The following is a 55,075-nucleotide window of genomic DNA, read 5'->3' on the forward strand; positions in this document are numbered from 1 at the left end:
GGTTTGTTTTTTTTTAAACTATATTTGTTTATTCACGCCCGGGGGTGACCCCCTGTTCGGCTGGGTGTGCCGTCCCCCCCCAGGGCTGGGGGTGTTGGGGCCGCTCCGCCGCCTAGCTCACCTCCGAAGTCCGCCTGCGCACAACCACACCCAGCTCATCGCTCTCGCGTGCAACTCGAAGCCTCTCTTCGGCTTCCGTCGCCTCGCGCTGGCGATCCCACATCGAGGCGTAGAGGCCATGTTGGCGCATCAGCTCGGCATGGGTGCCGCGTTCGGCGATCTCGCCGTCCTTGAGTACGATGATCTCGTCGGCGGTGATCACCGTCGACAGGCGGTGGGCAATGACGATGGTGGTGCGGCCCTTGCTGACCAGGTCGAGGGCGGCTTGGATCTCCTGTTCGGTGTGGCTGTCCAGCGCCGAGGTCGCCTCGTCGAGCATCAGGATCGGCGGCGCCTTCAAAATCGTGCGGGCAATCGCCACGCGCTGCTTTTCGCCGCCCGATAGCTTTAGCCCGCGCTCACCGACCATCGAGCGATAACCTTCCGGCAGCCGTTCGATAAACGGGCCGATCTGGGCAAGCTCGGCGGCTTTCTGCATATCCTCTTCGCTGGCACCGATGCGACCGTAACGGATGTTGTAGGCGATGGTGTCGTTGAACAGCACGGTGTCCTGCGGCACCATGCCGATCGCGCCGCGCAGGCTCGCCTGCGTCACATCACGGACATCTTGGCCGTCGATCAGCACCTGACCACCCTGGACGTCGTAGAAGCGGAATAGCAGCCGCGAAATCGTCGACTTGCCGGCGCCGGACGGTCCGACAATGGCCACCGTCTTGCCGGCCGGTACCTCGAAGGAGACACCTTTCAGGATCTTGCGGTTGGGATCGTAGGCAAAATGCACGTCGCGGAACTCGACCTTGCCGGCTGTAACGGCGAGTGGCTTGGCATCGGGCTTGTCGGTGATCTCCTGCGGCACATCGAGCAGGTCGAACATTTGCTCGATGTCGGTCAGCCCCTGGCGGATTTCGCGGTAGATGAAGCCGATGAAATTGAGCGGCACCGAAAGCTGCATCAGCATGGCGTTGATGAAGACGAAGTCGCCGACCGTCTGCGTGCCGGCCTGCACCTCCAGCGCCGACATGCACATGACGATGACGGTGCCGAGACCGAAGATGATGCCCTGGCCGAAATTCAGCCAACCGAGCGAGGTCCATATCCTGGTCGCCGCCATTTCATAGCGCGCCATCGAACGGTCGAAGCGCTCGGCCTCCATACCCTCGTTGTTGAAGTATTTGACGGTCTCGTAGTTGAGCAGGGAGTCGATCGCCTTGGTATTGGCGTCGGTGTCGCTGTCGTTCATGTCGCGGCGGATCGAGATGCGCCAGTCGCTGGCGCGCACCGTGAACCAGACGTAGAGCCACACCGTGGCCGCCACCACGACCACATATTTCCAGCCATAGGTGTAGGCGAAGATGCCGGTGGTCAGCGCGAATTCGAGGATGGTCGGCGCCGTGTTCAGCATGATGAAGCGCACGATCGTCTCGATGCCCTTGGTGCCGCGCTCTATGATGCGCGACAGGCCGCCGGTGCGGCGCTCGAGGTGAAAGCGCAGCGACAGCTGGTGCATGTGAACGAAGGTGCGGAACGCAAGCTGACGCACCGCATACTGGCCGACGCGGGCAAACAGCGCGTCGCGCAGCTGGTTGAAGCCGAGTTGCACCAGCCGCACGACATTGTAGGCGACGACCAGCATCACCGGCGCCAGCAGGAAGGATGGCAGCGGCGGCGGCGATTTGGCGTCACCGGCCAGAGAATCGGTCGCCCATTTGAAGAAGTACGGCCCGGCAACCAGTGTCAGCTTGGCAACGACTAGAAGCAGCGTCGCCCAGGTGACGCGTGCCCTGAGATCGGCGCGGTCGGCCGGCCACATATAGGGCCACAGATTGCGCAAGGTGCTGAAGGTCGAGCTATCGGAAACGGTTTTTTCTGCCACTTGTCTTGCCTTTTGGGTGAGAAATCAGCGGCCGGAGCAGCAGGAATTGACGAGTGCGGTCAGCGATGCGGAAACGTCGGCGAGCGCGGCGCGGTCGAGTTGATAGCGCGAGCGCTGGCGGTCGGGCTCGAAGCGGACCAAGCCTGCTTCGACCAGGATTTTCAGATGCTGGGAGACCGTCGACTGCGCGAGGTCGAGATGGTCGACAACCTCACGGCAGCAGCAGGAGCGGCTGGCCGACAGATGTCTAAGGATCTCAATGCGCGCCGGGTGTGAGAGGGCTGCGAAGCGAGCGGCAACGGCGCGGCTTTGGGGCGGTGCGCAGTTTGCGTGGTCTGGTTCAGCGAGCGAGTCTGCCATCGTTCATCGGCGATAGACGATGAACGGGTGCGTGGCAAGCTAACCCGATGGGTAGAGCGACCTAATCTCCCCACTCGAGGGGGAGATGTCGCCGAAGGCGACAGAGGGGGTCGGTACGTCCTGACGCAACGTCGTTTGCAGCAAAGAGAAGGTCGGCGTTCCATGCGCGGCGACCCCCTCTGGCCTGCCGGCCATCTCCCCTCAAGGGGGGAGATCAAGCGCTCGGCCGCTACTGCGTCTTCACCGGCGCCGTTGTCACCTGCTCGCCCATCGCCTTGAGGTCGGCGGCTTCGCCTTCCTTGGACTTTTCCGGAACCTTGAACACCTGCCCGGGCCAGATGCGGTCGGGATCGCTGATCTGGTCCTGGTTGGCGAGATAGATGGTCGAGAAGCGCACGCCGTGACCGTAGACGCGCCGCGAGATCCGCCACAGGGTGTCGTGTCGGCGGATGATGACCGCGCCGTCTGCATGTTCGAGCTTTGGCGCCACCGTCTCGGGCACGTCGGGCGTTGCCGCCGCGACGACGGCTGGAGCCTCAGCGGCGGGCGCTGCCGGTGCCGCAGGTGCCCCGGCAACCGCCGGGGCAGCCGGAGCCGGCGCTTCAGCCGCCGGTGCGGCTGGTGCGGGCTTCGCAGGGGCAGCCGCGACAGTGGCTGGCGCCGCAGGCTCCGGAGCGGCCGGTGCTTCGGCAGCAGCCGGTACGGCCGGCTCAGCAGGCTTTGCTTCGGCGGGCTTGGTCTCGGCGGGCTTGGCCTCCGCGGGCGCTACAGCGGCGATCGCCTCGCCGGGTTCGCGCTCGAACGGCACGGCGGCACGCGCTACCACCTTCACGCCGTCGGCATCGAGACCGTCGACATGGATGCTGTAGTTGCCGACCGGGATATCGCGCGTTGCCTCGACCAGGAAATGACCGTCGGGCGAGGTCACCGCATCGCCAAGCAGGATATCGTTGGCATAGGCGCGCACCTTGCGGCCGGCGTCAGCCAGACCGGCAACGAAGATCTTGTTGCCGTCGATCTCGACCGCTTCGACGACGATCTTGGGTTCAGCCACGGCGGCAGCCCGCGGCGTTGCAGGTACTGCTGGCGCTGCCGGGGCAGTTGCGGCTTCCACAGCCGGAGCAGCAGGTGCTGTTTCAGCGGGAGCGGCAGGCGCCGCCGCGGCCACGGCAGGCGCTGCCGTAGCAGGCGCCTCAGCGGCTGGGGCAGCAGCCTGATCGCCGGCGGCCGGTGCCGCGGGCTTGGTCTCAGGCGCCGGGACGCTAAGCAGCTCGGCCGGCTTGCCGGGTTCCTCGACCATCGCCAGCACCTGGCCGGCGGCGTCCTTGGGAACCGAAACGACGGCGGTCTGCACCGAAGGCGTAACCACTTCGCCGGTCGTCGAGCGCAGCGCAATCGTATAGTCGCCGGGCTTCAGTGGATCGTCGAGGACGATGACGAAGGCGCCGTCCGGACCGGCGACCGTCGAGCCGAGCACCGTCGAGCCGTTGAGAATCTCCACCTTCGCATTCGGGGCCGCATTGCCGGCAATGACGATCGAGCCATTGCCTTCGACGCGCACGACGTCGAAGCTCGGCGCAACCGGGCCGGCCGTGGCCGGCGCGGGAGTTGCTGGGGCTGCAGCCGGCGCGGCAGGTGCCGCCGGAGCCGCAGCTTCGGTCGCGGGAGCGGTTGCGTCCGCAGGTGCAGCCGGAGCCTTGACATCGGCGGGCGCGGCAGGCGCCGGCGGCAGCCTTCCGTCGGTCCCGGAATCGGCCGGCTTCTCAGCCGGCGGCGTCAGCGCTGCAATCTCCGCTGGCGGCTTGGGGTTGAGATACGGGTCGAGTGCGCCCGATACATAGGCGGTTCCGACGATCGCGACGGTCCCACCCGCCGCGAACAGAAACGCCTTCAAAGGATTAATTGCCATATTTCCCTGCCCCTTAGCCACCTAAAGCCGGTCTAGCGTGTTTTATCTGGACCGACAAGAAAAAGCCCGGGCTTGTCAGCCTCAGGGGCTTGACCCCGCATTCAGACCCAATCACCAATCACGCATGAACACGATTCGATCCGTCTGCGTCTACTGCGGCTCGTCGCCGGGCCGCGATGAAATCTATGCCAAGGCCGGGCACCTGCTTGGCCGCTCGCTCGCCAAAGCCGGCCTGCGGCTGGTCTATGGCGGCGGCACCAAAGGCATTATGGGCGCAGTCGCCGAAGGCGCGCTCAAGGCCGGCGGCAAGGTAACGGGCATCATTCCGCGCTTCCTCATCAACAAGGAGGCGACCGAAACCGCGCTTGACCGGCTCGACGAGTTGCTGATCACCGACAACATGCACGAGCGCAAGCACAAGATGTTCGAGAAATCCGACGCCTTTGTGGCGCTGCCCGGCGGCATCGGCACGGTCGAGGAAATCGTCGAGATCATGACCTGGGGCCAGCTCGGCCATCACCGCAAGCCGATCGTCTTCGCCAACGTTCAAGGGTTCTGGGATCCGATGCTGGCGCTGCTCGACCATATGGCCAGCGAAGGCTTCATCCACACCGCACAGCGGGTCAGGCCGCTGGTGGTCGAAGACCCCGAGGCAATCGTCGCCGCCATCATGGTGGCGGGGTCGTCGGTCGATGCCCCGACGGAAGGCGTGCAGTCGGTGATTGATAAGATGTGATAGTGAATAGTGAGAGAGGCCCCGCTGCCCATCACGTCGTAGCGCGAAGATCCTCGACGATGGTGCCGGCGGCAGCGACCTCCGCCTCATGGTCCGGCTCCCGCCAGGTTTCGGCGAGACCCGCCGCATACCATTCCTGCATGGCCGGCAGGCCAAGCAATTGCGGGGGATAGGCTGCAGCTGCCCCTTCGAAAGACAGCCCATAGGATAGCACACGGAACGCCACCGGAGCAAAGAAGGCGTCGACGGCGGTAAAATGGCCGCCGGCAAGGAACGGCCCGCCGAACAGGGCAAGGCCATCGTTCCAGAGATCGCCCAAACGGAACAGATCCTGCTTCAGCGCGTCCGACATCGGCAACGGTTTCACCCGCAAGCCGCAATTCATCGGGCATGCGCCGCGCAAGGCCGTGAAACCAGAATGCATTTCGGCGGCGGCCGAGCGCGCCCAGGCTCGCGCCTTGGCCTCGGCAGGCCACACACCATGGTGGCGCTCGGCGAGATACTCGGCAATAGCCAGCGAATCCCAGACAGCCCAGCCGTCATCCACCAGGCAAGGCACGCGCCCGCTGGGCGAGAACGCCCGGTAGAGATCGAAACTGGGCCCGGTCGGAAACGGCGTCAATTGCTCCTCGAACGGAATGTCGAGGGTGCGCATCAGCACCCATGGCCGCAGCGACCATGACGAATAGTTCTTGTTGGCGATATGCAGCACGTACATCGAAAGGCTCCCTACTTCGGGGCCAACGCCACCGGGCGGATTTCACGGCCACGAAACATCGACCAGGAATACATCGCCAATGCCGCCCAGATCAGCGCGAAGGCAATTGCTTGCGTGGTGCCGAACGGCTCGTCGAAAATCAGCACGGCGATCAGGAACACCATGGTCGGTGCGATGTACTGCATGATGCCGATGGTGGAGAGGCGCAGAAGCTTGGCGCCGAAGGCGAACAGAAGCAGCGGCACCGAGGTGACTGGGCCGCAGCCGATGAGCAAAGCCATATCGGTGCCGTTGCTGGAGATGAAATGGTCCTGGCCGTTGACGACCAGGAAGACGATGTAGGCAAGCGCCGGCACCGACAGCAAAAGCACTTCGAGCAGAAAGCCCTGGCTCGGGCCGATCGGCAGCGTCTTGCGGAAGAACCCATAGGCAGCGAAGGAAAACGCCAGCGCCAACGACACCCAAGGCAATTTGCCGGCATCGACGGTCAGAACGGCAACTGCGACCGCCGCCAGCAACACGGCCACGATCTGCAGCCGGTCGAGCTTCTCGCCGAGCAACAACGCGCCGACGACGATGCTAACTAATGGGTTGATGTAGTATCCGAGCGCGGTCTCGACGGTGCGGTCGACCGAGATCGCCCAGACATAGATGGCCCAGTTGACGGAGATCAGGGTCGCCGTCAGCGCCGCCATGGCGATGCTGCGCGGCGAGCGGATCGCCGCCTTGAAATCGGCTGTGCGGCCGGCCCAGACCAGCACTGCAGCAGCAATCGGCACCGACCAGACGATGCGGTGGGCGATCACCTCGATCAGCGGCAGATGCGCAACCGCCTTCATGTAGAAGGGCAACAGGCCCCATAGCAGATAAGCGCCGAGCGCGAGGAGAAAGCCGCTGCGGGCTTTGGAGTCGGCGTCGGGCTGGATCGTGTCGCTGGCCATGGCAAACGCTATGGCCCAGTGGGCCATCCAAAACCATCGCAAAATTATGATGGATCAATGGACTTCCGCTGATGGTTCAAGGGGCGCCGCCAGTTCCTCGCCCCACTTCGAGGGGCGAGGAACCCAAGTCCTGCAAGCTTACTCCGCCGCCACCAATCCCGCCATGTCGCGGTTCTTCATCAGCTTGTAGACGATCGAATCCATCAGCGCCTGGAAGGACGCATCGATGATGTTTTCCGAGACGCCGACCGTCCACCAGCGTGCGCCGGTGCCGTCATGCGATTCGATCAGGACGCGGGTGATCGCCTCGGTGCCGCCATTGAGGATACGCACCTTGAAATCGGCGAGCTCCATGTCGGCGATCTCGCTCTGGAATTTGCCGAGGTCCTTGCGCAACGCGATGTCGAGCGCGTTGACCGGGCCGTGGCCTTCGGCCACCGACATCTTCTCCTCGCCCTCGACCATCACCTTGACGATGGCTTCGGAGACCGTCTTCAACTGGCCGTTGGCATCGAAGCGGCGCTCGACCATGCAGCGGAACGAAGTGACGTTGAAGAACTCCGGCAGGCCGTGCAGCATTTTGCGCGCCAACAGCTCGAAGGAGGCATCGGCGCCCTCATAGGCGTAGCCCTCGGCCTCGCGCTCCTTGACCACCGAGATCAGCGCATCGAGACGATGGTCGTCTCTGGGCACATCGATGCCGCGCCGCTTCAGCTCGGCGAGGAAATTGGCCTTGCCGCCCTGGTCCGAAACCATAACGCGGCGGCGGTTGCCTACTGCCTCGGGCGGCACATGTTCATAGGTCGCCGGCTCCTTGGCCAGTGCGGAGGCATGGATGCCGGCCTTGGTGGCGAAGGCTGAGGCGCCGACATAGGGCGCCTGCGCTTCCGGAGCGCGGTTCAGCAATTCGTCAAAGGCGCGGGAAAGCCGTGAAATACCGGTCAACGCTTCAACCGAGATGCCAGTTTCGAAGCGATCGGCGAAAGCCGGCTTCAGCGCCAGCGTCGGCACAATCGAGACCAGATTGGCGTTGCCGCAGCGCTCGCCGATACCGTTCAGCGTGCCTTGGATCTGGCGCACGCCGGCCTCGACGGCGGCGAGCGAATTGGCCACCGCCTGGCCGGTGTCGTCATGGGCATGGATGCCGAGATGGCCGCCCGGAATGCCTGAAACAATGACCTTGTCGACGATGGCGCGCACTTCCGAGGGCTGCGTGCCACCATTGGTGTCGCACAACACCACCCAGCGCGCGCCGGCATCATAGGCGGTCCTGGCGCAGGCCAGTGCGTAGTCCGGATTGGCCTTGAAGCCGTCGAAGAAATGCTCGCAATCGACCATCGCTTCCTTGCCGGCGGCAACAGCTGCTTCGACCGACGCGTTGATCGAGTCGAGGTTTTCCTCATTGGTGCAGCCGAGCGCGACGCGGACATGATAGTCCCAGCTCTTGGCGACGAAGCAGATGGCGTCGGACTTGGACTGCACGAGCGCTGCCAGGCCCGGGTCGTTGGATGCCGACACGCCTGCCCGCTTGGTCATGCCGAAGGCGACGAACTTTGCCTTCGCCGTGCGCTTCTGCTGGAAGAAGGCGGTGTCGGTCGGATTGGCGCCGGGATAGCCGCCTTCGACATAGTCCATGCCGAACTCATCGAGCAGCTTGGCAATCGCGATCTTGTCCTCGACGGAAAAGTCGATGCCCGGCGTCTGCTGGCCATCGCGGAGGGTTGTGTCGAAGAGATAGAGGCGTTGTTTGGTCATTGTTCTGTTGGCGCGCGAGCACCCCCCTCTGGCCTGCCGGCCATCTCCCCCTCAAGGGGGAAGATCGGCAGCTTTAGCGTCGGATCGTTTCCTGCAGCGACGGAGATTTGCGAAAGCGCCGATGACAGCCAATCTCCCCCCTTGAGGGGGAGATGTCCGGCAGGACAGAGGGGGGTGCCACGCGCTGTCATTTCCCCGCAAACCCATCCGTCGCGCGTATCAGCCGATCCAGAATCCCCGGCTCCGAATAGGAATGGCCGGCGCCTTCGATGAGGTGGAAATCCGCCTTCGGCCAGGCCTTATGCAGGGCCCAGGCATAGCGCGCCGGGCACGGCATGTCGTAGCGGCCGTGGACGATTGTGCCGGGAATATCCGCGAGCTTATGGGCATCGCGCAGAAGCTGCCCCTCCTCCAGCCAGCCGGCGTGGACGAAATAGTGGTTCTCGATGCGGGCAAAGGCGATGGCGAAGTGGTCCTCGCCGAACTTGTCGCTGGTCTCCGGCTCCGGTAGCAGCGTGATCGTCTCACCTTCCCACAGGCTCCAGGCAAGGGCGGCTTCCAGCTGCGCCTTGCCATCGGCGCCGACCAACCGCCTGCGGTAAGCGGCCATCATGTCGCCGCGCTCGGCTTCAGGAATTGGCGCCAGGAAACGCTCCCATTTGTCGGGGAACATCTCGGAGACGCCGAACTGATAGTACCATTCGAGTTCGGCGCGGGTCAGCGTGTAGATGCCGCGCACGACAAGCTCGCTGACGCGATTAGGATGCGTCTCGGCATAGGCCAGCGCCAGCGTCGAGCCCCACGAGCCGCCGAACACCAGCCATTTTTCGAAGCCGCACATCTCACGCAGCCGCTCGATGTCGGCAACCAGGTGCCAGGTGGTGTTGGCCTCGAGCGAGGCGTTGGGTGTCGATTTCCCGCAGCCGCGCTGGTCGAACAGGATGACGTCGTAAAGCTTCGGGTCGAACAATTGCCGATGTTTTGGCGAGAAGCCGCCGCCGGGACCGCCATGCAGGAAAACGGCCGGCTTGGCGCCCCTGGTTCCGGAGCGCTCCCAGTAGATATGATGGCCGTCGCCGACATCGAGCATGCCGGACTCGAACGCCTCGATCTCTGGATAAAGAGTACGAAGTTCACTGTTCATTTCATTGCTCATATCTTCAGGCCGTGCGCGGGCCAGTCCGTGGTTTCGTGGTCGGGATGCTGGAAGGAGATGATCTGCTCCTGGCGGGAGTAGAAATCCGGATCCTGATGCACGGGCTGGTCAAAGATCGTTTCCACCCAAGGCAATCGGACCGCGTAGTTGACCTGGATCTGCGGCGCCAGATCGGAGCGGTCGTCGAAGGCGCCGATGGCGATCTCCAGTGCGCCAGGTTGGCGATAGGTCAGCGGTGTACCGCAGCGGGAACAGAAGCCGCGATCGATGTTGACCGACGACTGGAAATAGGTGGGCTCTTCGCGCATCCATTCGACGCCATCCTTGGGCACTGTCACCAGCGCGCCGAAAAACGAACCGAACTGTTTCTGGCACATGCGGCAATGGCAGATGGACGCCCGGCCGAGCTTGCCCTTGATGCGGAAACGCACGGCACCGCACTGGCAGCCGCCGGTTCGAACTTCATCGGTCATAACTTTTCCTCTGGCGGCCATTGTTCGGTGTCATGGTCGGGATGCTGGTAGGAGACGAGCTCGGCGAGATAAGGCGCCGACGACATGTCGGCCATAGTGTCCTCGCCCGGCAATTGCGGGATGGTATCGACATAGGGAAGTTTTGCCTCCGTGCCCCACTGGATCAGCGGCACGATATCAGCCGGATTGTCGAAGGCGCCGATGGCGAGGCCGATGCCGTCGGGCGCGGTAAAGGTCAGCGGCGTGCCGCAATTGGCGCAAAAGCCACGATCGACATGGCTGGACGAGGCGAAATATTTCGGTTCGCCGCGCGTCCAGTCGAGTTTGGCGCCACGCACCGAGACCAGGGGCGCGTAAAATGAGCCGAACGCCTTCTGGCACATGCGGCAATGGCAGACCGAGGCGTCACCCAGCGCACCCTCGACGCGAAAGCGCACCGCGCCGCACTGGCAGCCACCGGTGTAGATCGGCCGGTTGTCGAGGCTCATGGCGTCTCACTCCGTTTCATAGTCATTCGGGCGCATGGCAGACGGCCTCGACATTGTTGCCGTCGGGATCCAAGACGAAGGCGCCGTAGTAGTCCGGGTGATAATGCGGGCGCAGCCCCGGCCCGCCATTGTCCTTGCCGCCGGCGGCGAGCGCCGCGGCATGGAAGGCGTCGACCTCGGTGCGGCTGCGCGCGGTGAAGGCGACGTGCTGATGGGTCCTCGGCTTGTCATCGCTGGCGTGCAGCCAGAACACCGGCCGGTCGCGGCCATAGCCACCGACCTTGGCGCCGCCGGTATATTCCAGTGGCACCATGTAGATCAGCGAGGCGCCAAGCGGCGCTATCGCCTGGTCATAAAAGGCTTTCGACGCGTCGAAGTCGGCGACATTGATGCCGAGATGGTCGATCATGAAACAAGCTCCTCCCTTGCTGGCGCCGGCACGTCGGCGCCGGCCAAGCCGGCCCCGATGACGATGTGCTGGCAGGCATTGTCGATATCGCGGATGACGTCGTCGTTCCAGAAGCGCAGGATGGTCCAGCCACTGGCACTCAATTGAGCGCTGCGTGCCTTGTCGCGTTCTGCATCTTCTACGTCGGCATGCTGACTGCCATCAACCTCGACTACGAGGTGGTGGGCCGAACAGGCGAAGTCGACAATGTAGGGTCCAATCGGTACCTGTCGGCGAAAGCTCATCCCCATCAGCCGGTGAGCCCGCAACTCATTCCACAGTTTCAGCTCGGCATCGGTCATGACGCGACGCATGGACTTTGCATTCTTGCGCTGACGCGATGGAACGAGGTCGTGACCCATGCTCAGGCCACTCCGCGCTGGCGATTAGCGAAAACCAAGGCGAGGGCTGATCTCCCCCCTTGCGGGGGAGATGTCCGGCAGGACAGAGGGGGGTGCTGTCCCGCCAGCGTCTCAACCGGCAGCCATTGCGTTCTCAGAAAGTGGCCGAAATGAAAGTGGGCAAGAAGGAACGCTGGCGTTCCTTCGAACCCCCCTCTGTCCTGCCGGACATCTCCCCCGCAAGGGGGGAGATTGGCTGTCGCTCCGGCCTTCGCCAATCTTACAACGGTGTCTCGCGCCACCCTCACCGCTTCACCTCCCACGTCGTCACGCGTTCGTTGGTGACAGGATCCTTGCCGTCCTTCAGCTGCACGCCTTGCTCCAGAAGCTCGTCGCGGATGCGGTCGGCCTCGGCCCAGTTTTTCGCTGCAATCAGTTCCAAGCGCTTGGCGATCGCCTTGGCGATCGCTGCCTCGTCGACCTTGGCCGCGCCGATATCGAAGCCGAGGAACAACAGCGATGCCTTCAGCGATGCGGCCGCTTCGTTGCCCTCCGCGGCCTCACCGGCAAGCTGCGTGAGCTGCTGGAAGGCGGCATAGGTGGCGAGGTCGTCAGACAGCGCCGCCACAACCTCCGCCGGAACTTGCCCTGCCGACGGGGAGAGATCGGCGGCGCGCTTCCATTTGCGCAGCGTATTCTCGGCCTCTTCCAGCTTGCGTACGGAAAAATCGATCGGCTCGCGGTAATGCGTCATCAGCATCGCCAGCCGCAGCACCTCGCCCGGCCATTTGCGGCCGCCGAAAGTGTCGGTTTCCAGCAGTTCGGCGATGGCGTAGAAATTGCCGACGCTCTTCGACATTTTCTGGCCCTCGACCTGCAGGAAGCCGTTGTGCATCCAGACATTGGCCATGACGTCGGTGCCGTGGGCGCAACGCGACTGGGCGATCTCGTTCTCATGGTGCGGGAAGATCAGGTCGAGGCCGCCGCCATGGATGTCGAAGACGTCGCCGAGATAGGCGGCCGACATGGCCGAGCACTCGATATGCCAACCGGGCCGGCCCCTGCCCCATGGGCTGTCCCAGCCGGGCTCCTCCGGTGACGACAATTTCCACAGCACGAAATTCCCCGGGCTCCTCTTGTGAGCGTCGACGGCAATTCGCGCACCGGCCTGCTGTTCGTCGAGATTGCGCTTCGACAGCTCGCCATAATCCGGCATCGAGGCGGTGTCGAACAGCACTTCGCCGGCGGCGACATAGGCGTGGCCGCGTTCGATCAAACGTTCGATAAGGGTGATCATGTCAACCTTGCCGTCGGCGCGGCGCGCGACGAACTCGGTGGCGCGTGGCTCGACCGTCGGCGGCAAGCAGCCGAGTGCGGCGACATCCTTGTGGTACTGATCGGCGGTTTTTTCGGTGACGCGGCGGATCGCCTCGTTGAGCGTCAGGCTTCCCGACGCGATCTCGGCGCCGAAATCGCGCAGCGCGCGGGCGTTTATCTTGTCGTCGACATCCGTGATGTTGCGCACATACGTGACACCAGCCTCGCCATAGAGGTGACGCAGCAAACGGAACAGCACGTCGAAGACGATCGCCGGACGCGCATTGCCGATGTGGGCAAAGTCGTAGACGGTCGGGCCGCAGACATACATGCGCACATTCGACGGGTCGATCGGGAGGAACACGTCCTTCGTCCGCGTTAGCGTGTTGTAGAGGCTGAGACCCTTCGATGCGTCAGACATGCGTGCCCTTCCGGCCCGTTAAGTTCTGGATGGAGTCTAACCTGTGCCAAGGCACAAATCGGCTCCAGCCTGCTGGCCGGGGCGTTTGTCCACTCTGGGGAAAGATGAGGCGAAAACGTCCGGACCAGCGCGAAGCTAGCCAATAATGCAAATGCCACAAATGGCGGAAAACGTTTTCATCGGCGGCTTTATCGCCTTGGCCGGTGTTGCCGTCAAGTCGCAACTTCCGGCAAAAGCGTCGCTGGATCATAGGTCAGGAGCCGCTGAAACATTTTATTAAACATGTCGGCACAGTCATGAAACATTCGCCGGCTAGTCCACCATAGGTCACGATTCGGTCAGATTCGGCCGGCAAACGCAGACACGGAAATGTTACCAGGGAAGAGATCGATGTCACGAACCAAGCAGGAATCGAGCCGCGCCAAGCAACCGGCGCTCGCCAACCACTACCGTGCGATCGGCCCGGCCGCGATCGTCGCCGCCCTTCTCCATACCGCGAAGAATAAAAAGCCGGCGCCGAAAATCACTTCGCCCCGCGCTGCCTGAACAGGCATCGTGCCGCCGCCGACAAGGCGTGCGCCGGAACGGAAGGCTGAGGCCCCATAGCGCGCCTGAAACAACAGCTCTTCCTATTGAGCAGGTTCTTCCCGAAGGCCGGACTGGCTTCTTGGGAACGCGCTCTAAAACAGCGTCATCTGACTGCCGTCCGCGCCGGGCTTCTGGCGCCTGACCTTGCCGGGCTCGACGATGCCCATGTCCTGTATCTCCGGCCCGGTGTTGGCGACCTTGTTGACGAGGTCGGAGACCGGAATTGCCTCGAAGAAATCGGGCAGCGCGGGTTTGAGCAGGTCGGCCACATCGCGCGGTTCGAGCGTGCGGCAGTCCAGCCAGCGGTCAAAATCTTCAGGCGCGATCACCACCGGCATCCGGTCATGGATATGGGCGATGCTGGCATTGGCGTTGACGGTAAGAATGGCGCCGGTGTCCATTTCCGAACCGCCCGGCTCGGAATAGGTTTCAATCAGCCCGGCAAAGGCGATCAACCCGCCACGCCTCGGCCGTATCCAGTAGGGCTGGCCCTTCTTGCCGCTGCCGGATTGCTGCCACTCATAGAAGCCGGAGGCCGGCACCAAGGCACGGCGATGGCGCATGGCGGCTTTGAACGAGGCTTTTTCAATAGCGCCTTCCGAACGCGCGTTGATGAGCAGCGGAAATTCCCTGGTGTCCTTGACCCAGGTGGGGATCAGCCCCCAGCGCACCAGCATCGCCTGGCGATCCGGGAAATTCGAGCCCGGCATGCGCGGCGGTCCCGACAGCGCCATTAGCACCGGCTGCGTCGGCGCGATGTTGTAGCGGGCCGGAAAATCCTCCAGCTCCGCCAGGCCGAGCAAGGCGGCGGTCTGGTCCGGCTTGGCCGTCAGGGCAAAGCGTCCGCACATTGGCAAGCTCGATGAAATGATCCGATCGCGAAAGTGGCGATGGAACCGGCGTTGCGCAACCGCTAAAGCTCAATGCCGCCGGCCGGTCCACAAGGGTCTGGCCTCAAATAGGCGAAAACGAGATCGATGAACGAGCAGCGCAAGACACTTCCCGCAGTCTCGGTCGCCGTCGTGCGCGGCAGGACGGTGCTGCTGGTCAAACGGGCGCGGCCGCCGTCGCAGGGGCTTTATGCCTTTCCCGGCGGCAAGGTCGAGCCCGGCGAGACGCTGCAAGAAGCAGCGTCGCGCGAATTGCTGGAGGAAACCGGGCTGCGGGCGCAGGACTATCGTCCGCTTCGCGACATCCACATCGACGGCAGCGGCGAGAACCACCCGGTCGACTATCTGCTGACCGTGTTCGGCGCCGTTTATGCCGGCGGCGAAGCGACGGCCAGCGACGATGCCGAGACCGCCGCCTTCTATAGTCTTGATGAAATGGCGACGCTGCCGCTCGCGGGTGACGTCATGGAGGTGGCTGAAGAGCTTTTGGCCTGAAGCAGGCCGATATCTGCCGCTCCGAGAATCGCCTTGCAAGCGACAAAATGTTTCGTCAGATAGACTTATGACCCGCACCTCGCTGTTCCTTGCCGCATGCATCGCCGCCGCCACGGCTTTTGCCGTGCAGCCGGCGCTGGCCGCCGAGTCGCCGTTCGAGCCCGGGCTGATGCGACTGGCCGAGGTGCTGGGGTCGCTGCATTTCCTGCGCAATCTGTGCGGCGAAAAGGGCGACCAGTGGCGCACCGAGATGGAAAAGCTGATCGATTCGGAAAATCCCGATCCGGAGCGGCGTGCCCGCTTCATCGCCAGCTTCAACCGCGGTTACCGTTCCTTCGGCGGCACCTATACCCAATGCACGCCGTCAGCGACCGAAGCCATCAGCCGCTACATGAAGGAAGGCGAGACGCTGTCGCGCGACATCGCCTCGCGTTACGGCAACTGACGAGCGCCAGACGGCGTTTAGCCAACGCCTTTTCGAGCACCCGCCTTGTATCCACGGCACGTTGATGCAATCTTGGTGTTGCACTTGCGCAACAGTATTAACGAAACGTTAGCGCGCGAATGCGGAATTAACTCAAACTGAAGGTTTTCATCCCGCTCACCGGTCTAATCGGCTAAGTTTGAATCGGACCGAACGCAGGCGACGAAGTTTGTAAAGACGATCAAAAAAATGTCGTATTTACAGATACTTACTTAGCCCGCGTGAGATAGGGGCAGCCCAAGCCGGATCCGACCCGTCGGACCGCCGCTTGAAAAGGTGGACATCGCAAATGGAACATGGCGTCAACGACATCGACGCGCTTGTCAGGGAAGAAAAGCGCCTGACCGCGGTGGAAAGCCATAGCGAGGCCTGGGCGGAAGGTCTGTCGGCCGGCATAGAACCTGAAATCATCGCCGAGGCAGCGCTTGAAACCGCGTTCGGCGAGATGCTGCGAGCCAATGGCGAGACCTCGGCCCTTGCCCTGCTCGACCGCATGCGTGAAAAGGTGATCGCCGGCGCCTTCGAGCCGGAGCGGTTTCGGCACTAGGCGTCGCGCGTCTCAGAGGGTGCATCGCCAGCTTACCGGTTCTTTGACGACGGCGCGCCGTTTGGGCATCATGCCTGAACAGCCTAGGCCCAAGGAGAGGCAAGCGGTGAATTTTTCGATGTCAGGCCGGCCTCGCGGCGTGGTCCTCAGCATCTGGCTTGCCGCCTCTTGCGCCGCGGTTCCGCTGGCGCTTGTCCTGACCAGCAACCCTGCCTGCGCGCTGGGCGAGATCAAGCGCGAGGAGCTTCCAGCTCCTGCCGGGCCACCAGCCAATGGTGAGACGGCGCCGTCTGAAAATTCAGTGCCAATGCCCGATCTGCCCGGCACGACGCCGCCGGCGGCCAGCCAGCCGAAATCGCCGTCAGAGCCCGGACAAAGCCAGCCGGAAGCCCCCGCCAACGATGGCGGCGTGGCCAACCCGCGTGCCGATCCCGAAGGGCCGGTGCCTGAAGTCGTCTACGACCTTTCCAAATTGCCGGAGCCCGTCAGGCGCATGCGCGATTTGATGGTCGAGGCCTGCGTCAGCGGCGACATCGAGAAGCTGCGGTCGCTGATCGGCAAGGGCGACACCATGACCCAATTGTCGCTGGGCGAAATCGAGGGCGACCCGATCGCGTTCCTGAAAGGGCTATCGGGCGACAAGGAAGGTCAGGAAATCCTCGCTATCCTGGAAGAGGTGCTCAATGCCGGCTATGTCCATGTAGACGTCGGCACACCGCAGGAACTCTATGTCTGGCCGTATTTCTTCGCCCTGCCGCTGGACAAGCTCAACGCCAGGCAGCGGGTCGAACTGTTCAAGATCGTCACCGCCGGCGACTATGACGACATGAAGCAGTTCGGAGCCTACATCTTCTACCGCGTCGGCATTACGCCCACCGGGCAGTGGACGTTTTTCGTCGCCGGGGATTGAACGGCCGGCGAATAGCTGTCTCTCTCTGCGCGGTTGAGGCGCTTATTTACAACTGTATTCCCAAGTGAAAATTTGAGGATGCTCAGCGTCGGGATCCTCGTCTTGTTCAGGATCCCTGCTTACGGCTATACTCCCCAGGGCGCTGACGCCATTTTGGCAACTACCCTTGATCAATCTCGCCACCATTCCAAAAACTTGCAGATGCCGATCTCGGAACGACATCTCCGCCAGCGGCCCATCATACTTTTCTCTGTTATGAATGACCTCTATGCGTCTCTTGTTCGAACCCAGGTCGATTATAGAGTAGTTGAATTCCGATCCGCTCAATTCAGACACACCCTGCTTCGGGGTATCCAGGGCATTTGCCGAAACTTCAGTCATACCCAGAATGATCAAGATAGCGGACATATATTTGAGCATAATTCCCCCCCAATAAACGAGAATTAGAGTCTGTCTTGCCGGATGCTTTCCAGAGTAATTCCAGGAAAAGTGTGAAACGGCTTTCCGTCCGAATTGCATCCAAACAAAGAGAGTGACGGATTCGGCAGATCAATGCACCGCTTTGGTTAGTAAATACGCCGCGGTATTGGCCTGTCCCGCCTGGCGGTCGAACGGGGATCCGTAGCCGAGGACACGTATGGTGGTTCGTTATCCGGCCGCCTAAGCCGGCAGCGCCTCGGAAAACTCCACCGGCCTGCCCTGTCCTGGCGTGACGATCTCGCCGTCCCACATCACGCGACGACCGCGCACGATCGTGCCGACCGGCCAGCCGGTGACTTCCCTGCCGTCATAGGGCGTCCAGCCGGCCCTGGAGCCGGCCTGCGCATTGGTGATGGTTTCGCGGCGCTTCATATCGACAATTGTGAAGTCGGCGTCGTAGCCGGCGGCGATGCGGCCTTTCCTGGCCATGCCGAAGATGCGCTGCGGGCCGTGGCTGGAGAGGTCGACGAAGCGCTGCAGGGTCAGCCGGCCTGAATTGACGTGGTCGAGCATGATCGGCACCAGCGTCTGCACCCCGGTCATGCCAGACGGCGAGGCCGGATAGGGCTTTGCCTTCTCGGCCAGCGTGTGCGGGGCGTGGTCGGAGCCCAGCACGTCAACGATGCCTTGCGCAATGCCGTGCCAGACGCCGTCGCGATGGCGTGCCGCCCGCACCGGCGGGTTCATCTGGATCAGCGTGCTCAGCCGCGCATAGTCGTCGGCGGCGAGCGTCAAATGGTGCGGCGTCGCCTCGCAGGTGGCGACATCCTTGTGCTGTTGGAGGAAGATGATTTCCTCGGCGGTGGAGATGTGCAGCACATGGATGCGGGCGCGGGTGTTTCGCGCGATGCGCACCAGCCGCTCGGTACAGCGAAGCGCCGCGATCTCATCGCGCCAGACGGGATGCGATGACGGGTCGCCCTCGACGCGCAGGCCAAGGCGCTCGCGCAGCCGGAACTCGTCCTCCGAGTGAAAGGCGGCACGGCGGCGGGTGTTGCGCAGGATCGATGCGACACCCTCGTCGTCCGCGACCAGCAGGTCGCCGGTGGACGAGCCCATGAACACCTTTATCCCGGCAGCACCCGGCAGCCGCTCGAGCTCACCGACATCATTGGCATTCTCGCGCGTGCCGCCAACCCAGAAGGCGAAGTCGCAATGCATCCGGCTGGTGGCGCGGCGCACCTTGTCGGCAAGCGCCGCCTCGCTGGTGGTCAGCGGATTGGTGTTGGGCATTTCGAAGACGGCGGTGACCCCGCCCAGAACAGCGGCGCGAGATCCACTCTCGAGATCTTCCTTGTGCTCCAGCCCCGGCTCGCGAAAATGCACCTGGCTGTCAACGACGCCGGGCAGGACGTGCAGCCCGCGACAGTCGATCGCTTCGCCGGCCGAAGCTTGGCGAAGATCGCCCATTGCGACGATGCGACCACCCTTGACGCCGACATCGCGCGCGCCCTCGCCAGCATGGTTGACCACAGTGCCGCCTGTCAGGATGAGGTCGTAGGTGGTGGCCATGGGCGTTCGGTCTCTTGCGGGGGGAGTATCGTCGGCTTACGTAAAGGCCGACTGTTTTGCAAGATCAGGTTCTTTGCCGCCCATGCCTTTTGCCCTGTTCAAAGACCGCGCCCTCATTTCCGTGTCAGGCCCGGATGCCGAGCATTTTTTGCAGAATATCCTCACCACCGACCTCGACACGCTGGCCGTCGACGCGGCAAAGCCAGGTGCGCTGCTTTCGCCGCAAGGCAAGATCCTGTTCGATTTCCTGATCTCGCATAGCGGCGAGAACGCATTCCGGCTGGATTGCCGTGCCGACATCGCAGACGATTTCCTGCGCCGGCTGATGCTTTACAAGCTGCGCGCCAAGGCCGAGATTGCCAGGCAGGATCAAGTGCTTGTGACGGCTGCGTGGGGCGATGATTCAAGCGCTTCACAGTCTAATTCAACGGTACTTGCCGATGCCCGCTTCCGCGAGGTGGCTGTGAGCCGCTCCTATGGTGGTGCGCCCGAAGGCGGCGACCTCGCCGCGTGGCAGGCGCTCCGCATCGCCAACGGCATTGCCGAAAGCGGTCCCGATTATCAGCTCGGCGATGCCTTCCCTCACGACGTGCTGCTCGACGAGACCGGCGGCGTCGGCTTCAAGAAAGGCTGCTATGTCGGCCAGGAAGTGGTCTCGCGCATGCAGCATCGCGGCACCGCCAGGCGGCGCGTGCTGATCGTTTCGGCCGACCATGCCTTGCCCGCGCCGGGCTCGGAGCTGACGGTTGCGGGGCGGCCGGTCGGCACGCTCGGCTCGACCGCGGGCACGGCCGGCCTCACCATTGCCCGCATCGACCGGGTCAAGGCGGCGCTCGACGCTGGCCAGCCGGTACTGGCCGGTGATGTCACCGTCTCGCTCGCCATCCCGGCCTGGGCGCAGTTCAGCTTTCCCAGGGAAGCCATCGGCGCGGAGGATGCCTGATGGCTGCCGATCGCGTCGGAGCGCCACCGCGCGCGTGGCAGCGCATGCTGTCGGGACGGCGGCTCGACCTGCTCGACCCCTCGCCGCTCGACATCGAAATCTCCGACATCGCCCACGGGCTTGCCCGCGTCGCCCGCTGGAACGGCCAGACCCGCGGCGATCACGCCTTTTCGGTTGCCCAGCATTCGCTGCTGGTCGAGGCTCTGTTCAGCGAGTTGCAGCCGGACGCCTCGGCCAACGCTCAGTTGGCAGCACTGCTGCATGACGCGCCGGAATATGTCATCGGCGACATGATCTCGCCGTTCAAATCGGTAATGGGCGGCTCCTACAAGGAGTGTGAGCTGCGTCTCCAGCGCGCCATCCATCAGCGCTTTTCGCTGCCGCCCGAACTCGGCGTCGGCTTGCGCAAGGAGATCAAGCGCGCCGACCAGATCGCCGCCTATTACGAGGCGACGCTGCTTGCCGGTTTCTCGACCGCGGAAGCAACCGAGTTCTTCGGCCGGCCGCGCGGGTTCAATGCCGACCGCTTCGACTTTAAGCCGCACTCGGTGACCTCGGCGCAAGCTGCCTTCCTCAAACGCTACGCAACGCTTGAAAAGCAACGCCAGGCAACGGTTGCCGTGCATTCGGCGCAGTGAACATACGCTAAATTAACCAGCGGTAACCACAGTACCGGGTTTCGATCACGGTCAGCAGGCACGCCTCATGTCCGTTGCGCACGTCAAGGGTGGTTCGCCCGTCCGCAGACGGGGAGCCGGAGGCGTCGCCGCGCCACGGCAGATCGCCGACGAACTGCGCCACCAGAACGAGCGCTTTTCCGCGGCCGTCGAGAATATGTCGCATGGGCTGTGCATGTTCGACGCCGACGAGCGGATGATCATCTGCAACGGCAACTATATCAGCATCTTCTCCCTCGACGCGAAGATCGTGCGGCCCGGCATCGCGTTCCTGGACATTCTAAAGCACAGCGTCGACATCGGTGTCGCCTCACAGAGCGCCGAAGACCTGTATGCCATCCGCAAGCCCTATATCGAGCGCGCGCAAGCCTCGACCTACGAGGAAATACTGTCGGACGGACGTATCGTTTCCATCACGCACCGGCCGCTGGCCTCAGGCGGCTGGGTGTCGATCTATGAGGACATTACGGAGCAAAGGCGGGCCGAGCAGGAACTGAAGGAGCAGCACCGCCGCTTCGATGCGGCGCTCGCCAACATGTCGCAAGGCCTGTTGATGTACGACGCCGAAGGCACGCTGATCGTGCGCAACCAGCGCTTCCTCGACCTCTACAAGGTCACGCCTGACGACTTCCCGCTCGGCATGAGCCAGCGCGCCCTGCTCGAACAGATGGTGCGACTGCGCATTTATCCGTCGATGGACATCGACGGCGAGATCGCCAACACCAGAGCCAGCCTACAGGCCGGTGAGGAGCGTTCGACAGACCGCAGCCTTGCCGATGGCCGAACGCTGCTGGTTGCGCGCCGGCCGCTTACCGGTGGCGGCTGGGTGGCGACCTTCGAAGACATCACCGAGCGCCGGCGCGCCGAAGAGCGCATGAGCCACCTTGCCCATTACGACACGCTGACCGACCTGCCCAACCGCTCGATGTTTCGCGAACGGCTCGACCAGGCGATGGCCGGCGATACACCGTTGGCGATCTTCTCGCTCGACCTCGATCGCTTCAAGGCCGTTAACGACACCTGGGGACACCCGGCCGGTGACTGGCTGCTGAAATGCGTGGCGGAGCGGTTGCGGCACAGCCTGCGCAGCGACACCGATGTGGTCGCCCGCCTCGGTGGCGACGAGTTCGCCATCCTGCAGTTTAATCCCAAAGGCGCCACCGATGCGGAACAACTGGCAAAACGCATCGTCGCTGTCGTCAGCCAGCCGTTTCGCGACAAGGGCCGCGACATGCATGTCGGCATCAGCCTTGGCATCGCGCTGTATCCCGGTGACGGCAAGGACGCCGACACGCTTTTGAAGAACGCCGACATGGCGCTTTACAGCGGCAAGAGCGAAGGCCGCAACGTTTACCGCTTTTTCGAGCCCGGCATGGATGCCTTGGTGCGGGCGCGCCTGGCGCTCGAAACCGATCTCGAGACGGCACTGAAACGGCGGGAGTTCGTGCTGGAGTTCCAGCCGATCACCAACATCGCGTCGGGCAAGATCGTCGGCGCCGAAGCGTTGATGCGGTGGAATTCACCGACGCGCGGCCTGGTGGCGCCCGACGATTTCATCGCGGCCGCCGAAGACAGCGGGCTGATCGTTCCGCTGGGCGAATGGGCGCTGAAACAGGCCTGCAGCGTGGCCGCCGGCTGGCCGCCTGGAATGCGCATCGCCGTCAATGTCTCGGCAGTGCAGATCAGAAGCGCCGACTTTGCCCGCAGCGTGATTTCGGCGCTGGCCGTTTCCGGTGTGCCGGCCAGCCGGCTCGAACTGGAAATCACCGAGACCGTGCTGATGGATGAGAGCGAGACGGTGCTGAAGACGCTGAGGCAGCTGCGCGAACTCGGTATCCGCATCGCGCTCGACGATTTCGGCACCGGCTATTCGTCGCTCGGCTATCTCAGGCGTTTTCCCGTCGACAAGATCAAGATCGACCGCTCCTTCATCCACGATATCGACAGCAAGGACACGGCGGCGATCGTGCGCACGATCATCGGGCTTGGTGCCGAACTTGGCATCACCGTCACCGCCGAAGGCGTCGAGACCGAAACGCAGCTCGACATATTGCGCAAGGCTGGCTGCGCCGAGGCGCAGGGCTTTCTGACCGGCATGCCGTCAAAGGCCGCCGACATGGCTCGACTTCTCAAGACGAGGGCAGCGTCCCGGCGCGCCTGAACATCCCCGGCGTCATTCCATGCGCGGCGCGGAAGGTGCGCGAGAGATGGCTTTGGTCGGAGAAGCCGGCCGCAAAGGCGGCACCGGCGAGATCTGAACCTTGCCGGATCAGCAGATCGGCACGGCGCAGCCTGCGGTCACGGATGAAGGCAGCAGGGGTGAGACCCAGCACTTTCCTGAAATCGCGGATAACTTGAAAGCGCGTCACGCCTGCGGCTTCAGCGAGCCGCTGCAAATCGAGGTCCGAGTTCAGATGGTCTTCGATGACCTGTTCATAGACCTGGAGCCGGCTTTTCGATCCGAAGCTTTCGACCGCCTCGCGCCGCCGGCCGCCCCAATCGCCGTGGCGCAGGATGAGCTTGCGCAAGGCGATCAGCATGGATGTTTCGGCGCTCGTGGCATCACCCGATGTCGAAGCCAAGTGCGCGACGCCTACTGCCTGGACGAGATCGGCATCATCGACGATCGCTTGCGAAAACAACGGCGGGCGATCCTGCCCGAGTTCGTCCGCGATCGCACCCATGAGCGAGGCCGACGGATAGAAGGTGCGGTAAGCCCAACCCTGGTCGGCACCCGCCTCGCCGTCATGCCATATCTCCGGATCGACGAGCAGAACCGTGCCCGACGGCGCGAGGACAGTCTCGTTGCCGATGCGGACCCGCTCGCACCCTTGCGTGATCAGGGCGACGACATAGGTCGGGTGCGTGTGCAGCTGGTAGCGATGCCGCGTGAAGCGCGCCTTGAGCATGCCAAGATCGCGAAAGCGCGGATGACGCCAGAACTGCGTCGTCTCCTGAGGCTGTTGAATTCCAGACACGGTCAATCCTGTTCAAGACGCTGCCGGCGCAAATCCTTTACGTGCTGGCATCGACAAGGCCGAATTTACGATAGCCGGCAAGGAGAGCGCAATGCTGCACAACGACCCCATCGCCGCCCTCACCCCGCAGGTGGTGGAATGGCGGCATCACATCCACGCCAACCCCGAACTCGGTTTCCAAGAGTATGAGACCGCGCGCTTCGTCGCCGACAAGCTGCGCACCTTCGGGCTCGACGAGGTTCATGAAGGCAAAGGCGGCACCGGCGTGGTTGGCGTCCTCAGAGGACGACCAGGCGTGCGCGCCATCGGGCTTCGGGCCGAACTCGATGCCTTGCCCGTGCTGGAGAAGACAGGATTGCCATATGCGTCGAAGAAAGACGGCGTGATGCATGCCTGCGGCCACGACGGGCACATCGCGATGCTGCTCGGCGCCGCCAAGCTGCTCGCCGACAACAGAGCCTTCGACGGCACCGTCTGTTTCATCTTCCAGCCGGCGGAAGAAAATGAAGGCGGCGCCATGCGGATGATCGAGGACGGACTGTTCGAGCGCTTCCCCGTGGAAGCCGTCTACGCCGTCCACAGCTGGCCGGGGCTGCCGCTCGGAAAGATCGCGGCCCGTGCCGGGGCGATGATGGCTGCCGTCGACACTTTCGAACTGACCTTCGAAGGGACCGGCGCACATGCCGCCATGCCGCAGCTAGGCGACGATCCCGTGCTCGCGGCCGGCGCCTTCGTTCAAGCCGTGCAGCGCATCGTCAGCCGTTCGGTCGACCCGCAAATGGCGCTGGTCGTTTCGATCACCCAGATCCATGGCGGCAATGTCGGCAACATCGTGCCGGGCAAGGTCTGGCTGCAGGGAACCTGCCGCTTCTTCGAGCCCACTTTGTCGGACGATTGCGAAAGGCTGATCGGCGACATCGCGCAAGGCATTGCCTCGGCGCATGCACTCACCGCCAAGCTCGCCTACAAGAAAGGCTACCCGCCGCTGGTCAACACGTCGGCTGCCACTGACCGGGCCGTCCAGGCGGCAACCGCGGTTGTCGGCCGCGAGCAGGTCGAGACCGCATTCAACCCGAGCCTCGGCTGCGAGGATTTTGCCTACATGGTCCGCGAAGCCGGCGGCTGCTATGCCTGGGTTGGCGCAGGAGCGGTCAGACTGGGCGAAGGGCTGCACGGCGATCGCTATGTCTTCAACGACGCCATCGTCCCCACCGTGCTCCGCTATTTCGTCACGCTCGTTGAGCAGACGCTACGCTGACGGCCGAGCGCCTCAGCGCAAGGTCTCGACGTATTTCTCGTGGAAGCTGACATAGCCGGGTTCGACGACTTTGAGATGGCGCTCGATCAGCTGGTGGAAGGCCGGCAGCTGATGGAAGGGCACGCCGGGATAGGCGTGGTGCTCGGCGTGATACGGCATGTTCCAGGCGACTTTGCGCACCAGCCAGTTGGTCAGCGTGGTGCGGGTGTTTTCCAGCATGTTGGCGACAAGCGGGCAGCGGCCATGCTCGGCCAGCAGATAGAGCCTGAGGAAAGGCTGGCCGAGCAGCGCCGGCACGATCCAGACATAGAGCAGTACACTTGCCTCGAACCACAGGGCTAGCGCGGCGACCACGACATAGAAAGCGATCATGGCGCGGGCTTCAGTGCGCACCTTGGGCAGGCCTTTCGGCGGCACGTAGCTGTCGTGGCAGCCGCCAATCGCGTTGGTGTAGAGTGTCTGCAAATGCCCCCACCACACCGGCAGGCCCGAGACGTGGACGATGTATTGCCGCATCGTCTCCGGTTTCGGGAAGGCGAGTTCCGGATCGTTCTCTGGATCCTGGGTGAAACGGTGATGGGCGAAGTGGAAATAGCGAAACCAGTCGGCGGGCAGCGCGATCGCCAGGCTGCAGACCCTTGCGGCGGCATCGTTGAGCCACTGCGTCTCGAACGCCGTCCTGTGCACCGTCTCATGCAGCAGCGTGAACAGGAAGACGATGAGAATGCCTTGCGGCAACATCAACAGCGGCCAGTACGGCACCTTGGCCGCAATCAGCCCGCCGATAGCCACAATCGCGCCGAGATGGAAGGCGAGTTGGACCAGACCCGGCCCGTCCGACTTGCCGGCCAGGCGGCTGCGCTGCTCATTGGTCAGAGACGCGACGACGTCGCGATGGTCTCTGGGTTCAAACTGGGCCGATACGGTCATGGCGCCAAGCTACTCGAATAAGAAAGCTTTCGAAAAACGAGGATTTCTGCGACATAGATAAGCTTACCTTACTATCGGATAGCCCATGACCGCGCTTCCTTCCCTGAGAGGACTTCAAGCCTTCGAGGCGGCGGCGCGCTCGGGGAGTTTCGCCGCAGCGGCGGATGAGCTCTCGATCTCGGCGGCCGCGGTCAGCCAGCTCATTCGCACCCTCGAGGAGCAGATGGGTCGAAAACTGTTCCATCGCGTCAACCGCCGCGTGATGCTGACGGAAGCCGGCGTCGAGATGCTGCCCCGGCTGACCCTGGCTTTTCGGGAGATCGGCAGCATCGCGCGTGGCAGCGATGCCTTCCGCCCGCGGCTTGTCATATCGGTGCCGCCGTCCATGGCGATGGGCTGGCTTTCCGAACGTCTCGCCGGCTTTGTGGCCAGCCACGGCGCCGTCGACATATCCCTGCGCGGCGATGACGATCCGGTGCCGTTCGACCGCGAACTGATCGACATCCGGCTGTCCTTCGGCCCGCACTATCGTGAACACCCGACCGAAGACATTGTCAGGGACGCCGTCTACCCCGTCTGCGCGCCAGAACTCACCGCCCAAACCGACAGCCTCGCCGGCCTGCCACTGATTCACACCGACTGGGGACCGACCGGCGCGTCGTTTCCGTCTTGGCGCACCTGGTTCGAGGCGGCGGGCATAGAACCCGGCCGCGCAGTGCAGCGCGGCCTGTCGGCGAACTCGTCGCGGGCAGCGCTCGACCTTGCCATTTCAGGGCTGGGCGTGGCGCTGGCGCAAGGCATTTATTGCGCCGGGGCGCTGGAAGACGGCCGTTTGGTCCGGGCGAATGCCCTATCGATCGCGCTGCGTCAGCCATATTGCCTGACGATCCCGGAACGCAGTGCAAGGCGCGACCTGGTGGCGGCGTTTCGCAATTGGCTGATTGAGGAATGCCGGCGGTCGGTGGGTTCGCCGGTGCTCGGCTGATGGACCGAACTGCTCAGAGATGGCCGGCCAGTGCGGCGACCATGTCCTTGTTCGTCGCCACGGGAATGATCTCGAACTCCACCAGGTCAGACCATTCGATGACCCAGCGCTGCAGCAGCGTGACGTCATCGGCCTCGACCAGCAGGAAGCAGCGGCTCATATCAGCCGCGATCCAGGAGTGGTGCACGACAAGCGCGTCCGGCTTCAATCTGCCGCGCTCGCCGAAACGGCGGTAGATCTCCTTGCGGTCGCAGCCGGTGAAATCCTCGATGACGATGAACTGCATTTTTCCCCCTCGGTTGAATTGCCGCCCGGGGCGGCAAACTAACGCCCGGGACGGTCCAGCCGCTCCAGGAACCATTGCGTCAGCCGCACCCAGACTTCGTCCTTTTCGCCGGAATCCTCCCAGCCATGGTCGAGGTTCGGGTTGTCGTTGACCTCGATGACGAAGACGCCATCCTTGGTTTCCTTGAGATCGACGCCGTAAAGCCCGTCGCCGATGCACCGCGCCGCCTTCACCGCGGTGTCGACGACATGCGGCGGCGTCTCTTTCAGCGTGAAGGTCTTGATGCCGCCCTGGTCGGGCTTGCCGCTGGCCTTGTGGTTGACGATCTGCCAGTGTTTTTTCGCCATCAGATAATGCACGGCAAACAGCGGCTGCCCGCCGAGCACGCCGACGCGCCAGTCATATTCGGTCGGGATGAATTTCTGCGCGATCAGAAGATCGGAATCCTCCAGCCACTCGGTGGCGAGCGTCTTCAGTTCTTCGAAGTTGCCGCATTTCTTGACGCCGCGCGAGAACGATGAATCCGGGATCTTCAGCACCAGCGGAAAGCCCAGCGTCTGCGCCGCCAGTTCGAGGTCCGAGGTGCCGGCTATCATCACCGTCGGCGGCACCGGCACCTTGTTGTAGGCCATCAGTTCGTTGAGATAGACCTTGTTGGTGCAGCGGATCATCGACAGCGGGTCGTCGATCACCGGCATGCCTTCCTGCTGGGCGCGGCGCGCGAAGCGGTAGGTGTGGTTTGAGATCGAGGTGGTCTCGCGGATGAACAGCGCGTCGTAATTGGCGAGCTTGGCCAGGTCCTTCCTGGTGATCGGCTCGATTTCGACGCCCATCTTTTCGGCGATCTTGGCCCAGTAACGCAGCGAGGAAATCTCCGACGGCGGCAGTTCTTCATGCGGATCGACCAGCGTGGCGAAGGTGTAGCGTGCCGGCGTGCGGCCCTTGGTGTCGCGCCACTCGCGGTTGGTGTATGTCTCGAGCGCCTGCACGAAGAGGGCTTCTTCCTCCTCGGCCATCCTGGCCAGCGGCAGGAAGCCGATCTTGCGGATCGAGGCCCATTCGGCGCTGTCCTTGATGTGAACCTCAAGCGCCGGAGCGCGGAACCAGTCGAACAACAGCTTGGCGAAGCGGTCCCAGACCTTCGACGGTCCGATGCCGAAGAAGATGCAGATTTTTTGCGGGAAAACGCCTCCGAGATCCTTGCGGCATTTGTTGAGCGCCAGCTCCAGTTCCGGCAGCGCGTGCTCGTAGAGCTTGCGCTCGGACAGGTCGATCATCGTCTCGACCGTCGGGATGACCTTGTGGCCGCGCGAACCGGCGAGCAGAGAGGCATAATAGCCGCGGCTCTGGTAGGCGTAATTGTTCGACAGGTTGATGACCTTCGGCTGCTGGCCGCGAAACAGCGCCGGATGCGCAAGATAGTCACGGTTGGTGATGATCTTGTGCGGCGTCGCCGCCGGGTCGAGATCGTTCTGACGGCCGGTGAGGATGACCCAGGTCATTGTTATCAGCGTTTCCCAAGAGTGATGGCAGCACGCAGTCCGTCGCGGCCGAATTGCGCCATGTTCATGAAGATGCCGTGCGGCACGGGAATGTTGGCGGCATCGAGGATGGTCTCCTGTCTTTCGTCCTCGACCCAGGGATCGTGGATCAGGATGTGGTCGCCATCGTCGCCGATAGCCAGCACCCAATGCGGCACCTTCTTGCCGAACATCAGGAAGCCGCTGATCAGCACAAGCACCAGTTTTCCCTGAGCCAGGGCGCCGCGGATATCGTCGATGGTGAATGGACGGTAATTCACCGGGATGCCGTAAAGTTCCGCGCGGCGGCGAAAGTCCACCTGGGCAAGTTCCATCACCCGGCGCTTGTCGTCGCTGCGCACCGATTGCAAGAACAGCGCGCCATAGAAGGACACGAAGATTTTCGCCGCAAGCCCGCTTTCGTAGCCGGAAACCGCAAGGCCGAAGGGCTCGCAGCCGCCTGGGCCGGACATCATGAACACGGTCGTTGCCTCGCGCCATAGGCGGATTTCCATGACCGGATCGGGCACGAAGCCGGAATCGAAATTGGCCATCGCCATCATCAGGCAGCATGGACCGCAGGTGAACTCGCAGGTCTGCTGGTAGAATGGGACTTTGGTGGCGACCGGAATATCGCCGCGCAAGGTCTTTTCGTAGCGCAGCGCGGTGGCGCCATCCTCGTAATAGTGAGGCTCGCGACCGATCTTGCGGTAGCCGCTCTGCTCATAGATGCCAATGGCGCGAAGATTGTCCTCGCGCACTTCGAGACGCAACATCATGCGGTCGTGCTCGAAGGCAGCTTCTTCGGCCGCTGCAAGCAGCATGCGGCCAATGCCGCGGCCGCTGAAAAACGGGCTGGTGGCAAGCGAATAGAGCCGGGCGACGCCGCTGCCCTTGCGAAACAGCACGATGGCGTAGCCGGCGACACGACCATCGCTTTCGGCGACCAGCATCTCGGCTGTCTCGCGTTCGATCAACAGGCGGAAGGAGCGCCGGGAAATGCGGTCACTGGAAAAGACCGCCTTCTCGATGGCGGCGAGGTCATCGACGTCGGACGCGCGGGCCTTGCGAATCTCGGCAGGCATGCGGGTTTGGAAAACCTCGATTGGGTGGAGGAAAAGACCGCAGTCAAAAACGTCGCAAACATCAGCCGAAACGCCGATATCCATCAAGCGCTATCGCACTTCGAATAGGGCCGAATTGTGACACTTTCTACCCCGGCGCATTCCCGAAACGGAATGCGCTTAACTGGCGATACCAGCCAGAAGCTGACCGTAGGCCCGCTTGGCGACCGCAGCCAGTTGCTCGCGCGGCAGCGAGCCGACGACGGCGCAGGCATAGCCCTTGTCCAGCCAGTAGACCGCCTCGGGGCCGTCGGCCTCGGCCATGTAGGTGCCCTTGGACTTGGCTGAGGAATCAGCGGTAACGAACAAGGAGATGCGCTGACCCTTGGCGTCCTCGTAAAGCAGCATCGCTGCCTTGCCCTGGCCGGCGGGCAGCAGCCGGCCGCCAACCAGCTGGAAGCCTTCCGCCACCAGATCCGGCGCCACCAGTTTCAGGCCGACGCGGTTGGACAGCCAGGTCTGCAGGTGATCCTTGTCGCTTGCCGGCACTTCCACCGCATGGCGCTGTTCGGCGGCATAGATGACATGGGCGGCGATAGCCTCTTCGGCCAGTTGGTCATCGGCGCCATCTTCCCTGCCGATGCCGTCGATGCCGGCAAAATAGCCGCCAAGACCGCCGATGACGAGCACTGCGGCCGCCGCGGCCGCAAGCCACCAGCGCGACTGCCGCGCCGCCGCCTTGGTCGCGCCTTCACCGCTAACGATCTGCTTGAACAGCACCGGCACGGGCTCGTCGAGTACACCGGCAAAGGCGGCGCGCAACGCGGCGCGGTCGGCGGTGTAGCGGGCGCTTTTGGCCTTCATTTCGGGATTGGCGTCGATCCAGGCGTCGTAGGCGGCGCGCTCGTCGCCCGGCAGCTCGCCGTCGAGAGCCATGTGGATATCGCGTTCGGAAAAATCGCGGCGGGTCATTTCTCGACGATCCTTATCGAGCGGCGGCGCGCCGTGTCATCGAGCAGGCTGCGCAGCTCCTCGCGTCCGCGCGCTATGCGCGACATCAGCGTGCCGGCGGGCACGCCGAGAATGTTGGCGGCTTCGGCATAGGAAAACCCTTCGATGGCGACCATGACGAGGGCGGCGCGGCGGTCGGGGCTGATCGCCTGCAATGCGTCGATGATCTCGCGCGACGCGGCGTTCTCCGCCTGCTCGGCGGGGACTGCCTGCGCCTCGTTTGCGTCGAGCGGCAGGATCGCCGCCTCACCGCGCCGGTTCACCTTGCGCATCTGATCGATGAACAAATGATGCATGATTGTAAACAGCCACCTCCGGGGGCTTTCTCCCGTCTGCCAGCTTTCAAGCCGCAAGAGCGCTCGTTCGAGGCAATCCTGGACGAGATCGTCAGCGGATTCGCGGTCGCGCAGAAGCGAGCGTGCGTAGCGGCGCAAGCGCGGTATTTCGCCAAGGATTGCTGCCTTCTTTTCGTCCATGACCGCTGGTTCTGAGGTCGCCCTTGTTTAACCCGATTGAACGCGCCTTCCCGGCGCGGCGCAAGCGGCCAGCGCGAAGCGGTCTGCCGCCCCGGTCACCCAAGCAGTGAGATAACGAGTTGATCGGCTAAATTATTCCCCGCAATCAACAAAAGGGCCGAATTATCCTAAATCGGTCTGTGCGAAATCATGGCCTTTGTATAGCAGTGGAAGATCGCGGCTTTTCGCGCAGGCGTAAGCAAAACAGTCCCCGAGATTCAGATCCGCCTTGTGGCCAACGGCTTTGCCGTAACCGGCACTCGCGTCAATGGCCCGAGAGCTGATGTTGTCGTCAATGGTCAGACTCTCTCCCATGATCTCCACAATGAACTCATCGATCAGATCGCGGGCATGGAGAAGGGCTTCAGCGCTGGGTCTGCGCGGGCCGGCGCCGGCCCTTGCCAATGCCTGTGTTGCTTCGAAGTGAACCAACGGAGAAACCCAGACCTGCCCGGAAAAACCGGATAGCTGCTTCAGCAATTCCTCCCACCCAGGTTCCTGGTTGAGAATGGCGACGATCACCGACGCGTCGACAAACATCAGTCTTCCCACATCTCGTCGGTGAACTTCTTCATATCGAAATCGGGATTGGGCAGGCCAAGCTTCCTGGCCCTGTCCTGAAGACTGGCGATCCGATCGCGCAGCGGCACCTTCGCCCGATTGCGCTCAAGTTCGTGCACGAGCGCGACCCGCACCGCCTCCGTTTTGCTCGGAGCGTTCGTCTCGCGTTGCAATCTGCTGGCCAGCGCATCCACTTCGTCGTCGCGGATATAGAGCGGCATCGAATATCCTCCGTTGGATATTCATATATTCCATCTCGTATATCACTTCAAGTTGCAGCGTTGGCCTCCCTCGCCGCCCGCGTCAGCAGCCGCTGGTAGAACAGGCCGATGCCGATCAGCACGGCGCCAAGACCGATGAAGGACAGCGCCCTGAGCACGCCTTCCAGTTCCGACATGTCGAATAGGAAGACTTTTACCACGGCGATCGCGATCAGCGCCGCCGACGCAATGCGCAGCACCTGCGACTTCAGCCAGACGCCGGCGGTGAGCAGCACGACGCCAATGACCAGCCAGAGCGCCGAATAGGTGTAGGTCTCGAGCTGGCCGAGGCCGCTCCACAGGCCGATGAACTCGCCCTTGAACACGCGCCTGACCGACAGTGTGGCGTAGGCGAAGACAAGCAATGCCGCCACCACCGCCAGCATCTGCGCATACCATGGCGGCCGCTTGTCCCTGGCATAGAGCGCCAGCCCGCCGACAGCGATGGCCGGCAGGAGATAAGCCAGGAACAAGAGGTTGAACACCGGGATCTGGCCGGTCGATTCGTCGGTGAACAGCGGATTGAGCACCAGGAAATGCTGGAGGACGATGAAGGCGACCGAGAGCACGCCGGCAGCCATCGAGCCGTAGCGCAGCACAGAGCTTGGCGAGCGCATGTCGATGGCCACCAGTATCGCGCCGGCGCCGATGGCGATCAGCGTATAGATCGCCTGTTCGGCGAGCGTCACCGGGCCGGTGTCGATGACGCCGCCATGCATGGCGTGGCGCACCAGCATGGCGACGGTGAGCAGCGCAAACAGGGCTGCACCCGCCTCCATCGCAAGGCGCGGCCGGCCATTGCCAGTTGTTGGTAGCGCGGGGGTGGTACGCGCGAGTTGCCAGGCGGCAAAGCCGAAGGCCAGCGCCGGTACGCCGTATCCCGGCAGCAGCCAGTTGAACACCGGCGTCGTCGTCAGGAACTCGGCGCCGACGATGGTCGGATCGAAGGCGACGCGGCCCAGCACGGCAACGACCGCGCCGACCGAAATCCAGCCAAGCACCGGATAGCTGCGCCACCGCGTCGCCAGCGCCGGCACGATGGCGGCAACGCCGGCAAGAATGGTCGTCCAGCCGGATCCGAAGGCCATGTGCAGCATCAGCAGGCCGGCCAGAGCCGAGCCGCAAAGCGCGAAGGAGACGGCGATGTCGCCCTTGAGCGGCGGCTGTTCGGCGCGCGCGATCCATTCGCCACCGGCAGCGAAGACAACAACCAGAAGGGCAGCTATCGCTGCGTAGACAAGGTCGCGGTCGAGATTGCCGTAGGCAAGCCACAGCGTCAGCAGAATAAGCAGCGGCGCAGCGACGCCCCATGCCGCCCAGCATGCCGCGCGGACCCGTGCTGAGGCGGCGAAGCGGCGTGCGGCCCAGAAGCCGGCGCCGATGAAGACCAGGCCGAGGCCAATGCCGATGCGCAGCGTCAACGGATTTCCGGCCGCCACCGGCATGCCGTCAAAGCCGATATTCCCCTGGGTTATGTCGGAGCCGATGGTGGTGGGCGGAATGATGCCGAGATGGATCATCACGCTCACCACGCCGGCGGCATGCAGCAGCGGCAGCGCGCGCGGCCGGTAGAGTGCGGTGGCGACAAGGGCGACGAGGACGAAGGCGCCCGGCAAGGCGCCACCGGCGGCGACCAGCGTCGTGTCGACGGACAGGCCTAGCGCTGAAAACGCAACGAAAACGCCAGGCACGATCGAGGGCCAGTCGAAGCCCGCCTTTGCAGGTTCCGCTTCGCCGCCACGACTGCCCAGCCAGACAAAGGCAAGCACCGCCAGCGTCACCGCGTCGATGAACAGGACGACGGCAAGGTCGGCGAACCGGATGACGGCAAGGTCGGCGACGAGCGTACTCATCATGTAGGCGATGGTCCAGGCGCCGGTGCCGAAGAAGGCGGCCGCAATCAGGAATTTCCAGTCGCGAATGCGGGCGATCACGGCTGTGGCGGCAAGCACGATCGCCAGGTAGACGAACAGCGCCCATGGGTTGGGCGCCTGCGAGGACACAAGCGCCGGCGTCGCCATCGAGCCGACAAGGCCGATGCCGGCCAGGGCCTGACCGTGGACGAGAGCGGCGACAATGGTCGCTACGCCGATGGCGCCGAGCACGGTGAAAGCGAAGGCCGGGCCGACGAAACCGTAAATGGCGTGCGCGGCATAGACCGTACCGAACAGAATGAAGGCGCCGGCAGCCGTCAGGATCGCCGGAATATAGGCGCCTGCAGCCCCTTGCACCGGCACCTTGAAGCCGGTGCGGCGGATGAACTCGCCGCCGCCGATCAGCACCAGGCCGAGCAGCGCCGCCAGGGACAGCCGCACTTCGGGGCCGAAAATGCCGGCCTCGATGGTGTAGCGGATCAGGAACAGGCCGCCCAAAGCCAATGCGACGCCGCCGACCCAGACCGCCCAACGGGTGCCGAGCGCCGTTTCGACCTCGGACTGGCGGGCTGCCTTCGCCGTGGCGGCAGGCGCGGATCCGGTGAATGCCGCCTTGGCCGCGGCTGACAGTTCTGGCACGGCCTCGCTGGTGGCCGCATCGGCTTCGGCGGCCGGTGCCTGGGCATGTGCCGCGTCTGCTGTTGTTGGCGAAGCTATGTCGGCAACTGGTGCGCTAGCGTGAGCGGCATCCGCCGGTGCGCTTGCAGCCTGCTCGGCCGGTTTGGCAACGGGCGGTGTCGCATGCACGCCGGACAGAACCAGGCTGCGCAGCGCTCCGAGCTCGCGCTCGATCAGACTGACGCGGCCCTGCTGGCGCAAGACGAGGACAAAAAGCACGATAACGACGACGGCGCCAATCAGGCTTTCAAACATGGCGGTTCCCCCAAACCAGGCCAGTTTTCACTGACAATTGCGGCGGCCACACGGCCACCCCAGACGGCTATTCAAGTCACGCCACCGCAATGGTGGCCGAAAAGAAGTTATCGAGCATGTTTCGTCGGCAAATTCCAGCGGCCTACGGTCTTTATCCTCACCCATCATCTGAGATAGCCAGGAATGGCATGCCGCCGCCACTTGCCCAGGAGCCATGCTATCCTCGGATGAACTACGAGGAAATCGAATGCCGAAACGAAGTGCAGGGCTGCTGATCCACCGGACAAGGGCCGGCATTCTCGAATTTCTGCTCGTCCATCCCGGCGGCCCGTTCTGGGCAAGGAAGGATGAAGGCGCTTGGTCGATCCCCAAGGGCCTCGTCGAGGACAATGAAGATGAGTTGGCCGCCGCCCGGCGCGAGGCCGGGGAAGAACTCGGAGTCAGCATCGAGGGTGATTTCGAGCCTGTCGGCAGCTATCGGCAAGCCGGCGGCAAGATCGTCATCGCCTGGAGTGTCGAAGCCGATTTCGATCCCGATGCCGTTAAAAGCAACATGTTCACGATGGAATGGCCGCCCAGGTCAGGCGTGACGAGGGAATTTCCCGAAATCGACAGGGCCGGCTGGTTTTCCTTCGCGGAGGCCAGCCTCAAGATCCTCGGCGGTCAGCGCGCCATCCTCGATGATTTCATGGAGCATCGCAAGGCCGGCTGAGGCTCTTGCCCTACGAGTACCCCCACCCTAACCCTCCCCACAAGGGGGAGGAATGCTGCCGCATGCAGCTTTTGCTGTGAACCTGGACGGTTGCGGAGGTCAGCACCCACCGAGTCTCCCTCCCCTTTCTGGCGCAGCGTCTGCCGTAGTGGCGGCATTGCCGCCCGAATGATGCTTGCGCAAGGCGGCGAGGAAGCCGGCACGGGCATCGGGCTGTTCAATGCCGCGCGGCTCGTAGACATGGCGGGTGAAAAAGAAACCGGTCAGATGGAAGGCGTCCTCGAGTGCCGCGTGGTCCGCCCGCAAGCCGGAGCCGCGCTGCAGGAAGGCCGGCAGCGCCAGCATCTTGTCGCGCCACGGCGCACCGGCGGCTCGCGACACCGCACGGCCGGATTTCGGCGAGACATAGGCCAGATCCTGCCTGGCGCCGGTCGCCGCGCATTGGCTGAGATCGAGGCCGAAGCCGAGTTCGTCGAGGATGAGCAGTTCGAAGCGCGCCACCAGTTCGCCGGCGGCATCGGAATCGTCGAGATGGGCGATCATTACTGCAAGCGTCTCATACAGGCCGCCATGGGCGTCGCGCTCCGGCAGGAGCCTGAGATGCGCGGCCATGGTCTGCAGGCCGTACACGGCGACAGCGCTGTCCATCAACCGGGCGGCGTTCATCTCGATCGCCTCGGCCTGGAAGGTGCCGAGATGCTCGTCTAGGCGTGCCCGCCACAAAAGGTCGACGCGGTTGCCGGGCTGCAGCACCGGCTGCTGCTTGCGCGATCGGCCGCCGCGCACCAGGCCGAGATGGCGGCCATGCGCACGCGTCATTACCTCGAGAATGGCGCTGGTTTCGCCATGCTTGCGGGTGCCGAGTATGATTCCCTCGTCGCGCCATTCCATGGCAGGAGCTTGTCACCGGTTGCGTGGCGAAATCAAGATTTTGGCGCGCCGCGTGCGATCTGTGCTGACATTGGATCCCCACACATCGTCGAAAGGCTCTGATCACGCGAATTCCCGGTGATCGGCCAGGACGTCGTCGATGACGCGGCGCGATCGCTCGGCTTCGGCTTGGTTGGCGTCGTGTCCGGCAACCGTGATCAGCGCCTTCCACAGCGTCCAGCCGCGGCCGCGCGCCCAGGTCGCTTCATCGACGTCGATGGCAGCCCGGAATGCCTCCCGGCTCTCGCCCTGGAAGAATGTCCAGGCGATCGCCAGGTCGCAGGATGGATCGCCGATGCCGGAGGTGCCGAAGCCGATGACGGCGCTCAGGCGGCCGTTTTGGACCAGAAGGTTGCCCCAGGCGACGTCGCCGTGAAACCAGACGGGCGACCCTTGCCAGGTGGCGGCAAGGGCCGCATCCCAGACAGCGGTGGCCGCCTGGGTGTCGATCTGCCCCTCCAGCGCCTGGAGTGCTTCCCTTGTCTGGTTGTCATACACGCTCAGCGATCCGCCGCGGAAGAAATTGTGCTGGCCCGGGGGCGGCCCGCCCGCCGGATCGATCCGCCGGAGCGCAATGAGGAACTTGGCCAGATCGACCGCGAACTGTGGGCGATCGGCGATTTCGGCGGTCTTGGCTGTTTCGCCGTCGATCCAGCGGTAGACGGACCATTGCCAGGGGTAGTCCTCCCCAGGCTCGCCCGTCGCCAGTGGAACCGGGATCGGCAGCGGCAGAAGCGGCGCCAGCCTGGGCAGCCAGCGGTGCTCTTTTTCGACCTGCAAGGCATATGGTGCGGCACTCGGCAGCCGCACAGTCATATCATTGCCGAGGTGGAAGGTTCGGTTGTCCCAGCCGCCAAACGCCACCGGCCTCACCGGCAGATGCCGCCATTGCGGAAACTGCGCGTTGACCAGCCGGCGCACGAGATCGGTATCGATGGTCGGTTTTGGATCAGGCATGTCATCGTCTCAAACTGCCGGGCGGCATTTCCAGACGATGAAGCTCAATGGGGAAACTCAAGCCCCATCTCGCGGTAGCGCTCGGGGTCGTCGCCCCAGTTTTCACGCACTTTGACGAACAAGAACAGGTGCACTTTCTGCTCGAGAATGCCGGCTATTTCCATGCGCGCCGACTGGCCGATGGCGCGGATCGTCTCGCCCTTGTGGCCGAGCACGATCTTCTTCTGGCTGTCGCGCTCGACATAGATGGTCTGGTCGATGCGCACCGAGCCGTCCGGTTTCTCTTCCCATTTCTCGGTCTCGATATGCGAGGAATAGGGCAACTCCTGATGCAGCCGCAGATACAGCTTCTCGCGGGTGATCTCGGCCGCCAGCTGGCGCATCGGCAGGTCCGAGATCTGGTCTTCCGGATAGTACCAGGGGCCGACCGGCAGCGCTTGCGCGAGATAGTCGAGCAAATCCTTGCAGCCGGAGCCGGTCAGCGCCGAGACCATGAAGGTGCGCTTGAACGGCACCTTTTCGTTTGCTGCCGCAGCCAGGGCCAGCAGCGCCTCGTGCTTGACCCGGTCGACCTTGTTGAGGATCAGCACCATCGGCTGGCGGACGTCCTTCAGCCGCTCGAGGATGGCGTCGGCGTCACCCCTGATGCCGCGCTCGGCATCGATCAGCAGCAGCACGATATCGGCGTCCTTGGCGCCACCCCAGGCGGTGGTCACCATCGCGGTGTCGAGCCGGCGCTTCGGCTTGAAGATGCCGGGCGTATCGACAAAGACGATCTGCGCGTTGTCATGCGTGGCGATGCCGCGCACGATGGCGCGGGTGGTCTGCACCTTGTGGGTGACGATCGACACCTTGGCGCCAACCAGCTGGTTGACCAGCGTCGATTTGCCGGCATTGGGGGCGCCGATCAAGGCGACGAAGCCGGAGTGTGTGGCAGGGGCCTCCGTTGCCGGAGGGAGATCTTCGCTGCCAGTCATGCCGCACTCCCTTGGTTGGCCCAGATGCCTTCGCGCATAAGAAACGCCGATGCCGCCGCTTCTTCGGCTGCGCGGCGAGAGCCGCCCGTGCCGCTTGCCGGCGCAAAACCGCCGACCTTCACGGACACCGTGAAAACCGGTTGATGTTCAGGTCCCTCGCGTCTCTCGATCGCGTATTCGGGCCTGACATCGCTGGTCTTGGCGATCCATTCCTGCAGGTCGGATTTCGGATTGGGCGGCTTGGCCACCACCTTTTGCGAGCGCGGCTCCCAGTAACGCAGGACGAATTGCCTTGCGGCATCGAGGCCGCCGTCGATATAGACCGCCGCGATCAGCGCCTCGACCGCATCCGCCAGATAGTTTCCGCCCGAGCCGCGCGAGCGCGCCTTCAAGGCAGCGTCGGCCCGAACCAGATCTTCGAGCTGCATTTCAATGCCGATCTCGGAGCATGTCCGCGCATCGACCAGGGCATTGAAGCGCGGGGCGATTTCACCTTCCGGCGCCTCAGGAAACTTTTCGAAAAGCAGGTCGGCAACGATCAGGCCGAGCACGCGGTCGCCAAGGAATTCGAGGCGCTGGTTGTTGCTGCTTGCCTTGACCGCGCTGGAATGCGTCAGCGCGGTCTCGAGCAAACGGACGTCCCGGAAGGAATGGCCGGTTTTGGCTGTCACCAAATCGGCCAGAGTTTCACCCGTCGGGCGCTTCAAAGCCATCAATTCACGAAATGGAACAGGCGCGACAGGCGCACCAGCGACGGCCATTTCCAGATCTCGAGCGGGCTCGCCTTCCCGGCGATCGAGAAGAAGACGATGTTAGCGCGGCCGACAAGGTTCTCCGCCGGCACGTAGCCGACGCTGAGGCGGCTGTCGGAGGAATTGTCGCGGTTGTCGCCCATCATGAAATAGTTGCCGGGGGGCACGACGAACTCGCGGGTGTTGTCGGTGATCGAATTCGGTGTCAGGTCAAGCGTGTCGTAGCTGACGCCGTTGGGCAGGGTCTCGCGATAGACGTCGACCGGCTCAGGCACTTCCGTGATATCAGGATTTTGGATCTGGCCGGTTTTCACACGAGGCACGCCCTGGCCGTTGATGAACAATTGGCCGTCCTTCATCTGGATCTTGTCCCCTGGCAGGCCGACGACGCGCTTGATGTAGTCGAGCGACGGATCCGGCGGGAACTTGAAGACCACCACGTCGCCGCGCTTCGGATCGGAACCCCAGATGCGGCCGGAAAAGATGTCGGGGCCGAATGGCAGCGAATAACGCGAGAAGCCATAGGACCATTTGGTGACGAACAGATAGTCGCCTTCGAGCAAGGTCGGCCGCATAGAGCCGGACGGAATCGAGAAGGGCTGGAACAGCAAGGTGCGGATGACCATGGCCAGCAGCAAAGCCTGGATGATGACGCTGACGATTTCGCCAAGCCCGCCGGATTTCTTCTCGGATTTTTCAGCCACGCTCATGTCGTCCTCGATTGTGCGTTGGATGGTATAGAGTCTCGGCGCGCGCTGGGCAACGTCAAGTCGGCGTTAGATAGCGGTCGTCTGATGCAATCAATGTGGCGCTTGTTCGGCGGGCAACGCCTCGATGATCACAAAGGCTTGAGCAAGCGGGAAATCATCGGTGATTGTGAGGTGGATCGCCGCTCTGTGCCCCTGTGGCAGGATTTTGGCCAGCCGTGCCGCCGCTCCCCCGGTCAGCGCCATGGTTGGCGCGCCGCTGGGCAGGTTGGCGACCCCCATGTCGCGCCAGAACACGCCCTGCGCCAGGCCGGTGCCAAGCGCCTTGGCGCAGGCCTCCTTGGCGGCGAAGCGCTTGGCATAGGAGGCTGCACGGCCCTTGCGGCCTTCCGAGCGGGCCTGTTCGACCTCGGTGTAGATGCGCCGGATGAAGCGCTGACCATGCCGTTCCAGCGACTTTTCGATGCGTCTGATGTCGATCAGGTCGCTGCCGATGCCGATGATCATTCCGCCGGAACTTCCCGTCCGCGGTGCCCGCCCTTATGCGCCCGCTCTGCCATGCGCTTCCTGCGCTGCTCGCGAAAGGCTGTCATCCCCCAGCGGGTGATGCCGTAGAAGATCAGCCCGAAGATCAGGCCGAGCGGCACTGCGCCGATCAGCATCGGCTCGAGCACCGGGTGCCACAGCTTTGCAAACGACAGCGTGTGCATCATCTCACCAAGATGCGCAGGCGGTCCGTTCTTGGGCAGGCGTTCATGCAGGATCAGCTTGCCGACTTCCCAGGACGCTCCCCACAGCAGCGGGAAAGTCAGCGGATTGCCGAAGAATACCGCGCCGAGGGCGGCGGCCACCAGATTGCCGGCGACCACCCAGCAGAGCACGGCGGCGACGGCGAAATGGAAGCCGAGCGGAAAGAAGGAGGCGAAAACGCCGGCCGCGACGCCGGCCGCCACTGCATGCGGTGTCGCCTTCAGCCGCAGGATGCGCTTGGAGAAATATTGCAACGAGCGCGAAAACGAGCGGCGCGGCCACAGGTAGGTACGCACCCGCTCCAGAATGCCATCAGGCTTTCGGCGTCGAAAAAGCACTCTGTTCCAGTTCCCGGTTCATCACGCCCAAATTGCAACCATCCTTGGCCGGGCGCGGTCGCTCCATCTTGCGCTTCGAGGGCGCAGAAAGGCAACAACGACTTTGATATAGCGACTGCCTTGCCGCGTAACAATGAAACGCCGCCGCGATGGTCTGCCGCAGGCCTGTAACAAGAGCGCCATTGGGGCGAAACTGAGGACAATATCGATGAAAGCTCCCCGACGACGGCAAGGCCCGCGCGAGACGACGCCGAGGCGGATAGATTATTCCCGATATTCGCTGACTTCGACCAAATTGCTGTCCGGATCGCGGAAATAGACCGACATCATCTTACCGCGGGCGCCGGTGCGCTCGACCGGACCGACTTCGATGGCAACGCCATTGGCTTCCAGACGGGCGCAAATCTCGGCAAGCGGCCTTGCGGCGACCAGGCAGAAATCGCCGGACCCAGGCATCGGCACCTTGGCCTTGGGCTCAAAGGTGCGGCCCACCTGATGCAGATTGATCTTCTGCGATCCGAACAGCAACGCCGTCGGCCGCTCCGGCTCGTCGAGGCGCTTCAGGCCAAGCACCCGCTGGTAGAAGGCGCAGCTGTCCTCCACCGAGCGGACCGTCAGCACGAAATGATCGATGCCGGCGATCATTGTGATGTCCCCTAGATGTTGCGGCTTCCTGGCTTAACGGCGGGAATGGCGGCAAGTTCCGGCGGCAGGCGGTCGGCGGGATAGGCCGGGACCTCGTATTCGGCAAGCGCGATCAGCGGCACGCCGACATTGGTCTTGCCGGCCGAGCGGTCGATGATGCAGGCCGCCGCCACGACCTCGGCGCCAATCGCGCGCAGGCAGTCGATGGTTTCGCGGATCGAAAGACCAGTGGTGACGATGTCCTCGACGATGACGACGCGCGAGCCGGCAGCGATCTCAAAGCGGCGCAGCCTGAACTCGCCGCCTTCGCGCTCCACCCAGATTGCAGGCACACCGAGATGGCGCGACGTCTCATAGGCCGGGATCAGGCCGCCGATCGCCGGGCCGACGACGTAGTCGATCTTGCCCGGCACCGCCTTTTGAATCTTCTCGGCCAGCGCCTTGCAAAGCCGCTCCGTCTTGTCGGCATGCATGAAGACGCGCGCCTTCTGCAGGAAGACCGGGCTGCGCAGACCCGACGTCAGGATGAAATGTCCCTCCAGAACAGCGCCCGCCTCGCGGAAGATGCCCAGCACCTCGTCGGTATTCATAACTCGCCCCATGTCCATGGTGAATGGTGAAATGGTGAATGGTAGTGAGAGCGCCTTCTTTCACTATTCACTCTTCGCTATTCACTATTCACCCATTCACACGCCGCGCATCGCTGACGCTCGAATTATCCTTGAGCTGCGACAGCAGCCGGTTGAGGTGCTTCAGATCCCAGACTTCGAGATCGATCAGCATTTCGGTGAAGTCGGGCGCGGTGCGCACCATCGACAGCGTATGAATGTTGGCGTCGTTGGAGGCAACGACCTGGGCGATATCGGCGAGCGAGCCCGGCGCGTTGATGGCGGTGACCGAGACGCGCGCCGGAAAGCGCTCCTTGGTCTGCTCGTCAATGTCCCAGCGCACGTCGATCCAGCGCTCCGGCTGGTCGTCGAAGGCCTGCAGCGCCGGCGACTGGATGGGATAGATGGTGATGCCGGTGCCCGGCTGGACGATGCCGACGATGCGGTCGCCGGGCACGGCCCCTTCCGGCGCGAAACGCACCGGCAGGTCGCCGCGCACGCCGCGGATCGGCACCGCGCCATCGCGCGGCTGGTCCTTGTCCTTGCGCGCGGCTCGGGTGCCGGGCATCTGGAACAGCATGCCGGCGGCGTTGCGGATCTTCGACCAGCCCTCCTCGCGCTGCTTGGGGGCACTGACGGTGACGCGCTCGTCCTTGTAGTCTGGGAAGACGGCCTTCATGACGTCGGTCGAGGCGAGTTCGCCGCGCCCGACCGAGGCCAGCACATCCTCGATGTCCTTGCGCGCCAGCCGGTGCAGCACCGGCTTCAGGCTTTCCTTGGTGAAGGTCTTGCCGGCGCGTTCGAAGGCGCGCTCGAGAATGCGGGCACCAAGACCTGAATATTGCTTGCGAATGGCGTTCTTGGTGGCGCGGCGGATGGCTGAACGCGCCTTGCCGGTGACCACCACCGACTCCCAGGCCGCCGGCGGCACTTGCGCCTTGGAGCGGATGATCTCGACCTCGTCGCCGTTCTTCAGTTCCGTCATTAGCGGCATGATGCGGCCGTTGACCTTGGCACCGACGCAGGTGTCGCCGACATCGGTGTGCACGGCATAGGCGAAGTCGATGGGCGTGGCGCCGCGCGGCAGCGCAATCAGCATGCCTTTCGGCGTGAAGCAGAATACCTGGTCCTGGAACAGCTCCAGCTTGGTATTTTCGAGGAAGTCTTCCGGGTTGTCGCCTTCTGCCAGTTGCTCGATGGTGCGCCGCAGCCAGGCATAGGCGTTGGTCTCCTTCGAGATCGCATGGGCGGCACCGTTCGTCTTGCCGCCGGTGTCCTTGTAGATCGAATGGGCGGCGACGCCATATTCGGCGATCTTGTTCATCTCGCGGGTGCGGATCTGCAGTTCGACGCGCTGGCGCGATGGGCCGACAATGGTGGTGTGGATCGAACGGTAGTCGTTCTGCTTGGGCGTAGAAATGTAATCCTTGAAGCGGCCAGGTACCATCGACCATGTGGTGTGAATGGCGCCGAGCGCGCGGTAACAGTCTTCGACGCTGTCGACGACGACGCGGAAGCCGAAGATGTCCGAGAGCTGCTCGAAGGACAGCGCCTTGGCCTCCATCTTGCGGAACACCGACCACGGCTTCTTCTGCCGGCTCTTCACCCCGGCATTGATGGCATGCTTCTCGAACAGCGCCGACAGCGCCTTTTCGATGTCGGTCAGCACACCCTTGTTGCGCTCGAATATCTCGGCAAGCCGCGCGGTGACGGCGCGGTAGGCTTCCGGATTGATGAAGCGGAAGGCGATCTCTTCCAGCTCCTCACGCATGCCTTGCATGCCCATGCGCCCGGCCAGCGGCGCGTAGATGTCCATCGTCTCCTCGGCGATGCGCAGGCGCTTGGCCTCGGGCATGTGGTCGAGGGTGCGCATGTTGTGCAAACGGTCGGCGAGCTTGACCAGCAGAACGCGGACATCCTCCGAGATGGCCAGCAACAGCTTGCGCAGGTTTTCTGCCTGCTCGGCCTTCTTGGAGACGAGATCGAGCTTCTTCAGCTTGGTTAGGCCTTCGACCAGCTTGCCCATTTCGGGGCCGAACAGATCGTCAATCTCGGCCCTCGTCGCGGTGGTGTCCTCGATCGTGTCGTGCAGCAAGGCGACAGCGATCGTCGCCTCATCCATGTGCATTTCGGTGAGGATGGCGGCGACTTCGAGCGGATGCGAGAAATAGGGATCGCCGGAAGCGCGCTTCTGGTGGCCATGCTTCTGCATGGCGTAGACATAGGCCTTGTTGAGCAGCGCCTCATTGACGTCAGGCTTGTAGCGCGCAACGCGCTCGACAAGCTCATACTGACGCATCATGGGCGGGTTCTCACGGTGCTGAAATGATTGATGCGCCGCACTGATGTACGGCGCATCTCATAGATAGCCACGAAACACACGGGACGGAAGTGCCGGAACGATATTCCCGGCAGGTCCAGGGCAGCGATTAGTAGTCGTCGCTCTTTTCCGGGGGAACCAGGCCCTCGATGCCGGCCAAAAGGTCTTCCTCGGTCATGCGATCGAAGGTGACGTTTTCTTCCGCGTAGTCGGCGTCGGTAGCTGCAACTGCGTTGCCGGTCTGGTCGGCGATCGCCTCGCCGTCGGCCTCGGGCTCGTCAACTTCGACATGCTTCTGCAGCGAGTGGATCAGATCTTCCTTGAGGTCGTCGGGCGACAGCGTCTCGTCGGCGATCTCGCGCAGCGCCACGACCGGGTTCTTGTCGTTGTCGCGCGGCACGGTGATCGGCGCGCCCTGGCTGATCTGGCGGGCGCGATGGCCGGCAAGCAGCACGAGCTCGAAGCGGTTGTCGACCTTGTCGATGCAGTCTTCAACGGTTACGCGGGCCATTGATTGCCCCTTTCATGCCTGGATTTGATGGAAAACAGGCGCGGTCCATAACCCGAACGCCGCCAAAATACAAGCATTATGGCTCTGTGGCCCCATGGGCTGGCGAATGCCAGCTTCTGGCGCCGCTGAATGCCTTGCCGGCGAAGCCCGCCTACCGGGCGACGACACGGCTCCGATCACAATTGCTTGCAGTGCGCCCCGGCACCCTTGGATTGCCGTAAAACTGGCGCTATCTCGGTTGACGAAAGGTCAGCCGGTTTATTTACGAGCCGAGCGATATAAACGACCCATTTCGATTAGTCCGCCACCTATTTCGAAAAAGGAATATTGCCATGTTCGACCCCCGTGAAAAAATCGCTCTTTTCATAGACGGCGCCAATCTCTACGCCACCTCGCGCGCACTCGGCTTCGACATAGACTACCGCAAACTGCTATCCAGCTTCCAGAAGCGCGGCTATTTGCTGCGGGCCTATTACTACACCGCTCTGGTCGAGGATCAGGAATACTCTTCGATCCGTCCCCTGATCGACTGGCTCGACTATAATGGCTTCAAGGTGGTGACCAAGCCGGCCAAGGAGTTCACCGACTCGACCGGCCGCCGCAAGATCAAGGGCAATATGGACATCGAACTGACCGTCGATGCGCTCGAACTTGCCGATGTTGTCGACCACTATGTCATCTTCTCCGGCGACGGCGACTTCCGCACACTGGTCGAAGCGCTACAGCGGCGCGGCCGCAAGGTCTCGATCGTCTCCACCATGGCCTCGCAACCACCGATGATCTCGGACGATCTGCGCCGCCAGGCCGACCATTTCATCGATTTGACCTCGCTGAAGAACGAGGTCGGCCGCGATCCCTCCGAACGGCCGGTGCGCAGGCCCGAGCCGGCCGAAGTCGAAGAGGAAGACTATTGACGGCGGCGGCCTTGGACGCCGCTCCCGAACCCGACCGCGACTGCCCCCTCTGCCCACGTCTGCATGATTTCATCGCAGACTGGCGGCAGCGAGAGCCGTCGTGGTTCAACGCGCCGGTGCCGACCTTCCTGCCGCCTGGTGGCGAGGACGCCGTCGAGCTGCTGATCGTCGGGCTGGCGCCCGGCCTGCGCGGCGCCAACCGCACCGGGCGACCGTTCACCGGCGACTATGCCGGCGACCTGCTCTACTCAACGATGATCGCTCAGGGTCTTGCCCGCGGCGAGTTCAAGGCGCGGCCGGATGACGGGCTCGAACTGATCGGCACCGCGATCACCAATGCGGTGCGCTGCGTGCCGCCGGAGAACAAGCCGGTCGGCGCCGAGATCGCCACTTGCCGCAGCTTTCTGGTGCCGACGATTGCACGCTTTCCCAGATTGCGCGCCGTGCTGGCGCTGGGCTCGATCGCCCACCAGTCGACCGTCAGGGCGCTGGGCCAGCGCGTCGCCACCTATCCGTTCAAGCACGGCGGTCAGTTGCCGGCCGGCGGCGTTACGCTGTTTTCCAGCTATCACTGCTCGCGCTACAACACCAACACCGGTGTTTTGACCGAACCCATGTTTGTCAAGGTATTCAGCGACATCGCCGCCTTCCTGCGCAATTAACGCCTTCAGAACCCCGCCAGCACGATCTTGCGCTTGGCTTGCCCGGGCGCGGATGACGAAGCTTGCCGAAAGGCGGGCATGACGAGACAGGCGCTCTCCAAAGCCTTGAGCGGCGACGGGAACCCGGAATTGCGACAATCATGAAAGTCCCGGAAGCGCTCGGTCTGAAACCGACCTTCGTTAGCGCGCAGACTGGCCGGAACGCTGGGTAGGACCGATCAGCGCCGCGATGTTTGGTTCCAATCTCGCGCCGGTCGAGCACGCCAGGTCAAGGCGCGGCAAACAACTCAGCCAGCTTCTCCTGCCCGCCCTTCAGCACATTCAGATCGACATCGCCGACGATGCCGTCGACGCGGCCCATATTGTGGTACTGCCAGTAGATCCAGTCGTTGCGACCTGGCTCCAGGAGCAACGAGCGACGCCAGAGCGGGCGAACGTCGATTTTCCCGGCATAAGCGTCCTCGGCCTCGTCGGTCAGGTAGATGATCGCCGGCTTGCCGAACGCAGCCTCAACCGGTCCGAGGAAGGCCTGGAGTTCCGCGCTCAGCTGCTCCGGCGAGGGGCGTTGCGGGCAGTTGCCGCCGAATTCGATGTCGACGACCGGTGGCAGCAGCGGCTGGTCGTGCGGCACCACCGCGATGAAATTTTTCGCCTGGTCGGCGCCCGGCCGGCAGAAGGTGAAGAAGTGATAGGCGCCGACGGCGAGGCCCGCCGCGCGCGCCTCGCGCAGATTCTTGGCGAAGGCATCGTCGACATGGTCGCCGCCCTCGGTCGCCTTGATGACCGCGAAGGCGACATCGTCGGCGGCAACGCGCCGCCAGTCGATCTCACCCTGATGATGGGAAACGTCGATACCCCTGACCGGATAGCTGTCACGATCCGGCGAGAAGGCCCGGAAATAGAAGAAGCCGCCTGCCCCGACAAGACCCGCAAAGACCAGACTGGCCGCACCCCAGAGGATGATCCGGTTCTTCAAGCCTTCCCCCATCGTGTTTTGCTGCTGCAGCTGTTCGAAACCTGAAAGCCGACGTCTGGCTTTTCTGGGACTGCCCGAGGTTCTAGCCGCGTTCCTTCATGAGCCGGCCCTTTTCGCGCGACCAGTCGCGCTGCTTTTCGCTCTCGCGCTTGTCGTGCAGTTTCTTGCCGCGGCCGACGGCAAGCAGCAGCTTGGCGCGGCCCTGGTCGTTGAAGTAGATTTTCAGCGGCACCAGCGTCATGCCTTCGCGGTCGATGCTCTGCGCCAGTTTTGCCATCTCGCGCTTGTTGAGCAGCAGCTTGCGACGCCGCCTGGGCTCGTGGTTGAAGCGGTTGGCCTGCAGATATTCCGGCAGATAGGAATTGATCAGCCAGATCTCGCCACCCTCGACCGAGGCGTAGCTGTCCTGGATGTTGGCCTGGCCCTGGCGCAGCGACTTGACCTCGGTGCCGGTCAGCACAAGGCCGGCCTCGACCGTGTCGAGCACCTCATAGGAAAACCGCGCCTTGCGGTTTTCCGCAACGGTTTTGTTGTTGGGATCGGCTTTTCTGACCTGGTTCATGATGTGGAGAGGTGGCGCCTCATCCCTAGTTTATCAAGCCGGCGTGTTTCATCGCCGCATCGATCTTCTCGGCGGTCGACGCCTCGATGGTCACCAGCGGCGAGCGCACCACGTTCTCGACCTTGCCAATCTTCGACAGCGCGTATTTGACGCCGCACAGGCCGGGCTCAAGGAAGATCGCCTTGTGCAGCGGCAGCAGACGGTCCTGCAATTCCAGCGCCTTGGCGCTGTCACCGGACAGTGTGGCTTCCTGGAATTCGGCGCACAGCCGCGGCGCGACATTCGACGTCACCGAGATGCAGCCGACGCCGCCATGGGCGTTGAAGCCGAGCGCCGAGGCATCCTCCCCTGAAAGCTGGATGAAATCCTTGCCGCAGGTGGCGCGCTGTTCGGACACGCGCTCGACCTTGCCGGTGGCATCCTTGACGCCGACGATGTTCTGGAAGTCGTGCGCCAGCCTGCCCATCGTCTCCGGCATCATGTCGATCACCGAGCGCGGCGGGATGTTGTAGATGATGATCGGCAGCTTGGTCGCCCTGGCGACGGCGGCGAAATGCTCGTACAGGCCGCGCTGCGTCGGCCTGTTGTAATAGGGTGTCACGACCAGAGCGGCGTCGGCGCCCGCCTGCTCGGCATATTGCACCAGACCGACCGCTTCCGCGGTGTTGTTGGAGCCGGCGCCGGCGACGACCGGAGCGCGGCCCTTGGCCACATCGATGCAGACCTTGACGACATGGCGATGCTCGTCATGCGACAGCGTCGGCGACTCACCGGTGGTGCCGACCGGGACGAGGCCCGTCGTGCCCTCGCCAAGTTGCCATTCGACGAAAGCGCGAAAGGCTTTCTCGTCGAAACGTCCGCTCTTTTCGAACGGCGTCACGAGCGCAGTAAGCGAGCCTCTCAGCATGTCGTCCAACTCCTTGGGACTTGTTTGTTTATGCATGTCGTCGTCCCAAAACCGGTTCCCACTTTTGGGCGACTGCATCGGGCGCCTTCTAGCCGAAAGCGAAGCCGCGCACCATAGTCTCGACACTGTTGCGCGGCAAGCATGCCGATGGTGCCAGCAAGCGCAATTCGAACGGCCTGGATAACCCTTTGTTTACGGGCTCTTCACGACCTAAGTCTAGGCTCTCGGGCACCTGGGCTTGCCATCTAAAGTGCCGCAACAGGGAAAGATCAGGATCATGCCGGCCAGTCGGCCACTCCGCTTCATATTGCTTGGCGCCGTTGCCCTGCTGATAGTGGGGACGGCGGCAAACGAGAGCGTCGACGAGCAGACGACCTCATCGATCCCGATGCCTGACATGCAAGACAGAGCGCAGACCGATGCGCCCTCCGCCAGTATCGTCGTGCTGAAAAGCGGTCTCGACGCATTGGCCACCGGCGATATCGCCGCGGCACGAGCGGTGCGCGAAACATTGCCGGCCAATTCGCTGGACCGTCATATCCTGGCCTGGGCGATCGCGCTCTATGGCGGCGACCGTGTGCCGAGCAGCGAGATTGCCGATACCGCAAAGATGCTGCCGAACTGGCCGGGCACCATGGCCTTGCGCAAGAACAGCGAGCGCGCGCTTTATCGCGAAAACCCGTCGCCGCAGACCGTGGTGAAAGCCTTTGACGGCAGCCAGCCGCTGACCTTTCAAGGCGTGGTCATCCTTGCCCGTTCTTATGTAGCTCTTGGCAACACCAAGGCTGCGCTTTCCGTGCTGTCGCCATTCTGGCGCACCGAGAAGCTGGAAGCCAGGGACGAGGCGGCCGTCAGCAAGGAGTTTGGCGCCATCATTCCGGCTGCCGACCATCGTTTCCGCATGGAACGGATGTTTTATGCCGACCGGGAGAATTCGGCACTGCGGGTCGCAGCACTTGCCGGCGCGCAACCGCTGGCCGATGCCTGGGCCGCCGCCTCGCGTGGCGACAAGAACGCGGCCAAGCTGTTGAAAGCAGTGCCTGCCGCACAGCAATCGGCCGGCTATTTCTTCGCGCAAGCCGAATATCTGCGCAAGCAGCGGAAGTTTGCGGACGCCGCCGCGGTGATGATGAAAGCGCCAACGAACCGCGACGCGTTGGTCGATCCCGATGCCTGGTGGGTCGAGCGCCGCGTGCTGTCGCGCGCGCTGGTCGATCAGAGCGACTGGAAGACCGCCTACAAGATCGTTGCCGCGCACGCCGCCGAAAGTCCCGCCAGCGCCGCCGAGGCTGAATTCCACGCCGGCTGGTATGCGCTGCGCGGCCTCAACGATCCTGCGACGGCCTCGACCCATTTTGCCCGCATCGCCGATCTCGCGCAGGGACCGATGTCGCTGTCACGCGCCTATTACTGGCTTGGCCGCGCGGCGGAAGTCGGCGGTCCCGGCAATGCGAAGGATTATTTCACCAAGGCGGCAGCCTATGGCACCACTTTCTACGGGCAGTTGGCGGCGGAACGGGTTGGCTTGCGCACGCTGAACATCGCCTATCCCGAGCCAAGCACTGTCGACCGCCAAAGCTTTGACGGCCGCGAAGCCGTCAGCGCCATCAAGCGGCTGCAGGAGGCGGGCTACGACCGCTATGCCGAGACGCTTTACCGCGACCTCGCCGGGCAGTTGACCAGCCCCGGCGAGCTGGCGCTGCTTGCCGTGCTGGCGGAAAAGCAGGGCAATCATTTCATGGCGCTGAAGATCGGCAAGATCGCCGGCGCGCGCGGCATCGATGTCGGCGCGCTGTCGCATCCGCTGGGCGTCATTCCCGACACCGCCGACATTTCCGGCTCGGGCAAGGCGCTGGCCTACGCGATCGCCCGCCAGGAAAGCGAATTCAATGTCGGCGCCGTCTCCAGCGCCGGCGCGCGCGGCCTGCTGCAGCTGATGCCGGGCACCGCCAAGCAATTGGCGAAGAAGGCAGGACTGAGCTTTTCCCAGGATCGGCTGACCAGCGATGCCGGCTACAATGCGACGTTGGGGGCTGCCTTCCTCGGCGAGCAGCTCGACCGCTTCGGCGGCTCCTATGTGCTGACCTTCGCCGGCTACAATGCCGGCCCCAACCGCGCCAGCCAATGGGTAGCCAAGTACGGCGACCCGCGCGGCAAGGGCATCGACGCCGTCGTCGACTGGATCGAGCGGATTCCCTACACCGAAACAAGAAGTTACGTGCAGCGCGTGATGGAGAATTACGAGGTCTACAAGATGCGTATTTCGGGGAAGTACGACATCGTTGGGGATTTGGTGAACGGGCGGGGTTGAGGCGGCAGAGCTGTCGCCATGGGCAGACGTTGGCGATCCTCCGCGCCCCCCTCTGGCCTGCCGGACATCTCCCCCACGAGTGGGGAGATCAGCTATCGTTGCCGATTTCGCCAATCTCCAACGTCGAAGGAAGGGCGTAGCGCCTGAACCGCCAATCTCCCCCCTCGTGGGGGAGATGTCCGGCAGGACAGAGGGGGGCGCTGTCCCTCCGACATTTCCAAGAGTGTCAGCTTGCCGACAACCCTCGATTTGACCGCTCCCACCCTCGCCTGTAGCAGACGGAGACAATCCGGCCAGGGAGTCCTTTCAATATGTCGAGCACCGACGGCTTTTCCGATTTCTTCTACACAGCGCCGGACGGCCTCAGACTTCACGCTCGCATCTACGGTGAGACAAACTCGGGAAACTGGCCGGTGGTCTGCCTGCCCGGCCTGACCCGCAACGCGCGCGACTTTCATGAGTTGGCGCTTTATTTGTCACAGCGGGCCGACAATCCGCGCAAGGTCATCGCCTTCGACTACCGTGGCCGCGGCCAGTCCGCTTACGACCCTGATATCGGCCACTACACTATCGGCATCGAGGCCGGCGATGTCCTCGACGGGCTGGCTGCCCTGGACGTCGAGGAAGCGGCCTTCATCGGCACATCGCGTGGCGGACTGATCATCCACGTGCTCGGCGCGCTGCGGCCAGCCATACTGAAAGCCATAGTGCTGAACGACATCGGACCCGTGATCGAGGCCGCGGGGCTGGCCCATATCCAAACCTATCTCGACCCGGCACCGAAACCGAAGAGCCGCCATGAGGCGATCGATGCGCAACGCGTCGCGCACGGCGCGGATTTTCCCGCTCTGACCGCGGCGGATTGGGAGCGGATGGTGTCGGCCCTCTACCGCGAGACGGACGAAGGCCTCCTGTTGCCGGATTTCGACCCCCAACTGGTCGAGACGGTGGCGGGCCTCGACCTCAGCAAGCCGTTGCCGGATCTGTGGCCACAGTTCGAGGCGCTGGCGGCGATACCTTTGCTTGCCATTCGCGGCGCCAACTCGAAACTCTTGTCGGCCGACACACTCGACGAGATGCAAAAGCGTCATCCCGGCATGGAAGCGACCACCGTCGAGGGCCAAGGCCATGCCCCCTTCCTGGAGACAGGCAACCTGCCGGGCGCTATCGCGGCCTTCCTGGATGGAGTACTAAATACGGCCCAGGAAAAGTAAACCCCAAGATCAAATATGATCCTGGGGTTGCCATGGCAGTATATGAAAGCCTTGGGTAACTATTTGGCTTTCGAGCTTTTCCGGGGCGTCTTGGGTGCCTTCGCCGCTGCCGTTTTGCTCTTTTGGGCAGGCGTTGGCACTGAGGCCGTGGTCAGCGGCGATGCGAAGGCGGAGTTTTTTCCATCACCGGACAGCCCTTCGCCGCGGGGCGTTTCCAGCACGACGACGCAGCCGTCGAGATCGTTGGTGGCCAGATGCGCATAGCGCATGGTCATCGAAAGCGTCTGGTGGCCGAGCCACATCTGCACGCGCCGGATGTCGATGCCGCCCTGGACCAGACGTGAGGCGCAGGTGTGACGCAAGATGTGCGGCACCACCTGGTCGTCGGCGCCGAGGCCGACCTCGGCCTTGGCATCGTTCCAGATGGCGCGAAACTGCGCCTGGCTGAGTTTGGTGAACGGACCTTTGGGCCGGCGGCCCTCTGAGGGCGGCAGTTTGATCACCTCTTTGACCCGCTCGGTCATCGGGATGGTGCGGCTGCGGCCGGATTTGGTGATCCAGAACGAGACGCGGTGTTCCTGGATGTCGTTCCAGATCAGTCCGAGCGCCTCGCCGAGACGGCATCCGGTGTCCACGAGAAAGCATGAAAGACGGTAGGCATCCTCGCTGCGGGTCCTGATGGCGGCGAACAGCCTTGCTTCTTCGTCCCTTTCGAGGAAACGTATCCGTCCCGCCCGCTCCTTCTGGCGGCGGAACTCGGGCAGGCTGTGGATATCCCCCATCTTGTAAGCCTTGCGCAGCAGTTTGCTGAGGGCAGCCATCTTTCGATTGATGGTTGCGTTGCTGTTGCCGCGCTGGCGCAAGGTGCCGATAAGGTTGTCAAGGGTGCTCTGGTCGAAGGCGCTGAACCGTTCTCCGAGGAGAATCTCGTCTATTTCGCCGATGAAGGAGCTGACATTGTACTTATGTCGCCCATCATCCCAGAGTATGTCTCGGTACGCTGAAAAAAGCTCTCCGACCCGGTGCGACTTTACTTCTCTGATCTTGTTGTAGCTGTATTTTATCTTCGCATTTTGAGAAGAGAACATTGAGAAATGTTCGGAGGGGTCGCCCTCTTGTATCGCTTCGATGGTCATAAATTGCCACACCCCCGAGTGGATAGAGTCAGACCTACCCGCTTGGAAGCGTCCTTTCAAGAGATTTAATCACGCAGTTGTGAATTCATCCACCATCAGCGGATCCCACGAACTCACCCTACGGACTGTTCAGCTGCCGATTCCCCCTGTTCCTTCTGCTTGTCTTGACCCAGTCACGAAACAAAACAGCCCGGGCGTTGAATCGCCCGGGCTGGTATTCACCTGTTTAAAGCTAGCCCTTAGAACGAGCGCTGGAAGCGGAGCATGCCGCCAATGGCGTCGTCATCGCGGGCATCGGTCCAATCGGAGTCGCCAACGTTGATGTAGTCGACTTCGGCCGTGACCGTGAAGCCGGGGACGACGTCATAGGCGATGTTCGCCGCGGCGCCGAAGTTCTTGTCCTCGTCATACGAAAGCTGGACGTTGAACGAGGTCTTCTCGTTGATGGTGTAGGTGCCACCACCCCAGACTGCCCAGTTGCCGCCCCACTGCTTGTAGAAGCCGCGGCCGCCGGCCGGGATTGCCCAGGTCGGATCCGACAGATTGTCGTCGGTGCCGTAGCCGCCAATGATGAACAGCGACAGGTTCTGCATCGGGGTGACGTCCAAACGCACCTTGCCGGCTACTTCTTCATAGTTGCTGTCGTAAGCAATGACGCCGGTGATGGCGCCCCAGCCCTGCGTATACTTCAGACCGCCGACGACATGCGGAACATAGCTGTCGATGGTGCCGACGACGCCAGCGCCTTCTTCGAGCGAGAGGACGGCGGAGAAGCCGTTGCCCGCATCGAAATAGTACTGGATGACGTTGGTGTCGAAGCCGCCGTAGGGGACCAGCGTATCCTGGATGACGTTGCCGGCATAGCCGATGAACGTATTGAAGGCCGATTCGTCCTTACCAACGCGCAAGCCACCGAGCTGGATCCAGGCGAAGTTCAGCGAAACGCTCTTCATGCCGGCCGGATTGCTATCGATAAAGGCTTCATCGACGAGGGGGGTGGCCGGATCATCAGCGATGTTGGTGGCGTACCGATTGTTGTTGCCGAAGTTGAATCGGGTCTCGGTGTAGGTCTTCAAGGTGCCGAGTTCGGTTTCCTGGTTGGTCCAGGTCTTGAAGGTGGCGCGGGCATTCTTGTACCAGGTGTCCTGCACGTCGCCATCTTCGTGGTCGACCGACTCCGCACCCGTGAATGCGCCGACGTCGCCGGCACCGATGTCGTAGCGGACATAGCCGCCGATGCGCAGGCAGGTTTCGGTGCCGGGAATGTAGAAGTAGCCCGAGCCGTAAACGTCGCAAATCTTGACGTATTCAGCCGGTTCCGGCTCGGCGACGACGACGGCGTCGGCGGCGCGCGCACCGGAAACTGCGATCAAGGCCGCAGCGGAGCCGAGGAGAAGGCTCTTAATGTTCATTTTCTGACCTCCAGTCA

57 protein-coding genes are annotated in these 55,075 nt (G+C 63.2%); 16 read left to right on the forward strand and 41 right to left on the reverse strand.

The annotated features are described in order from the left end of the window. Nucleotides 1–112 precede the first annotated feature (112 nt). The 3 genes from NKI31_RS28490 to NKI31_RS28500 form a co-directional block, all read right to left on the reverse strand. Nucleotides 113–1,993, reverse strand: coding sequence for an ABCB family ABC transporter ATP-binding protein/permease (locus NKI31_RS28490; protein WP_023819190.1), 1,881 nt, complete (start codon nt 1,991–1,993; stop codon nt 113–115). Between the two features lie 24 nt (nt 1,994–2,017). Further along, nucleotides 2,018–2,353: an ArsR/SmtB family transcription factor gene (locus NKI31_RS28495; protein ID WP_023672695.1), complete on the reverse strand. Its 336-nt coding sequence runs from the start codon at nt 2,351–2,353 to the stop codon at nt 2,018–2,020. 229 nt (nt 2,354–2,582) lie between these two features. Next, nucleotides 2,583–4,262, reverse strand: coding sequence for a LysM peptidoglycan-binding domain-containing protein (locus tag NKI31_RS28500; RefSeq protein ID WP_352653158.1), 1,680 nt, complete (start codon nt 4,260–4,262; stop codon nt 2,583–2,585). Nucleotides 4,263–4,386: 124 nt separating this feature from the next. Between NKI31_RS28500 and NKI31_RS28505 the strand changes: the two genes are divergently transcribed. Beyond that, complete coding sequence (locus NKI31_RS28505; protein ID WP_023705376.1) at nt 4,387–4,998, forward strand: LOG family protein; 612 nt, start codon at nt 4,387–4,389, stop codon at nt 4,996–4,998. Nucleotides 4,999–5,029: 31 nt separating this feature from the next. On the opposite strand, the gene NKI31_RS28510 is transcribed toward NKI31_RS28505, so the two are convergent. The 9 genes from NKI31_RS28510 to cysS all read right to left on the reverse strand — a co-directional run bounded on the left by NKI31_RS28510 (nt 5,030) and on the right by cysS (nt 13,056). After that, nucleotides 5,030–5,716: a glutathione S-transferase family protein gene (locus tag NKI31_RS28510; RefSeq protein ID WP_352653160.1), complete on the reverse strand. Its 687-nt coding sequence runs from the start codon at nt 5,714–5,716 to the stop codon at nt 5,030–5,032. A gap of 11 nt (nt 5,717–5,727) precedes the next feature. Beyond that, nucleotides 5,728–6,684: an EamA family transporter RarD gene (rarD, locus tag NKI31_RS28515; RefSeq protein WP_460221953.1), complete on the reverse strand. Its 957-nt coding sequence runs from the start codon at nt 6,682–6,684 to the stop codon at nt 5,728–5,730. A gap of 111 nt (nt 6,685–6,795) precedes the next feature. Beyond that, the gene (gene cimA / locus NKI31_RS28520; protein ID WP_352653162.1) at nt 6,796–8,412 is read right to left on the reverse strand and encodes a citramalate synthase; all 1,617 of its coding nucleotides are present in this window, start codon (nt 8,410–8,412) and stop codon (nt 6,796–6,798) included. A gap of 187 nt (nt 8,413–8,599) precedes the next feature. Further along, nucleotides 8,600–9,556 (reverse strand): prolyl aminopeptidase, encoded by a 957-nt coding sequence (gene pip / locus NKI31_RS28525; protein WP_023684469.1) that lies wholly within the window; start codon nt 9,554–9,556, stop codon nt 8,600–8,602. Nucleotides 9,557–9,564: 8 nt separating this feature from the next. After that, nucleotides 9,565–10,041: a GFA family protein gene (locus NKI31_RS28530; RefSeq protein WP_023747452.1), complete on the reverse strand. Its 477-nt coding sequence runs from the start codon at nt 10,039–10,041 to the stop codon at nt 9,565–9,567. Beyond that, nucleotides 10,038–10,529 (reverse strand): GFA family protein, encoded by a 492-nt coding sequence (locus NKI31_RS28535; protein ID WP_352653165.1) that lies wholly within the window; start codon nt 10,527–10,529, stop codon nt 10,038–10,040. The genes NKI31_RS28530 and NKI31_RS28535 overlap by 4 nt, the downstream gene beginning before the upstream one ends. A gap of 22 nt (nt 10,530–10,551) precedes the next feature. Then, entirely contained in the window at nt 10,552–10,938 is a 387-nt protein-coding gene (locus NKI31_RS28540) for a VOC family protein (RefSeq protein WP_352653166.1), read from the reverse strand. Further along, nucleotides 10,935–11,339: an endonuclease domain-containing protein gene (locus tag NKI31_RS28545; RefSeq protein ID WP_023822736.1), complete on the reverse strand. Its 405-nt coding sequence runs from the start codon at nt 11,337–11,339 to the stop codon at nt 10,935–10,937. The genes NKI31_RS28540 and NKI31_RS28545 overlap by 4 nt, the downstream gene beginning before the upstream one ends. A gap of 283 nt (nt 11,340–11,622) precedes the next feature. Next, nucleotides 11,623–13,056, reverse strand: coding sequence for a cysteine--tRNA ligase (gene cysS, locus NKI31_RS28550; protein ID WP_023829043.1), 1,434 nt, complete (start codon nt 13,054–13,056; stop codon nt 11,623–11,625). Nucleotides 13,057–13,446: 390 nt separating this feature from the next. Here cysS and NKI31_RS28555 point away from each other — a divergent pair, with 390 nt between their 5' ends. Next, nucleotides 13,447–13,602 carry a hypothetical protein gene (locus tag NKI31_RS28555; RefSeq protein ID WP_023673568.1) on the forward strand — a complete coding sequence of 52 codons (156 nt, stop codon included), beginning with the start codon at nt 13,447–13,449 and terminating at the stop codon, nt 13,600–13,602. Between the two features lie 134 nt (nt 13,603–13,736). Here the strand turns inward: NKI31_RS28555 and NKI31_RS28560 are convergent, their stop codons facing one another. Then, nucleotides 13,737–14,495, reverse strand: a complete 759-nt coding sequence (locus tag NKI31_RS28560; RefSeq protein ID WP_023716210.1) for an SOS response-associated peptidase — start codon at nt 14,493–14,495, stop codon at nt 13,737–13,739. A 126-nt stretch (nt 14,496–14,621) separates the two neighbouring features. Between NKI31_RS28560 and NKI31_RS28565 the strand changes: the two genes are divergently transcribed. The 4 genes from NKI31_RS28565 to NKI31_RS28580 all read left to right on the forward strand — a co-directional run bounded on the left by NKI31_RS28565 (nt 14,622) and on the right by NKI31_RS28580 (nt 16,970). After that, nucleotides 14,622–15,029 carry an NUDIX hydrolase gene (locus NKI31_RS28565; RefSeq protein WP_023753097.1) on the forward strand — a complete coding sequence of 136 codons (408 nt, stop codon included), beginning with the start codon at nt 14,622–14,624 and terminating at the stop codon, nt 15,027–15,029. Nucleotides 15,030–15,096: 67 nt separating this feature from the next. Beyond that, on the forward strand, nt 15,097–15,474 hold the full coding sequence (locus NKI31_RS28570) for a TIGR02301 family protein (protein WP_023705383.1): 378 nt from the start codon (nt 15,097–15,099) through the stop codon (nt 15,472–15,474). A 328-nt stretch (nt 15,475–15,802) separates the two neighbouring features. Further along, nucleotides 15,803–16,060, forward strand: coding sequence for a hypothetical protein (locus NKI31_RS28575; protein ID WP_023673564.1), 258 nt, complete (start codon nt 15,803–15,805; stop codon nt 16,058–16,060). Nucleotides 16,061–16,166: 106 nt separating this feature from the next. After that, the gene (locus tag NKI31_RS28580; RefSeq protein ID WP_352653167.1) at nt 16,167–16,970 is read left to right on the forward strand and encodes a hypothetical protein; all 804 of its coding nucleotides are present in this window, start codon (nt 16,167–16,169) and stop codon (nt 16,968–16,970) included. 42 nt (nt 16,971–17,012) lie between these two features. Here NKI31_RS28580 and NKI31_RS28585 read toward each other — a convergent pair whose 3' ends face one another. Together NKI31_RS28585 and NKI31_RS28590 are read right to left on the reverse strand one after the other, a co-directional pair. After that, a complete protein-coding gene (locus NKI31_RS28585) occupies nt 17,013–17,390 on the reverse strand; it encodes a hypothetical protein (protein WP_352653168.1) in 378 nt (125 codons plus the stop codon). Between the two features lie 240 nt (nt 17,391–17,630). After that, on the reverse strand, nt 17,631–18,962 hold the full coding sequence (locus NKI31_RS28590) for a dihydroorotase (protein ID WP_352653169.1): 1,332 nt from the start codon (nt 18,960–18,962) through the stop codon (nt 17,631–17,633). An 82-nt stretch (nt 18,963–19,044) separates the two neighbouring features. On the opposite strand from NKI31_RS28590, the gene ygfZ reads away from it, so the two are divergent. The 3 genes from ygfZ to NKI31_RS28605 all read left to right on the forward strand — a co-directional run bounded on the left by ygfZ (nt 19,045) and on the right by NKI31_RS28605 (nt 22,743). Beyond that, complete coding sequence (ygfZ, locus tag NKI31_RS28595; protein WP_352653170.1) at nt 19,045–19,905, forward strand: CAF17-like 4Fe-4S cluster assembly/insertion protein YgfZ; 861 nt, start codon at nt 19,045–19,047, stop codon at nt 19,903–19,905. Beyond that, entirely contained in the window at nt 19,905–20,543 is a 639-nt protein-coding gene (locus NKI31_RS28600) for an HD domain-containing protein (protein ID WP_023670260.1), read from the forward strand. Before ygfZ ends, NKI31_RS28600 begins: the two co-directional genes overlap by 1 nt. Before the next feature lie 67 nt (nt 20,544–20,610). Continuing rightward, nucleotides 20,611–22,743: a putative bifunctional diguanylate cyclase/phosphodiesterase gene (locus tag NKI31_RS28605; RefSeq protein WP_352653171.1), complete on the forward strand. Its 2,133-nt coding sequence runs from the start codon at nt 20,611–20,613 to the stop codon at nt 22,741–22,743. Here NKI31_RS28605 and NKI31_RS28610 read toward each other — a convergent pair. Continuing rightward, a complete protein-coding gene (locus NKI31_RS28610; protein ID WP_352653172.1) occupies nt 22,712–23,560 on the reverse strand; it encodes an AraC family transcriptional regulator in 849 nt (282 codons plus the stop codon). The genes NKI31_RS28605 and NKI31_RS28610 overlap by 32 nt on opposite strands. Nucleotides 23,561–23,651: 91 nt before the next feature. Between NKI31_RS28610 and NKI31_RS28615 the strand changes: the two genes are divergently transcribed. After that, complete coding sequence (locus NKI31_RS28615) at nt 23,652–24,818, forward strand: amidohydrolase (protein ID WP_352653174.1); 1,167 nt, start codon at nt 23,652–23,654, stop codon at nt 24,816–24,818. Between the two features lie 12 nt (nt 24,819–24,830). On the opposite strand, the gene NKI31_RS28620 is transcribed toward NKI31_RS28615, so the two are convergent. Then, on the reverse strand, nt 24,831–25,748 hold the full coding sequence (locus NKI31_RS28620) for a fatty acid desaturase family protein (RefSeq protein WP_352653175.1): 918 nt from the start codon (nt 25,746–25,748) through the stop codon (nt 24,831–24,833). A gap of 85 nt (nt 25,749–25,833) precedes the next feature. On the opposite strand from NKI31_RS28620, the gene NKI31_RS28625 reads away from it, so the two are divergent. Then, nucleotides 25,834–26,733 (forward strand): LysR substrate-binding domain-containing protein, encoded by a 900-nt coding sequence (locus tag NKI31_RS28625; RefSeq protein WP_352653176.1) that lies wholly within the window; start codon nt 25,834–25,836, stop codon nt 26,731–26,733. A 13-nt stretch (nt 26,734–26,746) separates the two neighbouring features. Here the strand turns inward: NKI31_RS28625 and NKI31_RS28630 are convergent, their stop codons facing one another. The 8 genes from NKI31_RS28630 to NKI31_RS28665 form a co-directional block, all read right to left on the reverse strand. Then, a complete protein-coding gene (locus tag NKI31_RS28630) occupies nt 26,747–27,019 on the reverse strand; it encodes a DUF3303 domain-containing protein (protein WP_023670254.1) in 273 nt (90 codons plus the stop codon). Between the two features lie 38 nt (nt 27,020–27,057). Then, a complete protein-coding gene (locus NKI31_RS28635) occupies nt 27,058–28,521 on the reverse strand; it encodes a RimK family ATP-grasp domain-containing protein (RefSeq protein WP_023692866.1) in 1,464 nt (487 codons plus the stop codon). A 5-nt stretch (nt 28,522–28,526) separates the two neighbouring features. Beyond that, the gene (locus NKI31_RS28640; RefSeq protein WP_352653177.1) at nt 28,527–29,624 is read right to left on the reverse strand and encodes a peptidase C39 family protein; all 1,098 of its coding nucleotides are present in this window, start codon (nt 29,622–29,624) and stop codon (nt 28,527–28,529) included. 159 nt (nt 29,625–29,783) lie between these two features. Then, entirely contained in the window at nt 29,784–30,575 is a 792-nt protein-coding gene (locus NKI31_RS28645) for an anti-sigma factor family protein (RefSeq protein WP_023670251.1), read from the reverse strand. After that, on the reverse strand, nt 30,572–31,090 hold the full coding sequence (locus NKI31_RS28650; RefSeq protein ID WP_023670250.1) for an RNA polymerase sigma factor: 519 nt from the start codon (nt 31,088–31,090) through the stop codon (nt 30,572–30,574). The genes NKI31_RS28645 and NKI31_RS28650 overlap by 4 nt, the downstream gene beginning before the upstream one ends. A 162-nt stretch (nt 31,091–31,252) precedes the next feature. Then, nucleotides 31,253–31,669 (reverse strand): type II toxin-antitoxin system VapC family toxin, encoded by a 417-nt coding sequence (locus NKI31_RS28655; RefSeq protein ID WP_352653178.1) that lies wholly within the window; start codon nt 31,667–31,669, stop codon nt 31,253–31,255. Beyond that, entirely contained in the window at nt 31,669–31,911 is a 243-nt protein-coding gene (locus NKI31_RS28660) for a type II toxin-antitoxin system VapB family antitoxin (protein WP_023670248.1), read from the reverse strand. Before NKI31_RS28660 ends, NKI31_RS28655 begins: the two co-directional genes overlap by 1 nt. A 47-nt stretch (nt 31,912–31,958) precedes the next feature. Continuing rightward, nucleotides 31,959–34,757, reverse strand: coding sequence for a DUF2339 domain-containing protein (locus tag NKI31_RS28665; protein WP_352653179.1), 2,799 nt, complete (start codon nt 34,755–34,757; stop codon nt 31,959–31,961). A gap of 247 nt (nt 34,758–35,004) precedes the next feature. Here NKI31_RS28665 and NKI31_RS28670 point away from each other — a divergent pair, with 247 nt between their 5' ends. Then, on the forward strand, nt 35,005–35,469 hold the full coding sequence (locus tag NKI31_RS28670) for an NUDIX hydrolase (RefSeq protein WP_023687287.1): 465 nt from the start codon (nt 35,005–35,007) through the stop codon (nt 35,467–35,469). Between the two features lie 99 nt (nt 35,470–35,568). On the opposite strand, the gene recO is transcribed toward NKI31_RS28670, so the two are convergent. The 11 genes from recO to rpoZ all read right to left on the reverse strand — a co-directional run bounded on the left by recO (nt 35,569) and on the right by rpoZ (nt 44,964). Continuing rightward, a complete protein-coding gene (gene recO / locus NKI31_RS28675; RefSeq protein ID WP_023692858.1) occupies nt 35,569–36,360 on the reverse strand; it encodes a DNA repair protein RecO in 792 nt (263 codons plus the stop codon). A gap of 102 nt (nt 36,361–36,462) precedes the next feature. Next, entirely contained in the window at nt 36,463–37,356 is an 894-nt protein-coding gene (locus tag NKI31_RS28680; RefSeq protein WP_352653180.1) for an aminoglycoside phosphotransferase family protein, read from the reverse strand. Nucleotides 37,357–37,400: 44 nt separating this feature from the next. Further along, nucleotides 37,401–38,333 (reverse strand): GTPase Era, encoded by a 933-nt coding sequence (gene era, locus NKI31_RS28685; protein ID WP_352653181.1) that lies wholly within the window; start codon nt 38,331–38,333, stop codon nt 37,401–37,403. Further along, nucleotides 38,330–39,046, reverse strand: coding sequence for a ribonuclease III (gene rnc / locus NKI31_RS28690; RefSeq protein WP_352653182.1), 717 nt, complete (start codon nt 39,044–39,046; stop codon nt 38,330–38,332). The genes era and rnc overlap by 4 nt, the downstream gene beginning before the upstream one ends. Next, nucleotides 39,046–39,795: a signal peptidase I gene (gene lepB / locus NKI31_RS28695; protein ID WP_023670241.1), complete on the reverse strand. Its 750-nt coding sequence runs from the start codon at nt 39,793–39,795 to the stop codon at nt 39,046–39,048. The genes rnc and lepB overlap by 1 nt, the downstream gene beginning before the upstream one ends. A 90-nt stretch (nt 39,796–39,885) precedes the next feature. After that, a complete protein-coding gene (gene acpS / locus NKI31_RS28700; RefSeq protein WP_352653183.1) occupies nt 39,886–40,299 on the reverse strand; it encodes a holo-ACP synthase in 414 nt (137 codons plus the stop codon). Next, nucleotides 40,296–40,880: a DUF2062 domain-containing protein gene (locus tag NKI31_RS28705; protein WP_352653184.1), complete on the reverse strand. Its 585-nt coding sequence runs from the start codon at nt 40,878–40,880 to the stop codon at nt 40,296–40,298. Before NKI31_RS28705 ends, acpS begins: the two co-directional genes overlap by 4 nt. 264 nt (nt 40,881–41,144) lie before the next feature. Continuing rightward, nucleotides 41,145–41,525 carry a VOC family protein gene (locus NKI31_RS28710; RefSeq protein ID WP_023753083.1) on the reverse strand — a complete coding sequence of 127 codons (381 nt, stop codon included), beginning with the start codon at nt 41,523–41,525 and terminating at the stop codon, nt 41,145–41,147. 11 nt (nt 41,526–41,536) lie between these two features. Further along, complete coding sequence (gene pyrE / locus NKI31_RS28715; RefSeq protein WP_023754778.1) at nt 41,537–42,115, reverse strand: orotate phosphoribosyltransferase; 579 nt, start codon at nt 42,113–42,115, stop codon at nt 41,537–41,539. A gap of 88 nt (nt 42,116–42,203) precedes the next feature. Next, nucleotides 42,204–44,435 carry a RelA/SpoT family protein gene (locus NKI31_RS28720; RefSeq protein WP_023670236.1) on the reverse strand — a complete coding sequence of 744 codons (2,232 nt, stop codon included), beginning with the start codon at nt 44,433–44,435 and terminating at the stop codon, nt 42,204–42,206. A 127-nt stretch (nt 44,436–44,562) separates the two neighbouring features. Beyond that, the gene (gene rpoZ / locus NKI31_RS28725) at nt 44,563–44,964 is read right to left on the reverse strand and encodes a DNA-directed RNA polymerase subunit omega (RefSeq protein WP_352653185.1); all 402 of its coding nucleotides are present in this window, start codon (nt 44,962–44,964) and stop codon (nt 44,563–44,565) included. Nucleotides 44,965–45,296: 332 nt separating this feature from the next. On the opposite strand from rpoZ, the gene NKI31_RS28730 reads away from it, so the two are divergent. Then, entirely contained in the window at nt 45,297–45,878 is a 582-nt protein-coding gene (locus tag NKI31_RS28730; RefSeq protein ID WP_023670234.1) for a LabA-like NYN domain-containing protein, read from the forward strand. Beyond that, the gene (locus NKI31_RS28735; protein WP_352653186.1) at nt 45,875–46,540 is read left to right on the forward strand and encodes a uracil-DNA glycosylase; all 666 of its coding nucleotides are present in this window, start codon (nt 45,875–45,877) and stop codon (nt 46,538–46,540) included. Before NKI31_RS28730 ends, NKI31_RS28735 begins: the two co-directional genes overlap by 4 nt. Nucleotides 46,541–46,808: 268 nt before the next feature. On the opposite strand, the gene NKI31_RS28740 is transcribed toward NKI31_RS28735, so the two are convergent. From NKI31_RS28740 to dapA, 3 genes are all read right to left on the reverse strand, one after another. Beyond that, the gene (locus NKI31_RS28740) at nt 46,809–47,528 is read right to left on the reverse strand and encodes a glycoside hydrolase family 25 protein (protein WP_352653187.1); all 720 of its coding nucleotides are present in this window, start codon (nt 47,526–47,528) and stop codon (nt 46,809–46,811) included. Between the two features lie 70 nt (nt 47,529–47,598). Beyond that, nucleotides 47,599–48,078: an SsrA-binding protein SmpB gene (gene smpB, locus NKI31_RS28745; RefSeq protein ID WP_023687280.1), complete on the reverse strand. Its 480-nt coding sequence runs from the start codon at nt 48,076–48,078 to the stop codon at nt 47,599–47,601. A gap of 25 nt (nt 48,079–48,103) precedes the next feature. After that, nucleotides 48,104–48,985: a 4-hydroxy-tetrahydrodipicolinate synthase gene (dapA, locus tag NKI31_RS28750; protein WP_352653190.1), complete on the reverse strand. Its 882-nt coding sequence runs from the start codon at nt 48,983–48,985 to the stop codon at nt 48,104–48,106. Between the two features lie 277 nt (nt 48,986–49,262). On the opposite strand from dapA, the gene NKI31_RS28755 reads away from it, so the two are divergent. Both NKI31_RS28755 and NKI31_RS28760 read left to right on the forward strand, forming a co-directional pair. After that, the gene (locus tag NKI31_RS28755) at nt 49,263–51,296 is read left to right on the forward strand and encodes a lytic transglycosylase domain-containing protein (protein WP_352653188.1); all 2,034 of its coding nucleotides are present in this window, start codon (nt 49,263–49,265) and stop codon (nt 51,294–51,296) included. A gap of 311 nt (nt 51,297–51,607) precedes the next feature. Then, nucleotides 51,608–52,510, forward strand: a complete 903-nt coding sequence (locus tag NKI31_RS28760) for an alpha/beta fold hydrolase (protein WP_352653189.1) — start codon at nt 51,608–51,610, stop codon at nt 52,508–52,510. A gap of 59 nt (nt 52,511–52,569) precedes the next feature. On the opposite strand, the gene NKI31_RS28765 is transcribed toward NKI31_RS28760, so the two are convergent. Together NKI31_RS28765 and NKI31_RS28770 are read right to left on the reverse strand one after the other, a co-directional pair. Next, the gene (locus NKI31_RS28765; RefSeq protein ID WP_352625977.1) at nt 52,570–53,646 is read right to left on the reverse strand and encodes a tyrosine-type recombinase/integrase; all 1,077 of its coding nucleotides are present in this window, start codon (nt 53,644–53,646) and stop codon (nt 52,570–52,572) included. 239 nt (nt 53,647–53,885) lie between these two features. Next, nucleotides 53,886–55,058, reverse strand: coding sequence for a porin (locus tag NKI31_RS28770; protein ID WP_023687275.1), 1,173 nt, complete (start codon nt 55,056–55,058; stop codon nt 53,886–53,888). Nucleotides 55,059–55,075 lie beyond the last annotated feature (17 nt).

It is taken from the genome of Mesorhizobium sp. M0659 (assembly GCF_040320605.1).
Lineage (GTDB): Bacteria > Pseudomonadota > Alphaproteobacteria > Rhizobiales > Rhizobiaceae > Mesorhizobium.

Coding starts and splice junctions, on each gene's coding strand:
- cysS (WP_023829043.1), bottom strand. CDS start 13,056: ATGTCTGACGCATCGAAGGGTCTCAGCCTCTACAACACGCTAACGCGG.
- NKI31_RS28530 (WP_023747452.1), bottom strand. CDS start 10,041: ATGACCGATGAAGTTCGAACCGGCGGCTGCCAGTGCGGTGCCGTGCGT.
- NKI31_RS28660 (WP_023670248.1), bottom strand. CDS start 31,911: ATGCCGCTCTATATCCGCGACGACGAAGTGGATGCGCTGGCCAGCAGA.
- NKI31_RS28590 (WP_352653169.1), bottom strand. CDS start 18,962: ATGGCCACCACCTACGACCTCATCCTGACAGGCGGCACTGTGGTCAAC.
- NKI31_RS28560 (WP_023716210.1), bottom strand. CDS start 14,495: ATGTGCGGACGCTTTGCCCTGACGGCCAAGCCGGACCAGACCGCCGCC.
- smpB (WP_023687280.1), bottom strand. CDS start 48,078: ATGAACCAGGTCAGAAAAGCCGATCCCAACAACAAAACCGTTGCGGAA.
- NKI31_RS28620 (WP_352653175.1), bottom strand. CDS start 25,748: ATGACCGTATCGGCCCAGTTTGAACCCAGAGACCATCGCGACGTCGTC.
- NKI31_RS28495 (WP_023672695.1), bottom strand. CDS start 2,353: ATGGCAGACTCGCTCGCTGAACCAGACCACGCAAACTGCGCACCGCCC.
- NKI31_RS28540 (WP_352653166.1), bottom strand. CDS start 10,938: ATGATCGACCATCTCGGCATCAATGTCGCCGACTTCGACGCGTCGAAA.
- rnc (WP_352653182.1), bottom strand. CDS start 39,046: ATGGCTTTGAAGCGCCCGACGGGTGAAACTCTGGCCGATTTGGTGACA.
- NKI31_RS28605 (WP_352653171.1), top strand. CDS start 20,611: ATGTCCGTTGCGCACGTCAAGGGTGGTTCGCCCGTCCGCAGACGGGGA.
- NKI31_RS28535 (WP_352653165.1), bottom strand. CDS start 10,529: ATGAGCCTCGACAACCGGCCGATCTACACCGGTGGCTGCCAGTGCGGC.
- acpS (WP_352653183.1), bottom strand. CDS start 40,299: ATGATCATCGGCATCGGCAGCGACCTGATCGACATCAGACGCATCGAA.
- NKI31_RS28625 (WP_352653176.1), top strand. CDS start 25,834: ATGACCGCGCTTCCTTCCCTGAGAGGACTTCAAGCCTTCGAGGCGGCG.
- rarD (WP_460221953.1), bottom strand. CDS start 6,684: ATGGCCCACTGGGCCATAGCGTTTGCCATGGCCAGCGACACGATCCAG.
- NKI31_RS28710 (WP_023753083.1), bottom strand. CDS start 41,525: ATGATCGCCGGCATCGATCATTTCGTGCTGACGGTCCGCTCGGTGGAG.
- NKI31_RS28650 (WP_023670250.1), bottom strand. CDS start 31,090: ATGGACGAAAAGAAGGCAGCAATCCTTGGCGAAATACCGCGCTTGCGC.
- NKI31_RS28505 (WP_023705376.1), top strand. CDS start 4,387: ATGAACACGATTCGATCCGTCTGCGTCTACTGCGGCTCGTCGCCGGGC.
- NKI31_RS28635 (WP_023692866.1), bottom strand. CDS start 28,521: ATGACCTGGGTCATCCTCACCGGCCGTCAGAACGATCTCGACCCGGCG.
- NKI31_RS28510 (WP_352653160.1), bottom strand. CDS start 5,716: ATGTACGTGCTGCATATCGCCAACAAGAACTATTCGTCATGGTCGCTG.
- lepB (WP_023670241.1), bottom strand. CDS start 39,795: ATGAGCGTGGCTGAAAAATCCGAGAAGAAATCCGGCGGGCTTGGCGAA.
- rpoZ (WP_352653185.1), bottom strand. CDS start 44,964: ATGGCCCGCGTAACCGTTGAAGACTGCATCGACAAGGTCGACAACCGC.
- NKI31_RS28680 (WP_352653180.1), bottom strand. CDS start 37,356: ATGCCTGATCCAAAACCGACCATCGATACCGATCTCGTGCGCCGGCTG.
- pyrE (WP_023754778.1), bottom strand. CDS start 42,115: ATGAATACCGACGAGGTGCTGGGCATCTTCCGCGAGGCGGGCGCTGTT.
- NKI31_RS28670 (WP_023687287.1), top strand. CDS start 35,005: ATGCCGAAACGAAGTGCAGGGCTGCTGATCCACCGGACAAGGGCCGGC.
- NKI31_RS28655 (WP_352653178.1), bottom strand. CDS start 31,669: ATGTTTGTCGACGCGTCGGTGATCGTCGCCATTCTCAACCAGGAACCT.
- NKI31_RS28555 (WP_023673568.1), top strand. CDS start 13,447: ATGTCACGAACCAAGCAGGAATCGAGCCGCGCCAAGCAACCGGCGCTC.
- NKI31_RS28665 (WP_352653179.1), bottom strand. CDS start 34,757: ATGTTTGAAAGCCTGATTGGCGCCGTCGTCGTTATCGTGCTTTTTGTC.
- NKI31_RS28760 (WP_352653189.1), top strand. CDS start 51,608: ATGTCGAGCACCGACGGCTTTTCCGATTTCTTCTACACAGCGCCGGAC.
- NKI31_RS28740 (WP_352653187.1), bottom strand. CDS start 47,528: ATGGGGGAAGGCTTGAAGAACCGGATCATCCTCTGGGGTGCGGCCAGT.
- NKI31_RS28720 (WP_023670236.1), bottom strand. CDS start 44,435: ATGATGCGTCAGTATGAGCTTGTCGAGCGCGTTGCGCGCTACAAGCCT.
- dapA (WP_352653190.1), bottom strand. CDS start 48,985: ATGCTGAGAGGCTCGCTTACTGCGCTCGTGACGCCGTTCGAAAAGAGC.
- NKI31_RS28585 (WP_352653168.1), bottom strand. CDS start 17,390: ATGCTCAAATATATGTCCGCTATCTTGATCATTCTGGGTATGACTGAA.
- era (WP_352653181.1), bottom strand. CDS start 38,333: ATGACTGGCAGCGAAGATCTCCCTCCGGCAACGGAGGCCCCTGCCACA.
- NKI31_RS28570 (WP_023705383.1), top strand. CDS start 15,097: ATGACCCGCACCTCGCTGTTCCTTGCCGCATGCATCGCCGCCGCCACG.
- NKI31_RS28640 (WP_352653177.1), bottom strand. CDS start 29,624: ATGCCTGCCGAGATTCGCAAGGCCCGCGCGTCCGACGTCGATGACCTC.
- pip (WP_023684469.1), bottom strand. CDS start 9,556: ATGAACAGTGAACTTCGTACTCTTTATCCAGAGATCGAGGCGTTCGAG.
- NKI31_RS28770 (WP_023687275.1), bottom strand. CDS start 55,058: ATGAACATTAAGAGCCTTCTCCTCGGCTCCGCTGCGGCCTTGATCGCA.
- NKI31_RS28615 (WP_352653174.1), top strand. CDS start 23,652: ATGCTGCACAACGACCCCATCGCCGCCCTCACCCCGCAGGTGGTGGAA.
- NKI31_RS28630 (WP_023670254.1), bottom strand. CDS start 27,019: ATGCAGTTCATCGTCATCGAGGATTTCACCGGCTGCGACCGCAAGGAG.
- NKI31_RS28730 (WP_023670234.1), top strand. CDS start 45,297: ATGTTCGACCCCCGTGAAAAAATCGCTCTTTTCATAGACGGCGCCAAT.
- NKI31_RS28600 (WP_023670260.1), top strand. CDS start 19,905: ATGGCTGCCGATCGCGTCGGAGCGCCACCGCGCGCGTGGCAGCGCATG.
- NKI31_RS28545 (WP_023822736.1), bottom strand. CDS start 11,339: ATGGGTCACGACCTCGTTCCATCGCGTCAGCGCAAGAATGCAAAGTCC.
- recO (WP_023692858.1), bottom strand. CDS start 36,360: ATGGAATGGCGCGACGAGGGAATCATACTCGGCACCCGCAAGCATGGC.
- NKI31_RS28500 (WP_352653158.1), bottom strand. CDS start 4,262: ATGGCAATTAATCCTTTGAAGGCGTTTCTGTTCGCGGCGGGTGGGACC.
- NKI31_RS28565 (WP_023753097.1), top strand. CDS start 14,622: ATGAACGAGCAGCGCAAGACACTTCCCGCAGTCTCGGTCGCCGTCGTG.
- NKI31_RS28765 (WP_352625977.1), bottom strand. CDS start 53,646: ATGACCATCGAAGCGATACAAGAGGGCGACCCCTCCGAACATTTCTCA.
- cimA (WP_352653162.1), bottom strand. CDS start 8,412: ATGACCAAACAACGCCTCTATCTCTTCGACACAACCCTCCGCGATGGC.
- NKI31_RS28755 (WP_352653188.1), top strand. CDS start 49,263: ATGCCGGCCAGTCGGCCACTCCGCTTCATATTGCTTGGCGCCGTTGCC.
- NKI31_RS28645 (WP_023670251.1), bottom strand. CDS start 30,575: ATGACCCGCCGCGATTTTTCCGAACGCGATATCCACATGGCTCTCGAC.
- NKI31_RS28575 (WP_023673564.1), top strand. CDS start 15,803: ATGGAACATGGCGTCAACGACATCGACGCGCTTGTCAGGGAAGAAAAG.
- ygfZ (WP_352653170.1), top strand. CDS start 19,045: ATGCCTTTTGCCCTGTTCAAAGACCGCGCCCTCATTTCCGTGTCAGGC.